Here is a 54,301-nt window from a genome sequence, read left to right as displayed (position 1 = left end):
GCGCAAGAATGCGCGACGGCGTTCTCGCCTTGTCGACGAGCACCAGCGCCGCCGCGGCGATCCTGTCGCCGGCGGAGGATCGCGCACTCCGATCATGACCGCCTACCGGCAGAGCGCCCTCGCCTGCGCCGCGGCGTTGGCGGACGGGCCCAAGCGCCCACGCGACCTGAAGGCGCTGACGCCGCTTGCGCCAAAGATCCTGCTGCATAATGTCTATGGCTGGTTCGCGCGCGTCGACCGCGGCGTCTACGATCTCACCGACGCTGGCCGTGCCTCGCTGATCCGTTGGCCGCAGGCCCCGGACAGTTCGCCAGGATGATCGTGAACGTGCTCTATGCCGTCGGTCAGTTTGAGCTGGATTTGCCGATCGAACCAGGGGATGCATGGTGATGGTGCGCATCCAGGACATGCGAAACCTTGGCCCGGCGACGGCGCGGATGTTGGCGGAAATCGACATTGTCTCCGACGACGTTTTGCGCAATCTCGGCTCGGTCGAAGCCTATCGTCGCCTGAAGTTTCGATTTGGCCGGCATGTGACGATCCTCGCGCTCTATGCCATGGAAGCTGCATTGTGCGACTGCGATTGGCGGAATCTCGATCAGGACACCAAGGTGTTTCTCCGACAACAGGTTGGCGCCGGCCAAGTCTTGGGGACGGCGTTACGCACGCCTCGCTGATCCGTTGGCCGCGGTCGTCCGACGATGAAACACGACACGGGATTTTGAACGCGCAAACCGCCTGAACACGGGAACCTGCCAGGCCTGTTGGTTGATTTTTCAGACAAAACATGCTGCTTGTCCCGCCCATGAAGACACTATGTATGACGGCCGTGGCGTCCTTGGCCCTGGCTTTTCCGGCCAGCGCCATGGACAGCGCCCTGCGCGCCGGCCTCCTGAAACTCGACCCGCAAACTCGCCTCGAACAACGTTGCGACGCCGAAATCCTCGACCGCATCTCTCATGACGACCGCAAGTTCAAGGCCGACCGCGTCGTCGCATACGCCTTCGCGACGCCAGAGATGAGCGCCGACGCGATCCGGAGCCCCGGTGCGGCGTTCCGCAGCAAGGGACAATGGTACCGGCTGAAATTCAAATGCCAGACGGGGCCGGACCATATGGACGTTCTCCAGCTCCGCTATCGGATCGGGGATGAGATCCCGGAGGCCGACTGGGCGAAGTACAATCTGTACGATTAGGTTCTCGCAGGCTCGCACCGGCATCTGGCTGCAGTCGGCGGCTGTTGAGAATCTCGCGTGGTTCCACCGCCACGAAAATGGTTTTCCAGTGTTGTCCGGTGCTGCGACTTGACGCCAGCGGACCGTGCCTTTAGGCCCGTTGCGACGATCGACGACGAACACTCGACGAAGGGCTTCCAGGTCGATGGAAATTTTTACCACCGCGGGCTTTTCGGCTCTTCTTCAGGTCATCGCTATCGATCTTGCCCTCGCGGGCGACAATGCCATTGTCATCGGCCTCGCGGCGGCCGGCCTGCCGGTCAGCCAACGCAAGCGAGCCATTCTTGTCGGCATCGCGGCTGCCACCGTTCTTCGCATTTTCTTCGCCTTGATCACACAATGGCTGCTGACCATTGGTCCCATGCTGCTTATCGGTGGCGGCCTGCTTTTGCTGTGGGTTTGCTGGAAGATGTGGCGCGAATTGCGTGTCAGCCACGACGACGAGCGCGACGCCACCGAAGCGCTGTCGAACGGCGACTTCGACAAGGATGGCGTCGTCGGCGGCAAGGGGCCAAGCAAGACCTTCTCGCAAGCCGCCTGGCAGATCGTCATTGCCGACGTGTCGATGTCGCTCGACAATGTCCTTGCCGTGGCGGGCGCGGCCATGAACCATCCGACGGTGCTGATTGTCGGACTGGCGCTGTCGATCGCGTTGATGGGCTTTGCCGCGTCGTTTGTCGCGCGCCTGCTGCACAAATACCGCTGGATTGCCTATGTCGGCCTGGTCATCATCCTCTATGTCGCGGTCAAGATGCTGCTTGATGGGGCCGTGCAGCAATTCCCCGATCATTTCGCTTTTTTGGCACCCTGGTTCGGATCGGGAGGCCACTGAGCCACCCCGATGGCGTGGACCAGCCCATCGACAGGTTTGCTTGATTGCTGAACCCGTGCTATTGCGCCGCGCGTATTGGCTCCGGCCATGCGCCACAGACCGACATTTTACAGCGACTTGAGGCCGGGGCACCGTTCCGGCCGTGTCCCCATTGGAAACTTGCCTATGTCCGCCCCTCGCGTCAGTTTCGTCAGCCTTGGATGCCCGAAGGCGCTCGTGGATTCCGAGCGCATCATCACGCGTCTGCGGGCCGAGGGCTACGAGATCGCCCGCAAGCATGACGGCGCCGATCTCGTTGTCGTCAATACCTGTGGTTTCCTTGATTCCGCTCGCGACGAGTCGCTCAACGCCATCGGCTCCGCGCTTTCGGAAAACGGCAGGGTCATCGTCACCGGCTGTCTGGGCGCCGAGCCGGACGTGATCCGCGAGAAGCACCCCAACGTTCTGGCGATCACGGGGCCGCAGGCCTATGAGAGCGTGATGGCCGCCGTCCATGAGGCTGCCCCTCCCTCGCACGATCCCTACATCGACCTCCTGCCGCCGCAGGGCGTCAAGCTGACGCCGCGCCACTATGCCTATCTGAAGATTTCGGAAGGCTGCAACAACCGTTGCACCTTCTGCATCATCCCGGCACTTCGCGGAGATCTCGTTTCGCGGCCGGCGGCCGATGTGCTGCGGGAAGCCGAAAAACTGGCCAAGGCCGGCGTCAAGGAACTCCTCGTCATCTCGCAGGATACCAGCGCCTACGGCATCGACATCAAGTACCAGACGTCCATGTTCGGCGACCGCGAAGTGCGGGCGAAATTCCTCGATCTCTCGGAGGAGCTGGGCAAGCTCGGCATCTGGGTTCGCATGCATTATGTCTACCCCTACCCGCATGTCGCCGACGTCATCCCCCTGATGGCCGAGGGAAAAATCCTTCCCTATCTGGATATCCCCTTCCAGCATGCCTCGCCGCAGGTGCTGAAGAACATGCGCAGGCCCGCCCACGGCGAAAAGACGCTTGAGCGCATTCGCGGCTGGCGCGACGTGTGCCCGGATCTCGCCATCCGCTCGACCTTCATCGTCGGCTTCCCCGGCGAAACGGACGACGATTTCGAGATGTTGCTCGATTGGCTGGATGAAGCGAAAATCGATCGCGCCGGCTGCTTCAAATACGAGCCGGTCAGAGGCGCCCGTTCCAACGACCTTGGGCTCGAGCAGGTTCCGCAGGAGATCAAGGAAGCGCGCTGGCATCGCTTCATGCAGCGCCAGCAGAAGATCTCGGCGACGCAGCTTGCCAGGAAGGTCGGCAAACGGCTGCCGGTGCTGATCGACGAAGCGCACGGGAACTCGGCAAAGGGCCGCACCAAATATGACGCACCTGAGATCGACGGCTCGGTCCACGTCCAGTCGCGCCGGCCGTTGCGCGCCGGCGATATCGTCACCGTCAAGGTCGAGCGCGCCGACGCCTATGATCTCTACGGTTCGGCCGTCTGACCCTTCCTCGCTTTTCCGACAAATGAAAAGGGCGCCTCGCGGCGCCCTCTCCATATCGAAATGTGATCCACCGCTTATTGCGGCAGCTTGTCGTCGACGCCCTTGACGTAGAAATTCATGCCGAGCAGTGTGCCGTCGTCGGCGACCTCGCCGTCCTTCAGCCATGCCGAGCCGTCCTGCTTGGCGATCGGTCCGGTGAAGGGATTCCAGCCGCCGGCGATCTTCTTTTCGGTCGCTTCGGCCATCGCCTTCACGTCATCAGGCATGTTGGTGTAGGGCGCGAGCTTGACCGCGCCGTCCTTGATGCCGAGCCAGACATTGTCCGGCTTCCAGCTGCCGTCGATGGCTGCCTGCACGCGGCTGATATAATAAGGGCCCCACTCGTCGGTCAGCGAGGTCAGCTGCGCGTTCGGCGCGAACTTGATCATGTCGGACGACTGGCCGAAGCCGTGCAGCTTGCGCTCTTCGGCCACCTGCAGGGCAGCGGTCGAGTCGGTGTGCTGGACGATGATATCGGCGCCCTGGTCGAACAGAGCCTTGGCGGCGTCGGCTTCCTTGCCCGGATCGAACCACGAGTTCACCCAGACGATCTTGGCCTTGAAGTTCGGATTGATCGATTGCGCGCCGAGCATGAAGGAGTTGATGCCCATCACCACTTCGGGGATCGGGAAGGAGACGATGTAGCCGGCGACGCCGGACTTCGATTCCTTGGCGGCGATCTGGCCGAGCACGTAGCGGCCTTCATAGAAGCGCGCATTGTAGATGCCGAGATTGTCCCCGGTCTTGTATCCGGTGGCGTGCTCGAACATCACCTTGGGAAACTTCTTGGCGACCTTCACTTCGGCGTCCATGAAACCGAACGAGGTGCCGAAGATGATCTTGCAGCCTTCGCGCGCCAGACGCTCGAAAGCCCGGTCGGCGTCGGGGCCTTCGGAGACGTTCTCCAGATAGGCGGTTTCGACCTTGTCGCCGAGAGCTTTCTCGACCTCGAGGCGGCCCTGGTCGTGCTGGTAGGAATAGCCGAAATCGCCGATCGGGCCGGTATAGACCCAGCAGGCCTTCAACTTGTCGGCGGCCTCTGCGGACGCCGCCAGCGACAAAGCCGCTGTCGTCGTCATCAGGGCAATAAGCAGTTTTTTCATTGTGTTACCTCTCTGTGTTAAGCCTTGGAGCTTCCCGTCTTTTTGTTGTTGTCAACGATCCGGAACGAATGGCTGCCCCAGGGAGGCCGGCGTGTTCATCATCGTCAGACGCTTGTTGCGCGAGATTAGAACGAGAACCACGACGGTTGCCAGATAGGGCAGAGAAGAAAGCATCTGCGAGGGCACCGGAATGCCAAAAGCCTGTGCATGAAGCTGGCCGATCCAGACCGCGCCGAAGATATAGGCGCCGGCCAGCACCCGCCACGGCCGCCAGGATGCGAACACCACCAGTGCGAGCGCGATCCAGCCGCGGCCAGCGGACATGTTCTCGACCCACTGCGGCGTATAGACCAGCGACAGATGCCCGCCGGCAAGACCGGCGCAAGCGCCGCCGAAGATGACCGCCAGGTAGCGGTAGCGGATGACCTTGATGCCGAGCGCATGCGCCGATGTGTGGCTGTCGCCGATCGAACGCAGCGTCAGCCCGGTACGCGTCTTGAACAGAAACCACATTACCGCGGCCGTCAGCGCGATCGAAATGTAGAACACAGGGTCCTGGCCAAAGAGCAGCCTGCCCACGATTGGAATCGAGCTGAGGCCGGGAATGTCGAGGTTGGGCAGCCTGACGCCAGGCTGGCCGACGAAGCGCGTTCCCATCATGCCGGAGAGGCCGAGACCAAGCAGCGTCAGTGACAGGCCGGTCGCCACCTGGTTGGTGGCCAGCGACAGCGTCATGACGGCGAACAGCAGGGAGAAAAGCGCTCCCACGGCGATCGCCGCCAGGAGGCCAACCCAGGGCGATCCGGTCAGATAGCCGGCTCCGAAGCCGCCGACGGCGCCTATGACCATCATGCCTTCGACACCGAGATTGAGCACGCCGGAGCGCTCGACCACCAATTCGCCGATCGCCGCGATCAAAAGCGGCGTCGCCGCCGTTGCGATGGTCAGGAGGATGTTGACGGTAATGTCCATCAGCGGGCTTCCTTCAACTTTGGCGCGGCCTCGAGCTTCGCGGGGGCTTCCTGTTTGGTCAGCGCCAGGCCGATCAATCGGATGCGGTAATGAATGAGCGTGTCGCAACCGAGCACGAAGAACAGCAGCATGCCCTGGAACACCCTCGCCACCTTGTCGGAAATGCCGAGCGCGCTTTGCACCGCCTCGCCGCCGAGATAGGTCAGCGCCAGAACCAGGCCCGCGGCGACGATGCCGAGCGGATTGAGGCGGCCAAGGAAGGCCACGATGATGGCGGTGAAGCCATAGCCGGGCGAAATCACGGGCTGCAGTTGCCCAATGGCACCGGAGACTTCCGAGATGCCGGCAAGGCCGGCCAGCGCGCCCGACAGCAGGAAGGCGAAGAATACCATGCGGTTCAGGCCGAAGCCGGCGAACCGCCCTGCCCTCGGACTGGAGCCCAGCACGCGGACCTCGAAACCCTTGAGCATGCGGCCCATCAGGATCCAGATCAGCACCGCCGCAACCAGGGCGAAGACGAAGCCCCAATTGGCTCGTCCGGCATCGGGCATCAGCTCCGGCAGCACGGCCGAGTCGCCGAACTGGATCGTCTGCGGAAAGCCGTGTCCCTGCGGATCGCGCCAGGGACCGCGCACCAGCCAGTCAAGGAACAGCTGCGCGACATAGACCAGCATCAGGCTGGTCAGGATCTCGTTGGTATTGAACCGGGTCTTCAGCAAGGCCGGGATCGCCGCGTAGGCCGCACCGCCGACCATGCCGAGCAGAAGCATCAGCGGCAGCACCAGCGGGCCCTCGAATTGCGGAAACAGCACGGGAATGATGGAGCCGAAGATTGCGCCGAAGATGAACTGGCCTTCGGCGCCGATGTTCCAGATGTTGGCCTTGTAGCAGACCGACAAGCCGACAGCGATCAGGATCAGCGGCGCGGCCTTGATTGCCAGCTCATGCAATTGCCAGACCTGGCTGATCGGCTCGATGAAATAGATCTTGAATGCGTTGAGCGGGTTGACGCCGAGCAGCGCGAACATAATGGCTCCGGCGATGATGGTCAGCGCGAAGGCGATGAACGGCGACAGCATCGAAAACAGCGCCGAGCGCTGCGGGCGTTTGACGAGTTCGAGGCGCATCATGCCGTCTCCAGCGTGTGTTCGGCGTGGCCGGGTTCGGCGCCGCCCATCAACAGGCCGACCTTCTCGAAAGTCGCCTCGGCGATCGGCATCGGCTTGGACAATTCGCCATTGTGCATGACCGCGATCGCGTCCGATATCTCGAACAGCTCGTCCAGATCCTGGCTGATCACCAGTACGGCCGATCCGCTGCGAGAGAGCTCGATCAAGGCCTGGCGGATGTGGGCGGCGGCACCGGCGTCGACGCCCCATGTCGGCTGGTTCACCACCATGACGCTTGGCCGGCGGTCGAGTTCGCGGCCGACGATGAATTTCTGCAGATTGCCGCCCGAAAGTGCCGCCGCTTCGGGATCCGGCGCGCTTTTGCGCACATCCATCGCCTCGATGATGCGTTGCGAAGCGGCGTAGACGGCGCCGCTCTTGACCATGCCACCGGCGCCGACAAAAGCCTTGCCGTCCGTGGCGTGGCGCGACAGCAGGAGGTTTTCCGAGAGTTTCATGCGCGGTGCGGCACCATGGCCGAGACGCTCCTCCGGCACGAAGGCAGCCCCCAGCAGGCGCCGCCCGGTAATGGTGAGGCCGCCGGCGTCCTTGCCACGGATGCGCACCGAGGCGGTATCCTGCTGCAAAACCTCGCCGGAGACGGATTCGAAGAACTCGCCCTGGCCGTTGCCGGCGACGCCGGCAATGCCGATCACCTCGCCGGCGCGGACATTGAGGCTGACGTTCTTGAGCGGAATGGAAAACGGCGTTGCCGGCTTGCGGTTGAGGTCGCGGATTTCGAGCAGCGGCTGCGCGGTTTCGATCCCCTCGACCGGCGCCCGCACCACCGCCTGCACCTCGCTGCCGACCATCATGCGGGCGAGCGATGAGGCTGTCTGCTCGCGCGGATTGCAGTGACCGACCACCTTACCATGCCGCAGCACCGTGGCGCGGTCGCAGATGCGTTTGACCTCTTCGAGCCGGTGCGAAATGTAGAGGATCGATTTGCCTTCCGAGCGCAACCGTTCCAACGTCTCGAACAGCTTGTCGGCCTCCTGTGGCGTCAGTACCGATGTCGGCTCGTCCAGGATGATGAGTTGTGGCGTCTGCAGCAGGCAGCGGATAATCTCGATGCGCTGGCGCTCACCGACCGAAAGGTCGCCGACCAGCGATTCCGGATCGAGCGGCAAGCCGTAACTGTAGGAAAGCGCCCTCGCCTTGGCCGCGATGCTGCTGATCGGCGAGCCGTCATCCAGCGACAGCGCGATGTTCTCGGCAGCCGTCAGCGCCTCGAACAGCGAAAAATGCTGGAACACCATGCCGATGCCGAGCTTCTTGGCGGCGCCAGGGCTGGTGATCCGCACCGCTTGGCCATTCCAGAAAATCTCGCCCGAATTGGGCTCCAGCGAGCCGAACAGCATCTTGACCAGCGTCGACTTGCCGGCGCCGTTCTCCCCGAGCAAAGCGTGGATTTCACCTTTGGCGATGTTGAGGTCGATATGGTCGCACGCTGTCAACGTGCCGAATATCTTGGTCAGGCCACGAACCTCAAGCAGGTTCGCCCCATCATGATTTGCACTCACAGTGCCTCCCATCCGGATTACCGGACATGTTCTGTGTTCCCGCAAGCATCGTATGCGCGGCCGGCTCTCGTGCGAAAGCAGCACCCGACTTGAAAGAGCTTCAAGAATTTCAGCGGAAACTCAAGGGTAAAGATTAGCCCTTCTCGCACAAGGATACGGCTGGCCGGCTTTCCGTGCAAACCATGCCCGCCGCTGCGGCAGGACGTTGAAAACCCAGGCAGCCTGTCGTCAGGGAACCAGGACGGTCGTGCCTGTCGTTCTACGTCCTTCAAGATCCTGATGTGCCTTGCCCGCGTCCTTCAGTGCATAGCGCTGATTGATCTTGATCTCGACAGCACCGCTGAGCACGACCTCGAACAGTGCGGCGGCGGAGGCGTCGAGGTCCTCGCGTTTGGCATTGTAGACGAACAGCGTCGGCCTCGTGGCGAACAGCGAGCCCTTCTGCGCCAGCAGCGACATCGAAAACGGCGGGATGGGTCCGGAAGACTGCCCGAAGCTGACGAACATACCGAGCGGCTTGAGGCAGTCGAGCGAGGCCGGAAATGTGTCGTTGCCCACGGAATCAAAGACAACGTCGCATTTCCTGCCGCCGGTGATCGCGGCGACGCCGGCGACGAAATCCTGCTCCTTGTAGTTGATGACGTGATCGAAACCGTGTGCCTTGGCCAGTTCGATCTTGTCGGCAGAGCTGGCGGTGCCGATGACCGTCGCCCCGAGATGCTTCGCCCACTGGCCCAGAATGAGCCCGACGCCGCCGGCTGCTGCATGAAACAGGATCGTGTCGCCTTCCTTCACCTTGAAGGTCCGGCGCAGCAGATATTCCGCGGTCATGCCCTTCAGCATCATGGCGGCCGCCTGTTCGTCGCTGATGCCGTCCGGCACCTTGACGACCTTGCTGGCATCGATGACGCGCTCTTGCGCATAAGCGCCCGTCGTCACGGCATAGGCAATCCGGTCGCCGGGCTTCAGCCAGTCGACGTCCTGGCCGACTTCCAGCACCACGCCGGCGGCTTCGCTGCCCGGAATGAGCGGAAACCCGCCGGGCGGCGGATAGAGGCCCGAGCGATGATAGACATCGATGAAATTGAGACCGATCGCGGTATGCCTGACCAGGATCTGGCCCGAACCCGGCTGGCCGGGATCGGCGTCTTCATAGGTCAGGACTTCCGGGCCGCCATTGGCATGGATGCGGATCGCTTTGGACATGGAGGGGATTCCTTGAAAAGCGGCTGGTCAGGGCTTTTTGGCGCCGAGGTTTGGAAAGAACTGCATGAGGCCACCAATGGTTGCAAGGTAGAGCCCGGTAACGGTAATGCCGATCTTGGTGAAGGTGCCGACCTGCTCGCCCAGCACGCCGATCTGATCGTAGAAAGCGGCGAGCGCCGCCTGCGCGAGCGCAAGCGCGCCAAAGGCGCACCACAACAGTGTCATGCCGAGATTGATCGGCCGCAGCCGCTCCACCCGCACCGGATGGATGAAGTTTATCGGGACAAAAGTCAGAATACCGGCCACCACGACCACCGCGAACGAAACCCATTGTCCGGGTTCGATGACGAATAGAGTGAACACCACCATGTTCCAGACCACGGGGAATCCCTTGAAGAAGTTCTCCTTCGTCTTCATGCCGGTGTCGGCATAGTAGATCGCGCTCGACACGACGATGATGGCGGCCGAAAGGAACGAGAGGCCTTCGCCCATGAAGCCCCGTTGGTAGAGCGCGAAGGCCGGGATCAGCACGTAGGTCACATAGTCGATAATGTTGTCGAGGAGTTCGCCGGACCAGGTCGGCAGGATTTCCTTGACCTCCAGCTTTCGGGCGATCGGCCCATCGATGCCATCGACGAAAAGCGCCAGTCCGAGCCACCAGAACATAGCCGTCCAGCGCTCCTCGCTCGCCGCGACCAGCGACAGGAAAGCCAGGAACGAACCGGAGGCGGTCAGCAGATGCACCGAAAACGCGCGCGCCTGCGGCCAGGTGACCTTCTTCTTCGGTCGCGGAATTCGCTCGGTGATCTTCTCGGCGATTTTCCGGGCCTTTGTGTTCTTTCTCACGGGCCCCGCCAATCCAGCTTGCAGATTTCGGCCGAGCGGCCGGCGAAATTCCAATTGCGGCCAAAGGCGCGCATCTTGCTCTTGTCGGACCTCGCCACGATGATCTCCGGCGCGATCCAGTATTCGGAATTCGTGATCACCGTATCCTTCTCGCGGTCCTTGCCCGCGATTGGCGTGACCGCCCCGTCGATGATCTTCGGTATCTGGAAAATACGCGTCTTGTCCCGCGTTTCATAGGTAATCGGCACCTGTTCGACGCCCAGGAATTTGCCGACGAGGATCGAGAGCAGCGACGTCGTCCCGCCGGCCTTGCCGGTGAAGATCTTGGTCAATGCCTTGACCGCGTAGACCGAGGCTCTGATGTCGATGAACAGGCCTGCGGTCCAGTTGCCGCGACTCATGTAACCGGGGATTTCCATGATCAACCCGAGATTGAGGCCGGAGAGGTCGACCTCGCCGAAATGCCCGGCGTCGAGACGAAAACCCGCCCAGGTCTGGCAATAGCCCTCGGTCGGAGGATGACTGCCAAGCGACAGCACGCAAGGACAAAAAACCGTGCAATTGCAGGAGAGTGCGAGCTCTCCTTTCATTGCCCAGCTTTGATCTGCCATCGAATTTCCCCTCGTCATAGCGAGACTACTAGCAGCGCGGCTGCCCAGACAAGCAGTATCGCACCAGCCAGCCGGGTTGGAAGACTGCCCGTCGTCTGTTTTTCAATCAGGGTGAACACCCCGATCAGCGCCATCCAGAAGACATTCATCACGCCCACGGCGAACATCACCAGCATCAACGCCCAGCAACATCCCAGGCACCAGATGCCTTGCGCGGCGCCGAGCCGAAACACGCGGACGGTCTCGGCACTCCAGTTCGAAAACAGGATCGAGAACGGGTTCCGGCATTTCGTCAGGCAGGCCTCCTTGAGGCCGCTGAACTGGTAGAGGCCGGCAACCAGCAAGGCGAGCCCACCAGCAACGCCAAGCACCGGATCGAATATCCCGCCGGAGGCGGCGAATGCGTGGACAGCAAGTGTCAGTGCCGCAAACAGCATCGAGGCGGCAAGCCAGACGCAGAGGTAGCCGGCAACCAGCACCAGCGGATGGACGACTGACTCCCCCTTGATCCGCGCGGTATCGGCGATCTCGCAATAAATGCGGATCATTGGTGCCGCGGATGGCAGCATCGCGGCGATCGCCATGAGAAACCACATGAGGATGAGCGCCAGGGTATGCGGGCCGATGCTTGCGTCGAGCGGCGCTGGTGAAAGGCAGAGCGCGAAGAACCGTTCGAGGACGGCTGGTAACGGCAGTTGCGGCAAATTACGCAACAAGGCATCGCCTGGCGCGCTGATCTGGGTTTCGGCGCTGCGAATCGCCATCGCGGCTAGCAGCAGCCAGGCCAATGCGATGCTTGCACCGACGACGACGTTGACCGTCAAGCGCGGGTTGCGCGCGACGTTTGCCGTGGCGCGGCCGGCACGATCGAGGTGGCTGAAATCATCCTGTTGGCCGGTCATTCCACTCGAATGGGCCGAATCGCCGCGTTGATCAAGCCGCATGATCTGCCCTATATGCGTCTCTTGACTGGCAGGTCTGATGGCCGCCTCGCACAGCAAGCCGGAAACCGATCTTGGAGCATCAGGAAATAGCGCGGATACTGATCGCAGGCACGGGGCCGGCGGGATTGATCGCCGCACTTGGCTTCGCCGATGCCGGTTTTCCGGTGACGATTGCCGGGCCCGAGGTTTCAGCTCCCGATGGCCGCACCACGGCGCTCATGACGCCTGCGCTGAAAGTGCTCGAACGGCTGGGCGTGTTCCAGGACATCGTGCCCAAGGCCGCACCCTTGAAGGTGATGCGCATTGTCGATGCGACCGGCCGGCTGATCCGCAGTCCCGTCGTCACTTTCCGCGCCAGCGAGATCGACGAGGAACAGTTCGGCCTGAATATGCCCAACAGCGTCCTTGGACCCGCGCTTGCCGGCAAGGTGGCGGCGCATTCCGGGATCGAATGGCGCAGATCGATGGTGAAGGCCTGGCATCTCGGCGGCGACAAAGCTCATGCCGCGCTGGCTGACGGCAGCGAGATCGATGCATCGCTTGCGGTCGCTGCCGATGGTCGGCTGTCGCCGGCCCGCGAGGCCGCCGGCATCTCGACGGCGGCGCGCGCCTACCCTCAGGCGGCGCTCGTCCTCAATTTTGGCCACAGCCGCGAACATGGCTTCACCTCGACGGAGTTCCATACCGAGACTGGCCCGTTCACCCAGGTTCCGCTGCCGGGCAATCGCTCCAGCCTTGTCTGGGTGGTCAAGCCCGAGACCGCCAGGGAGCTTGCCGCGTTGGACGACGCAACGCTCTCGCTGCGGATCGAACGAAAGATGCAGTCGATGCTCGGCCGGGTAATCGTGGAGCCGGGCCGCCAGATTTATCCATTATCGACGGTGACCCCTCTGCGTTTCGCGGCGCGACGGGTGGCGCTTGTCGGTGAAGCCGCGCACGTATTCCCGCCGATCGGTGCGCAAGGCCTCAACCTAGGCATCAGGGATATCGACGATCTGGTTGGAATCGCAACGGAAAATCGCGGAGACCCCGGCGCTGCCGAGACCCTTGCAGCCTACGATTTCAAACGCCGGCCTGACATCCTCGCGCGGAGTAGCGCGGTCAATCTGCTCAACGTGTCGCTTCTTTCCGATATGTTGCCGGCGCAAATGGCGCGTGGCGTCGGTCTCGGCGTGCTTGGTGGTTTTGCACCGCTTCGCGCCTTTTTCATGCGCGAAGGGCTGCGTCCCGGCAGCGGCTTTGCGGCCCTTGCGGGCGGCCTTCGGAAGCCGACGCGGCAGCGGTAGCGATTTTGCGGGCTTTGCCGCGGTACGTTCATCCAAAACCTTTGTTGCGCATTCCGTGTATTTTGAAGGCGCTCAGACGCCCGGGATTGAATTGATGCGGAGTCTGCGCCAAATAAAGTCAAGGAATTCAGTGGTGAGTACGATGAAAACGGCCAAATTCGCGATCGGACAGGTGGTTCGCCACCGGCTGTTCCCGTTCCGAGGCATTATTTTCGACGTCGATCCGCAATTCGCCAACACCGACGAATGGTACGAAGCCATCCCCGCCGACGTGCGGCCGCGCAAGGACCAGCCGTTCTACCACCTGCTCGCCGAGAACTCGGAAACCGAATACATCGCCTATGTCTCAGAGCAGAATCTGCTCGAGGATCAGTCGGGAGAACCCGTCCGCCATCCGCAGATCAAGGAAATGTTCGACAAGAAGCCGGATGGGCGCTACGCGCCGAAACGGCAGTCCAGGCACTGACTTCCGGCATACTGAGACGGACAGAAATGAAAAAGCGGGGCATGACCCCGCTTTTTTTGACTCGACAATGACCCGATGGTGGATCAGTTCGCGGTCTTCGCCTTGTCCTGCTCGTCCTTGAGCTTCTTGGCGAAGTCCTGGTTGTTCTTGGCGACGAAGTCCTGGAGCTTCTTCTGCCGGTCCTCGATGTCCGACTGCTGCAGCGGGGGGCCGTCATAGGCGCCGCTGAAGCCCTGCAGCGCGATCTTGATCGGGTTGGCCTGGTTCTGGAAATTGATCGAGGTCAGCGTGATGCCCTGACCCTTCTTGAACGAGGCGACGAGCTGGTCGGTCAGCGGCACTTCGGCCACGCAACGATCCGGGAAGCAGATAACATAGTCGAGCTTCTGCGCCTTGCCGGTGTCGATCTGCAGGCCGATGCCGGGAGGCACGAGGCGACCGGTCGGGACCGTCACCTGGAACACCTTGCGGTTCACCTTGCCCTTGAGCTCGATCAGGCTGACGCCGGTGACGAGCTGGCCATTGCCAGCGGTGACGATGTTCTGGACATTGCAGATGTCGACATCTTCCTGCTTGGTGCAGGCCTTGAACCAGCCCTGCGGAATCTGCGGCTGCTGCTGCGCGGAAGCAGAGGGAAGTCCTGCGCCGAGAAAGCCAACCACGCCTGCGGCCATGACCGACAGGCGGTACGCGTTGCTGTTCAGGCTCGTCATGTCGTGTACTTCCTCTCAATGATCCCGGGACCGGCTTCTTCGTGCCGTGTGGTCCAGCTACCTGTTGCCAAAATGAGGCAACAGAATGACTTCGGACGGCGTGTTACACTGCAAGCGGCGTCGAATCCAGCCCGCTCACTTGTAATTCTTGACGACGCCATTGGCCGCCACGCAGTTGCCCCATGCTAGGGTGCGGACCGAATCATCAAGCCGACCTGTTAAGGAGACGGTCATGGGCCGCGTTCTTGTTTGGCTGGTCACCGCACTATCGTTTTTCACCCTGTCGTCGCCACCGGCGCTGTCGGAGCCGAAATACGCGATTGCGATGCAGGGCGAACCGGCCCTGCCGCCGGACTACACCCATTTCAGCTACGTCAATCCCGACGCTCCGAAGGGTGGCAGCATCACTTATTGCGTGGTCGGCAGCTTCGACAATCTGAACCCTTTCATCCTGAAAAGCCTGCGCACGACGGCGCGCGGCATGATGGACACGATCTTCGGCAATCTGGTCTTCGAGCCGCTGATGCAGCGCAGTGCCGACGAGGCTTTTACCCTCTACGGGCTTTTGGCCGACACCGCCGACATGGACCCCGAGCGCAAGAGCATCGAGTTCCATCTCAACCCGAACGCCAAATGGTCGGATGGTCAGCCGGTGACGCCGGAAGACGTGCTGTTCACTTACGATGCCTATACGCAGAAAGGCCGCCCACCCTACAGCGACCGCATGGCCAGGATCGCCAAGCTCGAAAAGACCGGCGACCATAGCGTGCGCTTCACCTTCAACGACAAGGCCGATCGTGAGTTTCCCCTGATCATCGCGCTGACGCCGATCATCCCCAAGCACGCTTTCGACATCGACACTTTCGACAGAACGACGCTGAAGCCGTTGATCGGAAGCGGTCCCTACGGGATCGCGCAGGTGACGCCCGGCCAGCGGATCGTCTTCAAGCGCAACCCCGACTATTGGGGCAAGGATGTTCCCGCCAAGCGGGGTTTCGACAATTACGACCAGATCACCATCGAGTATTTTCTCAACGCCAACGCCAAGCTCGAAGCCTTCAAGAAGGGGCTTTGCGCCATCGACGACGACGGCGATCCCGTGAAACGCGAGCGCGACCTCGACTTTCCCGCCTTCCATAGGGGTGACGTGGTTTCTGAAACCTTCGACACCGGCATTCCGCCCGTCGTGACCGGTTTTCTGTTCAACACGAGGTTGCCGAAGTTTTCCAACCCGGTGGTTCGGCGCGCGCTCGGCATGCTTTACGATTTCGAATGGGCCAACAAAAATCTGTTCGGCGGCAAGTACACGCGCACGATGAGCTATTGGCAAAATTCCGAGCTTTCCGCGCTCGGCCATCCGGCTGACGACAGGGAAAAGGCGCTTCTGGCGCCCTACCCCGGCCGCGTGCCGGCCGACGTCATGGACGGCACCTGGAAACCGCCGGTGACAGACGGTTCGGGCCAGGACCGCAAGGTGCTGAAGATCGCTTTCGACCTTCTGAAAAGCATCGGCTACCACGTGAACAATGGCACGATGATCGATCCCGATGGCAAACCTTTTGGTTTCGAGATCCTGACCGCCTCGCAGGACGAAGAGCGTCTGGCCGGCATCTACCAGCGCACATTGGAGAAGATCGGCATCAACGTCAGCATCCGCAGCCTCGATGGCGACCAGATCCAGTCGCGCAAGCAGCGTTTCGATTTCGAAGTCCTGATCGGCTCCAGCGGCTTCAACAATTCGTTGTCCCCTGGCATCGAGCAGATCGGGCGCTGGTCGTCCGCCGCGGCCAGGACAGAAGGATCGTTCAATCTCGCCGGCGTCGCCGATCCGGCGATCGATGCCGCCATCGACGCAATGCTGCGAGCCCGTTCGAAGGAGGATTATGTCGCGGCGGTTCGCGTTCTCGACCGGCTGCTGATCTCCGGCAATTACATGGTGCCGATGCAATACAACACGCAGCAGTGGCTTGCTTACTGGAATTATCTGGAACATCCGCGAAAGACGCCCATATTCGGTTACCAGTTGCCGACCTGGTGGCGCAAACCGAACTGAAAACCCGGAGATAGAGATGAGCGAAGCGAACGCCATAACCGTCGATGTGGTGTCGGACGTCGTCTGCCCGTGGTGCTTCATCGGCCAGAAGCGGCTGGACAAGGCGGTCGCCGCGGTCGGAGACGTCGAAGTTCATATACGCTGGCGGCCGTTCCAGCTCGATCCGACCATTCCGCCGCAAGGCAAGGACCGCCACGAATACATGCTGGCCAAGTTTGGCAGCGACGAGCGCATTAGCGAAATTCATGCCCGCATCGAGCCGCTTGGCGAGGCCGAGGGCATTTCCTTTGCCTTTGACGCCATAAAGGTGGCGCCGAACACGCTCGACGCGCATCGGTTGATTCGCTGGGCTGGTGCCGCCGGCGAGGACGTTCAGAACCGGCTGGTGCGCCGCCTGTTCCAGCTGAATTTCGAGGAAGGCGTCAACATCGGCGACCATACGGTGCTGGTCGAAGCTGCCCGCGAGGCCGGCATGGACGCCTCGGTTGTTGAAACGCTCTTGCCGAGCGACGCCGATGTCGAAGCGGTTCGCACGGAAATCGCCACCGCTTCGCGCATGGGCATCACAGGCGTGCCGTGCTTCCTGCTCGAGGGTAAATATGCCGTGATGGGCGCGCAGGACGCGGACACGTTGGCTGATGCGATCCGTCAGGTCGCGGCGGCCAAGGCGCGTGGTGAATTGGAAAAGGCCGACTGAGGCCAGCAGACGCCACTTCGCCATTTTGGCCCTGCTGATGGAACCAGCCACCGTTGGCGCGCTGGTGCGGATCAACCCCTTGGTTGATGACGGGACAGGCGAGTTTGGCGACGTCGCTGCGGCAAGAAATCAGACATTGAGGGCAGGGTATTTCGGGAATTCTGGCCAGGCCCAGTAAGAAAATCCCCCGCCTCACACGACTTTTGAGTCACAAAGCCGTGTACGAAGCTTCCCTAAGGGAAGATCTACCGCGGCCACGGCCGTGGTGCCTAAACGGCTGAAATTCCTTGAAATGTTCTGATCATCATCCACGATTTTGATGTCAATTCGATCTTAAATCTGTTGCCTCAGGGCAACGGCCGCGGCGGCTTTCTGATCGGCCCGGTTTAAAATTAATGGAAAATGATCAATTGGTGTTACCATCCGTAACAAAATAAAAAAGGTTTGGGCGGGATCGTGATTCGGATCGGCAGACGATCGCAAGAGTCAGTACCGGATGGACTACACCGCGACGCCGCAGGGCAGTCGCATTTGACGCCGGTATCCTCGATGCGCAATTTCTGGGGGCTCATGCGAGCCTACTGGGTCTCGGACCGCTGGAAGGAAGCCTGGACGCTGACGCTGGTGATCGCGCTGCTCACCGCGCTGTCCAGTAAGGCCAGCGTGTGGTTCGCCATGGCTTCGGGCGAATTGGTGAATTCGATCGCCTTCCTGCACGACGCCGCCAACACCCGTCCGCTGGAGACAATCCTGACCAACGCCGGCGTGCTGGTGCTGCTCGTCCTGCTCAAGGATGCCGGCTTCACCGGTATTCGCAATCTCGTCTCGGCAACCTTGCACCGCAAATGGCGTGGCTGGCTGAACGACAAATTCAACCAGGCCTTGCTCGACGGCAATCACACCCATTTCCATGCTCAACATGGTTCCGCGGACGGCGGCATCGTTGCGCCCGACAATGTCGACCAGCGCATCCAGGAATCGATCAAGGACATGACCGGCGGTGCGATCGGCCTCGCCATGGGCGTGCTGGGGCTGGCGACCTCGCTCTACTTTATCGGCCAGAACCTGCTGCAGTCGTCAGTGGAGGTCAAAGGACTGGAGTTCCTTGGCAGCTATGGCAGCGCTGTTCTCGCCCTCCTCGCGGTTGCCACTTACGTGCCCCTCAACACTTGGATCGCCGTCAAGCTCGGCAGCCTGCTCGAACGTCTTAATATTCGCATGCAGAAGGCCGAGGGAAGCTATCGTAGCGAACTGACGACATTTCTGCGCCGCAGCTTCCACGTCGCCGCCTCACATGGCGAGGGCGTGCAGAAAATGATGCACGACCGGCTCTATGTCGACATCGATCGCACCTGGGGACGGCTGAATGTCGTCAACACCAGCTATATGTCGTTCGAGTTGATCTACAATTTCATCGGCGCCCGTATTGTGGCCTATGCTCCTGGCCTGGTGCCGTTTATCCACAGCCGCCTGGACTATAAAGGCTACATCACCGGCTCCGAAATGGTGGGCCAACTCATCAGCCAGTGTTCGTGGTTCATCCATGTCATGCCCGCCATCGCCACGCTTCGCGCCAATAGCCAGCGTGTGACGGAGCTCGCCAACGCGATCGAGAATGTCCAGCACCCACAGGAATTCTACAGCCAGAGCGGCCGCTCCGACTTCCACTACGCCAGCCAGAATCCGGTTTTCGGCCTGACCATCCAGAAGCTGGAGCTGGCGCATCAGGGCGAGGACGCGACGCCATTCCTCAGCTCCGCCAACCTGCGCTTCCGGCGCGGCGAATGGACCTTCCTGAAAGGCGAATCCGGTTGCGGCAAGACCTCGCTGATCAAGGCGATCAACGGTTTGTGGCCCTACGGCCGCGGCACTATCGTCTTCCCCGAGGGCGTGAAGAGTTTTTATGCCGCCCAGGAGGTCAAGCTGCCGCAGGTGTCGCTGAAGCAGCTGGTCTGCCTGCCCGGCTCCGAACGCGATCATGGCGATGCCCAGGTCGCGTCGGCGCTGCACAAGGCTGGCCTTGGCGATTTCATCGAACACATGGCCAATGAAAGCCGCGAGGGCAAAAGCTGGGATCAGGTCCTGTCGGGCGGCCAGAAACAGAAGCTGGTGGTGGCTCGTATCATACTGCAGCAGCCGGGACTGTTGTTCCTCGACGAGGCGACCGGTGCTCTCGACCCTGACGGCAAGATCGCCTTCCACCAGGCCATCAAGGACAACTGCCCGGATGTGACGGTGATCAGTGTCATGCACGAAGCCGTGGCGCCGAGATCGGCTGCCGGCACCGAGTTCTACCACTCGATGGTCTTGATTGCCGACGGCGTCGCCACGAAGAAGCCGCTCGCCCCGAGCCTGCCTCTCGAACTCACCACGATCCTGGCCCAGCCAAGGCCGGTCGAGGACAAATGGACGCGGTTCTCGCGCCGGCTGAAGCAGAAATAACGACGACGTCACCGGGACTTGTCGCGTTGAACGGCACACGGTGATCACAGTCTCGCGATCGGCGCCGTTCGGCACTGTTTTCCTTCCTCACCGCGATTGACTCGGCAAGGCGCGCTCCTATGTTGCGCCGGCTTGCAGACAGTCAAAGCGAACCCGCAAGCGGAAAGGTCACCGCGCCATGCCTGGCGACAGTCACAGTCGAACGCAACCGCCGTCCGCTTAGACGTGACCTGAATGGTTCATGTCCTGCCGGACGGCAAGGAGTGAACCATGAAAGATTTTTCCCCGGTAGCGGACGACGAGGCCGTCGCCATCGCCCGCATCCTTGCCAATGACCACGTCGCCGACGTTGTCGAGGCGCTCAATCATGAATCGCGCGAAACCGCGACGGAGCTGCTTTGCGCCGTACCCTTCGAACGGCTGGTCGAGATTTTCGATCAGCCTGAGCTTGAGGGCGCGCCCGAACTGGCGGAGGCCCTGCCCCGTCCCAAGGCGAGCAAGCTGCTCACCGCCATGTCCGTCGACCGTGCGGCCGACATCCTGCGCGAGCTCGAAGAGCCGGTACGCTCCGAACTGCTCGGCGCGTTGGCGCCGCCGCTGCGCGCGACCCTGCTTTCCATTCTGGGCTATCCTGAAGGCAGCGCCGCCTCGATCATGACGACGGAGTTCGTCAGCGTTCCCTCCGACTGGACCGTCGGGCGCACGCTCGATTACATCCGCAAGGTCGAGCGGACGCGCGAGACCGTCTATGCAATCTACATCGTCGATCCGCAAACACACCTCCTGGTGCGGTCGACGGGCTTGCGTCGGCTCATCACCGGTGAGCCGGACGACTCGATCCTGTCGGTGGCGCCCGACCGCATGCCGGTGACGGTCAGTCCGCTGACCGACCGCGAAAACCTGGCGCAGACGATCTCCAAATACGATCTGCTCGCCGTTCCGGTCGTCGACCACGGCAAGATCCTCGGCATCGTCACCATCGACGACATCATCGACACGATGATCGAGGAGACCACGGAGGACGTGCATCGCTTCGGCGGCATGGAGGCTCTGGACGAGCCGTATATGAAGATGAGCTTCCTCGCCATGATCAAGAAGCGTGGCGGCTGGCTCTGCGCGCTGTTCATCAGCGAGATGCTGACGGCCAATGCGATGCAAAGCTATGAGGGCGAGCTGGAGAAAGCGATCGTGCTGACGCTGTTCATCCCGCTGATCATGAGTTCCGGCGGCAATTCCGGCTCGCAGGCGACATCGCTGGTCATCCGTGCGCTGGCGCTGCGCGAGATCGGCCTGCGCGACTGGTGGCGGGTGGCGTTGCGCGAATTACCCACCGGTCTCGTGCTCGGCGCCATGCTCGGCGTGGTCGGCGTCTGCCGCATCGCGCTCTGGCAATATATGGGCTTCTACGACTATGGCCCGCACTGGCCGCTGATCGCCACGACTGTCGGCGCCGCACTGGTCGGCATCGTCACCTTCGGCTCGCTGTCGGGGTCGATGCTGCCTTTCGCGCTGAAACGGGTCGGCTTCGACCCCGCCAGCGCATCCGCGCCGTTCGTCGCCACGCTGGTCGATGTCACCGGACTGGTGATCTATTTCTCGGTGGCGCTGGTCATCTTGCGCGGCACGTTGCTATAGCGGTTTGACTGCCGCCGCCGGCCAAGGCTGGCGGCGGCGCGTCGACAGGCGAGGCGTCAGACGCGCTCGCCGTCCTTCACCCGGTAGGTCGGCTTGTACATGGTGACGAGCTCTTCTGCCGCGGTCGGATGCACGGCCATGGTGCGGTCGAAATCATCCTTGGTCAGCCCCGCTTTCAGGGGGATGCCGAGCAGCTGTGCCATTTCGCCGGCATCCGGCCCCAGTATGTGGGCGCCGAGAACCTTGCGCGAAGCGCCGTCGACGACCAGCTTGATCAGCATCTTTTCGTCACGGCCCGACAGCGTGTGCCGCATCGGCCGGAAGCTGGCGCGGTAGATTTCGATATCGGCGAAGCGCTTGACGGCTTCGTCTTCCGATAGGCCGACCGTGCCGATTTCGGGTTGCGAGAAGACGGCGGTCGCGATCGTGTCGTGGTCGGGCGCCGTCGGATTGCCCTTGAACGCCGTCTCGACGAAGCACATCGCTTCGTGGATCGCCACCGGCGTCAGCTGTACGCGGTTGGTGACATCGCCAATCGCCCAGATATTGTCGATGTTGGTGCGGGAATACCGGTCGACCTTGATCGCACCGGTCGCGGCGGCCATCTCGATGCCTATGCCCTCCAGGCCCATATTCTCGCTGTTGGGGATGCGGCCGATGGCCAGCATCACCTGGTCGACCGTCAGCACCTGCCCGCTGATGAGCTGCGCGTCGAGCCGCCCGTCCGGCCGCTTGCTGACCGATTCGGAGACGGAATGGCAAAGGATTTTTATCCCCTTCTTTTCCATCGTCTCATGCAGCGTGCGCCGCAGGTCCATGTCGAAGCGGCCAAGAATTTCCTTGCCACGATAGACCAGCGTGGTGTCGACGCCGAGCCCGTGAAAGATGTTGGCGAACTCGACCGCGATATAGCCGCCGCCCTCGATCACGATCGTCTTCGGCAGTTCCTCGAGGTCGAAAGCCTCATTGGAGAAGATGCAGTGTTCGTGGCCGGGCAGTGCCGGATGCGCCGCCGGACGGCCGCCGGTGGCGATCAGGATCTGATCGGCGGTGACGGTGCGGTCCTCGCTCAGGAGATGGATCACGTGCGGGTCGACGATCATCGCCCGCGAATGAAAGGTCTCGCCGCCCGAACCCTCGACGTTCTTCTTGTAGATCGCCTCCAGGCGGCTGATCTCGCGGTCCTTGTTGGCGACCAGCGTCCGCCAGTCGAAACTGGCTTCCGGCACCGTCCAGCCATAGCCGGCGGCGTCGGCGAAATGCTCGGGAAATTGCGAGGCATAGACATAGAGTTTTTTCGGCACGCAGCCCCTGATGACGCAGGTGCCGCCGAAACGGTATTCTTCGGCGATGCCGACGCGCTTGCCGAGCGCTGCCGCGACCCGTGCCGCCCTCACCCCGCCGGAGCCTCCGCCGATGACGAAGAGGTCGTAATCATAACCGGCCATGAAGCGGCTCCTTGAACGCCAAAATGTGAGTGACAGGTAGGCCGCAAACCACCAAAAGAAAAGCCCGGACAGGCCGGGCTTTACAGATGGCCGCAAAGGCCGCGTTTGAAATGCGGATCAGTTCTGCGTGTCGTCGGCAGGAGCCGAACCGTCGGCGGGTGCGGCGCCATCCGCCGGGGCCGCATTGTCGGCCGGAGCGGCGCCATCGGCGGGCGCAGGCGCAGCCGGCGCCTTCGCTTTTGCCGCCGCCGCCAGCGTTTCGCCGACCTGCTGGGCAAGATCGCGAGCCACGCCGTTCTGCCAGATGTCGGCGGCCTTGACGAGGTCGCGCGTCACGGTCGGGCCGCTGTCGAGCAGCTTCTTGCCGGACTCGGAGCTGTAGAAGGCCGCGATGTCGGTGAGTTCCTTTTCGGAAAACACTTTCGCATAGGCAAGAGCCGCTTCCTTCTCGAGATCCGCGCGGCGCGAGGCCATCGCCAGTGCCTTCTCGTTGATCGTCTTGCCGATCAGCTCCTGCATGTCAGGGTTCTTCTGGATCAGCTGTGATTCGAGCGCCGCGGCGGCCTGCGGCAGGATGCTGTCGAACGGGTCGGTCGCGTGGATCGCGGCAACCGCGGCGCGTGCGGCCTTCAGATGCGATTCCGTCACGTCCTGCGCGAAGACAGGCGAGGAGAACGCGAAGACGGCCGAAGCCGCCACAAGGACGGAAAGACGGCGAACCCGGTTATGCAACATCATGATCGGTAGAACTCCCTGGTTTTCGGGCGGCATGGACAGTTTGGATACCGTCGCCGCCGGCGATGATGGCCGCTGACGCCAGCCCGATGAAAAGACCGTGCTCGACCACGCCAGGAATGGCGTGGAGAGCATTCGAAAGCGCTCTTGTATCCGGAATGCGGCCAAAAGATGCATCGAGGATAAAATGGCCGCCGTCTGTAACAAAAGGCTGGCCTCTCGTCATCCTCAATGTCACCGGACCGGAAAGGCCGAGATTTCCAGCCGCCACGGCCACGGCGATCTCGGTCGCGCGCAGGCCGAACCGGTTGACTTCGACGGGAAGAGGAAACCGGCCGAGCGTCTCGACCATCTTCGAACGGTCGGCGATGACGATCATGCGCTGCGAGGCCGCGGCCACGATCTTCTCACGCAGCAGCGCACCGCCGCCGCCCTTGATCAATGTCAGCTCCGGGTCGACTTCGTCGGCGCCGTCAACGGTGAGATCGAGTTCGGGCGTTTCCTCCAGCGTCGACAGCGGCACGCCGAGTTCGCGGCACAGCGCAGCGGTGCGTTCCGAGGTTGGCACCCCTGTTATGGTCATGCCGGAGGCAACCTTGTCGGCGAGCAGCCGCACGAACTCGTCGGCAGTAGTGCCGGTACCGATGCCGAGCCGCATGCCGTCGGTGACTTGGGCAAGGGCCGCCCGCGCGGCCTCGACCTTCAATTGCCTCGCATCCATGCCGCTTTCTGCCCCGAAACCTAATGCATGTCGCCCAAAAGTGACCTCGGTTTTGGGAAAACGACATGCATGAAACAAAGACCCAAAGCGCGCCGCAGGGAGTGTTTCGACGCAACGCGCTTTAGCGTTTCGGGCTCCTAGCACTTTTGCCGGCCGGGTCAAAGCCTTTGGCGGCGGCCCCACCAGTCTGCTTGCCTTAAAGCGTCGCAGCCGCTATCGCCTGCCGATGCACAAACCTGCGCAGGATGGATCATGAGTCGCCCGATCATCGTGTTCGACCTCGATGGAACGCTGATTGACACGGCGCCGGACCTGCTCGACAGCCTCAACCACAGCCTGGCGGCCAGCCAACTGGCAGCCGTCGACGAAGCCGGCTTCAGACGCTTCGTCGGCCATGGCGGCCGGGTGATGATCGAACGGGCGCATGCCGCGCAGCAACGATCCCTCAAGGTTGAGGAGCACGACCGGCTGCTGAAACTGTTCCTCGATCACTACACTGACAATATTCCTGGCAAATCCCGCCCCTACCCCGGCGTGATCGAGGCGATTGCCCGCTTTGAGAAGGCCGGCTATCTGCTGGCCATCTGCACGAACAAATACGAAGCCAACTCGCTGGCGCTGATCGAAGCTCTTGGCTTGACCAGGCATTTCGCGGCAATTGCCGGGCAGGACACGTTCGCGTTCCGCAAGCCCGATCCGCGTCACCTGATCGAAACCATCAAACGGGCCGGCGGCGATCCGCACTGCGCCTTGATGGTGGGCGATTCGCAAACAGATATCGACACCGCCAAGGCCGCCGGCATTCCTGTCGTCGCCGTCGACTTCGGCTACACCGACCGTCATGTGCGCGAGTTCGAGCCCTCGGCGGTGATATCGCATTTTGATGCATTGACGCTCGATCTGGCGCAAGGGCTGATCGGCGCCGCCGCACACTGAGCGCCGGCGATGAAAATGTCTCCGGAACGGCGGCGGGACCGCAAATCCGATCTGTGTGGGAACACCAGACACTGCCTTGACTTAACGGGCCGGCCTCCCTTATATCGCGGCTCGCTTGGCCTTCGGGCAACGAGCGGGCGATTAGCTCAGCGGGAGAGCACACCCTTCACACGGGTGGGGTCGCAGGTTCAATCCCTGCATCGCCCACCATCTATTTGCTGGGCATCACATCGGCAGCTACAGTCCGCCCCTTCAGCGTTCTGCCTTTTTGCGCAGGCATTGAAACGTCGGGATGCAGGCACGACGACATGACGCCAACGTTGCATGGCCATGAATATTGAAGCGGCCATCGTGGTTTTTGGCATAGGACGCTTGTCTTGCCGCAACTGCAAATCCTTGGATCGGATGACCCAGCATGCCCACATGCGGAACAAACCTGCATGGCAGCGAGTTTCCCTCCGTCGAAACTTGAGGGAAAACCATGTCCAGATTTCTGCTTGCGACCTCCGTCGCGGTTCTTCTCGCCGCCGGGCCTGCCTTTGCCGCGGATGAAACTCCACTGCCGCCACCCAACGCCAAGAAGCTGTCGGAGATCATCGCCAAGGTCGAGCAGCGTGACGGGTTTCGATACGTGAAAGAGGTCGACTGGGACAAGGACGGCTACACCGTCACCTACTACACCTCGGACAAGGCAAAGGTCGAAATCGACTTCGATCCTGTGACGGCCGAACCAAAATAGGATTCGTAGGGATATCCTCGTCGCGAATGCGCTGCCTACGAGCATTCTCAACGATGAAACGGGAGCCCAAATTGTCCATCCTTGGGGTATGTTATGCGCCGGCGCGGGGCCGCGCCTTGGGCAATCCTGTTGGCTTGGCGGCCATAATGCGATGTTTCGTTAGAACTTATTTGCTGTCTGTGCTCGCCATCGTCCCAGCCGGCAGTTTCCTTGCCGTTTCTCCGGCGCGGGCCGATGGGCCGTCCTTCGACTGCGCCAAGGCAAGCCTGCCGGCGGAAAAAGCGATCTGCGCCGACCCGCAACTGTCGGCGATCGATCTGCTGGTTTCGAAGGCGTACAAGGGTTTCGAGCCAGCGTTCGGCGGCGACAAGCGCAAGATTGCCCGCGGGCTGATCGCCGACCGCAATGCCTGCAAGAGCGATACGGCCTGTATCGTCAGCGCGCTCAACAACGCCTTGCAGACCTATGGGAATGCGCCATCCTGGGTGCAGGACTACAACGTCGCGCTGATTGGCAAGAAGGCGCTCGAAGCCGCCGGGCGAAACCCCGGGCGTAACGATCAGCCCTTGCCCTTAGCGATCGGCCAATGCGCATCGACGCACATCAAGACGCTCACCACGCGGCTCGGCGACGATCCGCTGGAAACGGCCAGTCCCGACGCGGGCAGCGCGGCCACGTTCACCAATGGCGGCGGGGCTGTCTCCTATGATCGCGAGCCTGGATTGGCCGCCTCGAAGGTTGGAGAACCGGTCGTCATGTGCTTGATCTCGATTCCCAGGGACTGCCCCAAGGACGACGACCGTGGCCGGGTCTATTATTCCGTCGACCTCGTCGCGAAAGGCGCCTGGGCTCTGCCGGATTCGCAGCATATGTGCGGCGGCGCCTGAGTGGCTGGTCCGCCTGCGTCGGGCCACGACGCTGGCCAGGTCTTCCGTCTCTCCTTGCGTCAATTCGCCATTGATGGCTGACTGTAGGATGAACGAGCTTCACGGGGGTGGGCATGTCGACTGCGAAGCACTTGATGAAGCGCGTCCTGATGATGCTGGCCGGTTATCTTGTCGCCGTACTGGTTGGGCTGATCGCCGTAGTGGCGATCTATGCGGCGCTGAGTTCCCTGCCCAACGCGCCCGCCTATTTCGACCTCATGGGCGTCTCACCGATCGCGGCCTTGGTGGTGCCGCCGCTCGGCATGTTCATCTATTTCCTGACGGTTGTGCTGACCGCGCCACAGACGCTGATTTTCGCGCTGATCGCCGAGTTTTTCTCCCTGCGCAGCGCCTTGCTGCACATGCTCTTTGGCGCCGCCGCAGCGGCCGGCGGCTTCTTCCTGATCTGGCCGAGCGCGGCGGAGGACGTCGATCCGGAGCGCTGGGCCGATATCGGCATCATCGCCGTCGCCGGTCTTGTGGCCGGGCTGGTCTACTGGCTGATCGCCGGGCGCGACGCCGGTTTCCGGCGCCCGCTGTCAGAGAGTTAGCGATTAGCTCGAGGGTGAGCGCACCGCCTCGGTCGCATCCAGGGCCTGCTTTAGCCGGGAATCGCGGTCATAGACGTCGCTGAAATACTCGACCTTGCCGGACATGTCGGGCCAGGCGGTGAAATAGGCGACATAGACCGGGATTTTGCGCGTTACATCCTCGGTCGAGTGTCCGTGCTTCAGCTTCTCCGCGATATAGTCGACCGAGGTGCCGAGCACCGCCGCCGCCATGCCGCGCGGATCTTGCAGGCGTACGCAGCCATGGCTGAGCGCGCGCATATCCTGCTTGAAGAACGATTTCTGCGGCGTGTCATGCATGTAGATCGCATGCTTATTGGGGAACAGGATCTTCAGTTCGCCCAACGCATTGGCCTCGCTCGGCTGCTGGCGCACATTGTAGGGAATGTTGGCGCCATAAGCGCCCCAGTTCACTGCCGACGAAGGAATGCGCTTGCCGCGTGAATCCGTCACCTCGTAGCCGGCACGGTCGAGATAGCCGGGGTCGCCGCGCAACCTCGGCAGCATTTCGTTGACGATTATCGACTGCGGCACGCCCCAATAGGGGTGGAAATCGACCTGCTTGATCTGATCGTAGAAGAAGGCCGTCTGGTTGGTAACCCGACCGACGACGGCACGCGTCTTCAGCTTTTCCTGGCCGTCGTCAATGTAACTTGCGGTGAAGGCGGGCTGGTTGATGAAAACACGCGGACTGCCGAGATCGGAAGGCAGCCAGCGCAGTTCTTCCAGCGCCACCTCGACCTTCAGCAGCCTGTCGGCCTTCGACGTCCCGGCCAGCGTGGCGACGGTGCGCGGTCCGATGACGCCGTCACCCTTCATGCCCTCCTTCTGCTGCACCGCCTTGATGAGCGGGACCAGTTCGGGAACATAGACTTCGCTGGTCGCCAAACGCGACAGGACCTCGCCATAGGTGCCACCCATCTCGTCGTCGAGATTACGCGCGATCAGCGACAGGAGCTTTGGCAGTTCGGGGCTGGTTTCGCCTGGCTTCAGCAGCAGCTTGGGATCGATGACGATCTCGTTCTCGGCACTCGCCTGCAGCGATTCCAGTTCGACGCGCAGCGCCTGATACTCCGCATTCTGCGGATGGCGCGATTCCAGATATGTGCGAACTTCCTGTGTATGCGCCAGTGTCTTCAGCACGCCTATCATATCGAGCGGCTTGGCCGGGAAATCGTAGTAGCCGGTCATACGATTGGGCTCGACACGGCCGCTCTGGGCGTCATGGGCGTAACGCAGGACGCGTGCCGACAGCGCCATCTCGAAACGGACGAGTTCCTTTAGCTTGGCTGCGTCGTCTGTCGAGGTCGAACTGGTGGCCGGCACGTCGACAGTGTAGTCGGCAGGCGTGAGGCCGTAGCTGGCAGTCTCGCCGAGCACCCTCACGGCATCTTGCGCACGGTTGTTGGGGCTGGTTCCGCTCACCCAGATGAAATCCGGGTTGGCCGAGTAATAGGCGATCAGCGCCTTGGCGATGTCGGGCTCTGCGTAGAGTTCGTAGTCGCTGAGGCCGGCAATGGCATCGTGGAAGGCAGCACCGGTGGCCGAAGGGACGAAAGCGGCATCTTGCGGTGTCGCCGGCTGCGGGGCGGTCGCTAGCATCGAGAAGTCGACACGCACCAGCCTGTCGGCCTTGTACGTATAGTATGACGGACCGCTGATCCTCACGCCGCCGTCGGCCGGCGCCTTGGGCTTGTGCTTTGGCGGAGGAGGCGGAAATTCGCCCTTCGGCTCATGCCTGATGCCGCCGCCGAACAGCATGTCGAAAAGCCCTTGGGCCCCTGCCTGGGGCATGCCGAAAGCCAGCGTCGCCGTAATCGCCACGAGCGGCATCACGGTTGCTTTTTTACCGAGGAATTTCATGGATCACCCGCTCCGGTCGCAACCGGTTCCCGTTCCGCACGCTAAACCGTCCCGCTCACCGCATGGCGGATGTAAGGCGCGACTATACCGATTCATACCGATTTCGTTAAGCTTTCATAAATTTCGGCAGGGCTGTTGCAGAACGGTTTCACAACATCGTGACGGCCGGCGCGACCGAACTGTCGCCCCGGCCACGGGAAGCCTCGCGCCTCAAGCGTTTGCGCCGTCGATGGTCAGCGCGGCTCCGGTGACGAAACGGCCCTCCGGTCCGGCGAGCCAGGCAACCATGCCGGCGATATCCTCCGCCTTGCCGAATCGCGGGGTCGCCATCTTCTGGCGCTGATGGTCGGCATGCGGGCCGTCGGCCGGGTTCATGTCGGTATCCGTCGAGCCGGGATGGACGACATTGGCGGTGATGCCGCGTGCCCCGAGGTCGCGGGCCAATGCCTTGGTCAGGCCGACCAGCGCCGCCTTGCTGGCCGAGTAGGCTCCCAGGCTGGTGTCGGTGACCCGCTCTGCCAGATTGCTGCCGATCGAGATGATCCTGCCGCCCTCGCTCATGTGTCTTGCCGCCGCTTTCGAGGCGATGAACGGCGCCCTCAGATTGACCGACATGGTTTCGTCGAAATCGGCAAGCGACAGCGTATCGATCGGCGCCGCACGCCAGATGCCGGCACTGTTGACCAGGATGTCGAGTCGGCCGAAGGCGGTCACCGCATCGGCAACCGCCTGGTCTATGGCCTCGGCATCACGGTTGTCGGCCTTGATCGCGATGGCGCGACCGCCCTTGGTCTCTATCTCGGCGACGACGGACCGAGCCAGTTCCTCTCCATGCACGTAGGTCAGCGCGACATCGGCCCCGTCTGCCGCGAGCCTTCGCGCGATTGCCGCCCCGATACCGCGGCTGCCTCCGGTGACGAGTGCCGCCTTGCCGTTCAAACTTCCTGATGACATCGATGTCTCATTTATGTAGCGATTGATACATAAATATCTGCCAACCTTGCCCAGTCGCGTCAACTCATTTATGTATCGATCAACACAGAAAAGGGCGTCATGTCGGAAAGAGGCCGTCCCCGCACGTTCGATCGAACCGCGGCCCTGCGGCGCGCGATGGATGTATTTTGGGCCAAGGGCTATGAAGGCGCGTCGATCAGCGATCTCGCCGCCGCGATGGGCATCAATTCGCCGAGCCTCTATGCCGCCTACGGTAGCAAGGAGGCCCTGTTCCTCGAGGCCACCGATCTCTATTCCCGCGTGGAAGGCGCCGACATCTGGCTCGCGCTGGAAGAGGCGCCAACGGCGCGCCTTGCGATCGAGCGGTTTCTGCGCCGCACTGCAAGGGCCTATTCGCAGACGGGTCGCCCGCGGGGCTGCCTGATTGCTCTGGGTGCGCTGCACGAAGATTCGAGCCGAGGCGCGATCTGCACGGATTTGCGGCGCCGCCGCGCCGAGAATCTTGCCGCCCTGAAGAAGCGTCTCGATCGCGGCGTGGCCGAGGGTGAACTGCCCGCCGGCTTCGATTGCCGTGCCGCGGCGACCTTTTTCGCAACGGTCCAGCACGGCATGTCGATCCAGGCGCGCGACGGCGCTTCCCGGGCCGCCCTGCTGGCGACGGTGGCCGGGGCAATGGCCGCCTGGAAGACTATGGCCGGCACCGTCGAGGCGTGACAAACACAGTTCGTTGTGCTCGAAATCCGCCTTGCCAGCAAACCTGCGGCCGGGGGGACGACAGTGAAAAAAGGATATCGCGAACTGCTGGATGAGGCCAACGCCGAGATCGAAGTGGTCTCACCCGAGGAAGCGGCAGGACTGCTTGAAGACGAAGACACCATTTTCGTCGATCTGCGCGATCCTCGAGAGATCGAGCGTGACGGCAGAATTCCCGGCGCCAAGCATGTCACCCGTGGCATGCTGGAGTTCTGGATCGATCCCGAAAGCCCCTACCACAAGCCGTTCTTCGCTTCCGGAAAAAGCTTCGTCTTCTTCTGCGCCGGCGGCTGGCGTTCGGCGCTGGCCACCAAGACCGCACAGGACATGGGGCTTTCGCCGGTCAAGCACATTCTCGGCGGCTACACGGCCTGGAAGACGGCCGGGTTGCCCGTAGAGCCTGGGGAAAAGAAGAAATAGGCCTGAATGCCGCTCAGTGGAGCAGCGACGGCCCGCGCTGCGCCACGAAGCCGACGGCGCGTTCAACCACACCCTTGTCGGCCAGAATGCGGCGATGGCCGAGCCCGTCGGCCCAGTGCAACCGCACATGATCACCGGCGCCGGCATAGCGTCGCGCATGTTCAGCCGGCACCTCCCGGTCGTCAGGCGCGTGGATGACCAGCGTCGGCACGGGCGCCTGGGCAAGCTGGCGGTCACCGGTGAACTCATGCAGCGGCCGGCCGGAGAGATATTCGACGCGGTCAGCCATCGCGACTTGCGAGCGGGGACCGACATTGAGCATGCGGCTGAAGTCGTCGAAGATTGCCGGCAGTGAGCTTGGCGCCGCGATCAGCACAAGACGTGCGGCCGCCAGCGGCGGGATGTCCTTGACGGAGCCGGCGATGGCATTGGCGGCAACAGCGCCTCCGAAGGAATGGCCGACGGCGGCCACGAATGGCCCGAACCATTCGCCGGCCACTCTTGCGGCTTCGACGGCGTTGACCATGTTGAGGTGCCTGCCCTGCGAATGGCCATGACCGGGAAGATCGAGCGAGACGACCTTATGGCCGGCAGCGCGAAACCCTTCGATCAGCACGCGCATATATTCGGTACGCGAGCGCCAGCCATGGATGACGAGAACGGTGCCGGCAGGCTCGCGGCCCGGCTCAGGGCGGAATTCATGCACCATGACGCAGCCGGTCGCGGTCTTCAGCCGGTGATGCCGCGCCTCGGCCATGAACTCGGCGGCGCGGTCGATAGCGCGGCGCTCGCCGTCGGTCAGCGTCCTGGTGCTTGGCGTACGGCAGAACAATTCGAAAGCCGCACGTCCGGTGATGCGCGGCGCGACATGTTCGGCCGCACCAAACACACCTCGGATGACCTTCAGCCCGAATGATGCCATAGTCAGAATCCATCCATACGTTCAAGCATGAACATAATAGTTCAAAGATGAACAATAAACAAGAGCTACCCTGGGACAACCCGCGTTTTCGCAACTGGGTCGCGGTGGCGCGCGCCTGCCATGTGCTGGAGCGCACGCTGGCGGTGAAACTCGCGCCGCTCGACCTGAAGCCGGCGCAGCTCGACGTGCTGATGAATCTCTACCGCCATCCCGGCATGTCGCAGCACGACCTTGCCCGCAAGCTGCTCGTGGGCCGTTCCAACATCACCATGTTGTTGCCGCAGCTCGAGACACGTGGCCTGCTGCGGCGCGAAGGCGACGAGAAGGACAAGCGCGTTTTGCGGCTTACGCTAACCGAAGCCGGCGAGGCGCTGCTGATGCAGGCGCTGAAAGTGCATATGGCGCTGATCGAGAAGGCGATGAGCCAGTCGACGCCGGAGCAATGCGACATGATCGGCGACCAGATGCGCAAGATCTATGACGTGCTGAACGAGGCGTGACCGCCCTTTCAGTAGATCACCACATCGATTTTTTCGCTCGTTCCGGCCATTCCCTGTCGTAGGTTTCGCCGTCGATATTCTTGCGGCTGGTGATTTCCAGGATCTTTCCGGGTGTCGGCAGCGACTTCGGATCGACATGTCTCTCCGGGTTCCACAGCTCCGACCGCACGATCGCCCGGGCGCACTGGAAATAAACCGAATCGACATCGATCACGGTGACCGAACGCGCCGGCTTGCCGTCGACCATGAACGACGCGCACAGCGCTGCATCCGTGGTGATATGCGCCCGGCCGTTGATGCGCAGCGTCGTGCCGGAGCCCGGCACCAGGAACAGCAGGCCGACGCGCGGGTCGCGGATGATGTTCTTTAGCGAATCGGCACGGTTGTTGCCGCGCCGGTCCGGCATCATCAGCGTTTTCGCATCGACGATGCGCACGAAGCCCGCGAGATCGCCGCGCGGCGAACAGTCCAGCCCCTCCGGACCGCTGGTCGCGAGCGCGACGAAGGGCGAGGCTTCGATAAAGGCGGCGTATTCGGGAATGACATGGTCGAGTTCCTTGACCACGGAGGCTTCGCCGGGCAATCCGTAGAGCGCTTCGAGTTGTTCGACTGTGGTGATCACCGACATTTTCCGTCTCCCGATCCGCCGCCCCTACTCCCGGCACATGACGTTTTGACGACGCAACGGCGGCTAACGATCGCGGCTCAACCCCTTCTCGGCGAGCTCCGCGAGATAGGCGTTCCAGCGTGCGTCCTTCTCGTGGCCGAGCGTGTGCAGGTAATTCCAGGTGAAGATGCCGGTGTCATGGAAATCGTCGAAGGTGATGCGCACGGCGTAATTGCCCACCGGTTCGATCTTCAGGATGGCCACATCGCGTTTGCCGGGAACCGTCACTCTCTGTTCCGGCGAATGGCCCTGCACTTCCGCGGAAGGCGATGCCACGCGCAGCAATTCCGCCGGCAACTCGAACGGCTGATGGCCGGGAAACGTCACGGTGAGCAGCTTGCGGTCCCTGGAGACCCTCAGTTCTTTTGGCGCTGTCATGGTCGATCCTGCCTGAATGCCCTTCCCTACGCTGCTTCGCCCCGCACGCAAAGGCGTCAACGGTGTCCGACACGCAATGTCGGTCGCGGAATGTTACCAAGGATCGAGGCAAGCTATCTTGAATGGCGGGCTGGATCGTATCACATAGCTATATATAACGATGCCGATAACGGCCACGGAAACGTTCGAACATGAATATGATCGACCCCTTCGGTCGCACGATCAGCTATCTCAGAGTGTCGGTCACCGACCGTTGCGATTTCCGCTGCACCTATTGCATGGCGGAGGACATGGCCTTCCTGCCCAAGAAGGACCTGCTGTCGCTGGAAGAACTCGACCGGCTCTGCTCCGTCTTCATCGAAAAGGGTGTCAGACGGTTGCGCCTCACCGGCGGTGAGCCGTTGGTGCGCAAGAACATCATGCATCTGGTGCGCCAGCTTTCGCGGCACCTCGAAAGCGGCGCACTGGAAGAACTGACGTTGACCACCAACGGCTCGCAGCTTTCGCGCTTCGCCGCCGAACTCGCCGATTGTGGTGTCAAGCGCATCAACGTTTCGCTCGATACGCTCGATGCCGACAAATTCCACGCCATCACCCGCTGGGGTCATCTCGACAAGGTCATGGCCGGCATCGACGCGGCTCAGGCGGCGGGACTGAACGTCAAGCTCAACGCGGTGGCGTTGAAGGATTTCAACGACGCCGAATTGCCCGAGATGATGCGCTGGGCGCATGGCCGGGGCATGGACCTGACCGTCATCGAAACCATGCCTATGGGTGAGATCGATGCCGACCGCACCGACCAGTATTTGCCGCTGTCGCTGCTGCGCGCTTCGCTCGAGCGCCAGTTCACGCTGACCGACATCCCGTTCAAGACCGGTGGCCCGGCCCGCTACGTCTATGTCAGCGAGACCGGCGGGAAACTCGGCTTCATCACGCCGATGACGCATAATTTCTGCGAAAGCTGCAATCGGGTCAGGCTGACCTGCACGGGCACACTTTACATGTGCCTTGGCCAGGAGGATGCGGCCGATTTGCGCGCGCCGCTGCGCGCGTCCGAAGGCAACGAACTTGTCGCCGACGCTATAGACGAAGCAATCGGCCGCAAGCCGAAGGGCCATGACTTCATCATCGACCGCCGCACCAGCCGTCCGTCGGTGTCACGGCATATGAGTGTCACGGGCGGCTGACCTTCTCGTCTTTTTGTGCGAGAATTGCCCTGCAATCATCGGCTTCGAGCAGACATGCGGTGGTACTTTTCGATCGTGACATCTCTCGCCGTGGGCTCGGCGAGCACTGCGTTTGCCGCGCAATCCACCTACGTGAACGAGCGCTTCGGCACCGTCTGCACCTTTCCCGACGATGTCTTTACCGATCGCCAGCCCGAGCCTGAGAATGGCGACGGGCAGGTGTGGCTGAGTGCGGACAGCGCCAGCCTGACATGCTCCGGTATATTCAATGTCGATGACGACACGCCGAAGGGATTCATTGCCGGCGAAAGAGCGAGCAACGAGCCGGGCTACGAGGTCACCTACAGCAAGGCCGGCAAGGACTGGGCGGTGCTGTCGGGCGTGAAGGATGGAAAGATCTTTTACGAGCGGCGGCTGTTTGGCAGGGATGGCGTCATCCGCACGGTCTGGATCGATTACCCACCGGCGCTGAAATCGAAATATGACCCGCTGGTCGGCGTCATCGGCGGCGGCCTAAAGGGGCCATGAGCCATAGCTAGTCACGAGCATTTTAGCCACACCGCAAGCAAATCTTTGTCCGCAAATGCCGGTCTGATTTACTGGTGACGGTTTCCCGCCTAGCCTCCGTTCCCTAGCGGCTCATCGCTTTCTCGGGGGATAACATCATGCGCCAACTTCTTCTTTCTTTCGCCTTGCTCGGCTTGGCCACCCTGCCCGCGGCTGCCCAGTCGGTCGGCGGCACTTACACCGTCGCCGGCACCAATTTCGACGGTTCGTCCTATGACGGCGAGGCCACCATCACGCTGACCAGCGGGACCACCTGCGCGATCCATTGGGAGACGGGCGGCTCATCCTCCGATGGCATCTGCATGCGCAACGACAACGCATTCTCCGCCGGCTACGCAATGGGCAAGGATATCGGCCTCGTCGTCTACAAGGTTGAGGATGACGGGTCGCTGCATGGCCTGTGGACCATCGCCGGCAAGGAGGGGAATGGCACCGAGGTGCTGACGCCGAAGCAATAGGGATCGCCTCGGCTGTACAGGTGTCGGGAGGCAATGCCGCCTTCCGACAGAATTCGTGCCTGATCCAGGATGATTTCACGCCGGCGACGATGGGTATCCGGTCCTGGCCCAGCCCTTTGCTGTTGCTGTTTCGTTGCGGGCTGTTACAGGCTTGCATGCCAAAGCAACCGGTAGATGTCTTGCCCCTTTCCCCAAATCTTCGCGGCGCGTTGTTCATGGTGGTGGCGATGGTTGGCTTCACGCTCAACGACGCCATTACCAAGTACTCTTCCCAGTCGATGAACATGGCGCAGGTCATGCTGATCAGAGGGGCGTTCGCCTCGCTCTTCGTCGGCCTGCTAGCCTGGCAACGCGGAGCGCTTGTCCAGCCTCGCCTGATGCTGCAGCCGCTGGTGGCGATCCGTGTGCTGAGTGAAGCGGGCGCCACTGTGTCCTTCCTGGTCGCCCTCGCCCATTTGCCGATCGGCAGCGTTTCGGCCGTCTTACAAGCACTGCCGCTGGCGGTGACGATGGGCGCGGCGCTGTTTTTCGGCGAAGCGGTCGGCTGGCGGCGCTGGTTGGCGATCGCTATCGGTTTTGCCGGGGTAATGATCATCGTGCGGCCGGGTTTCGAGGGCTTCAGCGTCTATTCGCTGGTGGCGCTGGCCAGCGTCGCGTGCTGCACGGTGCGGGACCTCGCCACCAAGCGCATCCCCCAGGCCATCCCGACGATGCTGGTATCAACCGCCACCGCGCTTGCCATGACCGTCGTCGGCGCGTTTCTGTTGACGCCGCTGGGCGGCTGGACACCGATGACAGGCAAAAGCACGGCGCTGCTGGCGCTGGCGGCAGTGCTGGTGCTGATCGGCTATCAATTCATCATCATGGCGATGCGTTCGGGCGAGATCTCCTTCATCGCGCCGTTCCGCTATACCGCGCTCCTCTGGTCGATACTGCTTGGCCTGATCATCTTCGGTGATATACCGGACATGCCGATGATCGCCGGCGCGGCAATAGTCGTCGTCTCGGGCCTCTATGCGCTTTATCGCGAGCGCATCGTCGGCCGGCGAAGGATCGTCGCCGAAAGCACCGGCCGGGCCATGGCGCCGGAAGGACTCTAGCACTCCCTTGAAGCCGCTTGCGATTTCCGGCGGCTGGCGTACAGGCTGGATGGCATGAAGCGCGATGTCACGGGGATCATTCTGGCCGGTGGCCAGTCGAGACGAATGGGCGGTGGTGACAAGGCGTTGTTGCCGCTGGGCGGCGGCTGCTTGCTTGACCAGGTCCTGTCGCGGTTTGGCCCGCAGTTCGAGACCCTGGCGCTTAGTGCCAACGGCGACCCGGCACGGTTTGCCCGTTTCGGGCTGCCGGTGCTGGCCGATACCATCGAAGGCTTTGCCGGTCCCCTTGCCGGTATCCTCACCGGCCTGGAATGGGCCGCTGCCGGCAGGCCTTGCAAGGCGGTCGTCACTGCTGCCGGCGACACGCCTTTCCTGCCGCTGGATCTCGTCGATCGTCTGGCGGCGGCAGTCGATGAACGTCCCGGTTCGATCGCCGTCGCTTTCTCGTCAGGCAGGCGGCATCCAACCTTCGCGCTATGGCCGACTGGATGCCGCGAAGCTTTGCGGCATTTCCTGGTCGACGAAGACAACAAGCGGGTTTCGGCCTTCATCGAGCGGCACGACTATGTCGAGGTGGAATTCCCGTTCCTGCAATCCGCCGGACAACCAATCGATCCCTTCTTCAACATCAACGTGCCGGACGATCTTGCCCTGGCCGAACACCTGTTGCAGAGCATGACGCCATGAACAGACGCATCTTCGGCATAACCGGCTGGAAAAACTCCGGCAAGACCACACTCACCGAGAAGCTGGTCGCCGAGCTTGTGCGGCGCGGCTGGAAGGTCTCGACGGTCAAACACGCCCATCATGATTTCGACATCGACAAGCCCGGCGCGGACAGCTTCCGCCATCGGCAGGCCGGCGCAACCGAGGTTGCGATCGTGTCGGGCAATCGCTGGGCGCTGATGCACGAGTTGCGTGGCGAGCAAGAGCCGCCGCTGGACGCCATCCTTTCGCGGCTCGCCCCGTGCGACATCGTGCTGGTCGAAGGCTACAAGCGCGAATCCCACCGCAAGATCGAAACGAGGCGACTGGAAGCGAAGGACCGGACGCCGCTTGCGGCGGGTGATCCCAATATTGTCGCCGTCGCCGCGGATTTCGCCATCACCGACAAGAGCCTGCCGGCGTTCGACCTCGACGACGTAGAATCCATAGCCGACTTCATCGAGCGCACGACCGGCCTCGTTGCTTGAGATGTAACGTAAGGGCAGAATCCCATTACCGATTTTGGCGGTTTTGCAGTTGCTTTTTTCTTGGAAAGAGTGGGAGTATCGGCCCAGCGGGCGGTCAAAAAGCACCGCCCCACAGAGCCGTTTCGGAACGACGGCCGGGACGATAAAGAGAGGACTATCATGCGTATTGCACTGCGTATCGCGCTCGCCGCATCGGCTGCGCTGCTGACGCTCGGCGTAGCCCAGGCCCAGGAAAAGACCCTGCGGATCGGCACCGAAGGCGCCTACCCCCCCTTCAACAACCTCACCGCCGATGGCCAGCTTGTCGGCTTCGACATCGACATCGCCAAGGCGCTTTGCGACGAGATGAAGGTCAAGTGCACCTTCGTCGCCCAGGATTGGGACGGCATCATTCCCGCACTTCAGGCCGGCAAGTTCGATGCCATCGTCGCCTCGATGTCGATCACGCCGGAGAGGAAGGAGAAGGTCGACTTCTCGCACAAATACTACAACACGCCGTCGGCGCTCGCCGTGCCGAAGGATTCGCCGCTGAAGGGCGTGACCAAGGAAGACCTCGCCGGCAAGAGCATCGGTGTCGCCACCACAACCACCCATTTCAACTATGCCTCGAAGACCTACACCGACAGCACGGTCAAAGGTTACCCGAGCAGCCCCGAGGAGCAGGCAGATCTTGCCAATGGCCGTCTCGATGCTATCGAGGACGATATCGTCGTGCTGCAGCAGTGGCTTGATTCGCCTGACGGCGCCTGCTGCAAGATCCTCGGCCAGCCATCGCCGCAACCGGTCGAAATTTTCGGCCCTGGTGCCGGCATAGCCGTTCGCAAGGGCGAGACCGACCTGGTCAACAAGCTGAATTCCGCCATCGACGCCATCCGTGCCAACGGAAAATATAAGGAAATCAACGACAAGTATTTCAAGTTCGACGTCTACGGTGCCGAGTCCTGATCATCATTGCCAAGGCGGCAGGGAACCCCTGCCGCCTTTCATCTCAGGAGCGCCGTGGGGATAAGACTAGTCAATGCCAGCCCAAAGCATATGGACACTGCTGAGTTGGGGACCCGAGGGCTGGAGTGACGATATTGCGTATGGCGCGCTGGTCACCATCGCGCTTGCCCTTGCAACGCTGCCGATCGGCCTGACGATCGGCTTTTTCGTCGCCTGGGCCAAGCAGTCCGAAGAACCGTCGCTGCGGGTGGCCGCCAACATCTACACCACCGTGTTTCGCGGCCTGCCGGAACTGGTGACGCTGTTCCTGTTCTTCTTCGGCATGCCCATCCTGCTGCAATATGTCATCCGCCTGTTCAAGCCCGAGGCGACGGTCGACGTCGACAGCTTCATCGCCGGCATGATCGTACTGTCGCTGATCTTTTCCTCCTACGCCAGCGAGGTATTCCTCTCCGCCTTTCGCGCCATTCCCAATGGCCAGTATGAGGGCGGCTACGCGATCGGCCTGTCGACATGGCTGACCATGCGCAAGGTGATCCTGCCTCAGCTGCTGCGCATCGCCTTCCCCGGCCTCGAGAATTGCTGGCTCAGCCTGCTCAAGGACACCGCCCTGGTCTCGGTCGTCAACCTCGCCGAAACCCTGCGCAACGCGGGGGTGGCGGCGCGTGTCACGAAACACGCGTTCCTGTTCTACAGCGTCGCGGCCCTGGTTTTCCTCGTCCTGGCGATCCTGTCGTCGATCGCGACCGGGTTCATCTTGCGTTCGCTGGGACGGAGGGAGGCACGATGAGCGTCAGCCAAGCTATCTCCGTTGACCGGCCGCCGCCGCAGGCACGCGGCTGGCCGCGCACCCGTATCGTCGGGTACGCGCTTGTCGGCCTCTGGATTCTCTTCGGCCTCGGTATCCTCGCCTATCTCATCTATGCCTGGAATGGCGAGTTCTTTGCCAGATATGCGCCTGCCTATCTGCAGGGGCTGTGGACCACGCTGTCGCTCGTTGCGATCTCGATGGTGGTCGGCGCGATCTTTTCGCTGCCCGTCACCTATGGCCGCATGTCGAAGAGCCGTTTCCTGTCCGGCCTTGCCTATTGCTATGTCTATTTCTTCCGCGGCACGCCACTGCTGGTCCAGGTCTACCTCGTCTACTATGGCTTGGGTTCCTTCCGGCTGCAGCTCGAATCCATCGGGCTGTGGTGGTTCTTCCGCGAGGCCTTCAACTGCGGCGTCTTCGCCTTTGCGCTCAACACCGCGGCTTATCAGGCCGAGATCCTGCGCGGCGCCATCGAAAGCGTGCCCAGGGGCCAATGGGAAGGAGCCGCCTCGCTCGGCCTTCACAAGCTGCAGACGCTGCGCAAGGTTGTCCTGCCGCAGGCGTTCATCGTGGCATTGCGGCCCTACGGCAACGAGCTGGTTCTGATGATCAAGGCTTCGGCGATCGTCGCCATCATCACCGTCTACGACCTGATGGGCAACGCGAAGCTCGCCTACGCCAAATCCTTCGATTTCCAGGCCTATGTCTGGGTCGCCATCGTCTATCTTGTGATGGTCGAAATCCTGCGCCACGGCGTCGAATGGATCGAGCGCCGGATCACGATCCACCTAAAGCGCTGAACCGTTCCTGATCGGCCTGTGCCAGTCGATGCGGCGGTGCGCGCCTTGACGAATTCGTCGCATGGCCTAGAGCTTCCGCAGCTGAAATCTCTGTTTCGCCGGAAGGACAAGGCATGGCATCGGTGGCATTTCTCGGTCTTGGGGTCATGGGCTATCCCATGGCCGGACACCTGAAGAACAAGGGCGGCCACGACGTCACCGTCTACAACCGTACCCAAGCCAAAGCCGAACAATGGGTCGCCCAACATGGCGGCAGCCTTGCCGCGACGCCGGCTCAGGCCGCCGAGGGCAAGGATTTCGTCTTTTCCTGCGTCGGCAACGACGATGATTTGCGCTCGGTGACCACAGGGTCGGAAGGCGCCTTCAAGGCGATGGAGAAAGGCTCGGTCTTCATCGACAACACCACGGCGTCGGCTGAAGTCGCGCGCGAACTGGCGCAATCCGCGCAATCGGGCGGATTCTCATTTCTCGACGCGCCGGTCTCGGGTGGCCAGGCCGGCGCCGAGAACGGCGTGCTGACCGTCATGGTCGGTGGCGATGAGGCTGCGTTCGACAGGGCCAGGCCCGTCATCGACGCCTTTGCCCGCATGGTTGGACTGATGGGGTCGGCGGGCGCCGGCCAGCTCACCAAGATGATCAACCAGATCTGCATCGCCGGATTGGTGCAGGGACTGTCGGAAGGCATCCATTTCGGCAAGAAGGCCGGCCTCGACATCGAAAAGGTCATCGAGGTGATTTCCAAGGGTGCGGCCGGTTCGTGGCAGATGGAAAACCGGCACAAGACCATGAACGCCGGCAAATATGATTTCGGTTTCGCCGTCGACTGGATGCGCAAGGACCTCGGCATCTGCCTGGCGGAAGCCAACCGCAACGGCGCCCGGCTGCCGGTGACCGCGCTTGTCGACCAGTTCTACAAGGACGTGCAGGCGATGGGCGGCAAACGCTGGGACACGTCCTCGTTGCTGGCCCGGCTGGAAAAATAGGATCGCGATGGCCGAGCTTTCGCCCCAATCCAGTGCAGAAGAAATCGTCGCGTATCTGCGCTCGATCGCCTCGGAGGAAAATCGTCTTGGCATGCTGCGCTACGGCATCAAGATCGAACGTGCGCTCGGCATCTCGCACGGTGTGCAGCGGCAGATTGCCAAGAAAATCAAGCGCAACCACGAGCGCGCGTTCGCGCTGTGGCAGACAGGTATCGTGGAGGCGCAGTTCATCGCCTCCGTCACGGCCGACCCAAAGCGGTTTTCCGCCGCGGATGCGAGGCAATGGGCGTCGAGTTTCGACTCCTGGGATATCGTCGATGGCGTCTCTGATCTGTTCGTCGACACGGATGCCTGGATAGAACTGATCAGCGAATTTGCGGCCGATGAACGGGAATTTGTTCGACGCACGGCTTTTGCCATGATGGCCTGGTCCGTCGTCCACCGGAAGAAAGAGCCGGAGGCGACCTTTCTCGCCTTCTTGCCCATCATCGAAGCGCAGGCCACCGACGCCCGCAATTTCGTGAAGAAGGGTGTGAACTGGGCCCTTCGTTCGCTCGGCAAACGGTCCATGGTTATGCACGGTGCTGCCCTTGCTGTCGCCGAAAGGCTCGCGCAATCGACCGACAAGACCGCGCGCTGGATCGGCAAGGATGCTGTGAAGGAACTATCGGATGCCAGGACAATCGAGCGCCTCGCCGCCAGAAAGACCTGACAGGTTGAGGAGTGCTGCGGCCGGTTCTCGCCGACATGTGATGCGGCTCGAGCATTGACGCCACCGACGGCGGCGTCTTTACTCGCCCGCAAAGGATGCGGCCATGACCCATTTCAAATCAATCCTGGCGCTTGCGGCCGCGCTCGCTCTCTCCACCGCCGGCGCTTCGGCCGAAACCACGCACATCTTTTGGAAGGATTTGCGCCCGGTAACCCAGGCGGTTGCCGAAGACGCCGGCCTGCCGATGATCGCGGCGAAACTGCCGGATCACGGCGAGACGCTGTCGGTTGCCCTGCAGGACAAAACGATACAATTAGCCGGCTATGCATTGCCGGTCGATCGCGACGGCGATCTCGTCTATCAGTTCCTGCTGGTGCCTTGGACCGGCGCGTGCAGCCACATGCCGACGCCGCCGCCCAATCAGATCGTGCTGGTCACGCCTGCCCGTCCCTACAAGATGTCGGAAGCCTACCAGCCGGTCGCCGTTACTGGTGCCCTGAAGCCGGAGATGGAGAAAAGCCAATTGTTCATTCTCGACGGCGTCAGCGTCATCCAATCCGGTTACGCCGTGCGCAGGGCAGATGTCATGGCCGTCGACACGGTGCCGGATTCCATCGTATTGCCGGTGAACTCGCCCTGGAGTTTCCTCAACAAGAAGAAGAATTGAGTTGCGGGATCAGGCCGCGTTGGCGCCCGACTCCTTGTCCAGCACCATGTAGTCGAGCGGGATTTCGGTCGTGTATTTGATTTGCTCCATGGCGAAGGACGACGACACGTCCCGGATCTCGATCTTGGCGATCAGCCGCTTGTAGAAGGCGTCATAGGCGGCGATGTCGGGCACCACGACACGCAACAGGTAATCGACGTCGCCGCTCATGCGATAGAATTCGACCACCTCGGGAAACTCCTGGATGACCTCGGAGAACCGGCGCAGCCATTCATGGCTGTGCGAATTGGTGCGGATCGACACGAAGACGGTGACCCGCACATTGACCTTTTCGTGGTCGAGAATGGCGACGCGCCGCTTGATGACGCCCTCCTCTTCGAGCTTCTGGATGCGCCGCCAGCACGGTGTGGTCGACAGGCCGACTTTCTTGGCAACGTCGGCGACCGCGAGCGTCGCGTCCTCCTGCAGGAGGCGGAGAATTTTTCGGTCAAGGCGATCCATCGGAGGCTCCTGGTGGAATAGTTTCGCTATATTCCCTTTTATTTGGGCCGTTCACAAGAAAGAAATTCTGCTGCCTGCGCCGAAAGCGAGTGATTTCTTGCTGAATGCCTAACCGAGGCGATAGCGGATTTCCGACCGCAGGAAAGGCAGCAAATCCATTTCAAACCAAGGATTCTGCTTCAACCAGCCAGTGTTGCGCCAGGATGGATGTGGCAGTGGCAGCACTTTGGGGCCGACGGAACTCTCCCAGATGGCGCGCCAGTTCATCACTGTTTCCGTCAGCGAGGGGCGGCGCGCGGCGCCCATGTGCCAGGTCTGCGCATAGATGCCGATCGCCAGCACCAGGTCGATCCGCGGCATCGACGCCATCAAGGGCGCGCGCCAGGCCGGGGCGCACTCACGCCTCGGCGGCAGGTCGCCGCCCTTGGCGTCCTGTCCGGGAAAGCAGAAGCCCATCGGCACAATGGCGAATTTCTCGATGTCATAGAATTCGTCGCTGGTCACACCGAGCCAGTTGCGCAGGCGGTCGCCGGAAGCGTCGGTGAATGGCATGCCCGACACATGCACCTTGGTTCCCGGGGCCTGGCTGGCGATCAGGATGCGGGCGCTGGACGAAGGTCGCAGCACCGGACGCGGCTTGTGGGGCAGCGGCTTGCCGACGGGAGTGTCGACGCAGATGCGGCAGGCGCGGACCGTCGCGGCGAGCCTGTCCAGTTGGACGCTCAAGCGGCGGCACTCGGACGGCTGGAGACGGCCTGATGCCAGCGTAGCACATTGGTGCATTCCTCCGGCACCTTGATGCGTGCCGGCTTCACGAAGTCGATCGCGATCAGGCCGGTGATGTCGGCAATCGAATAGCTGTCCCCGGCGGCGAATTCGCGGCTGCCCAGTTCAGCGTCCAGCAGCCTGAGAAAATCCACCGCCTTCTGCTTGTTGGCCTCGCCCCATTCGGGGATCTGCGGGATTTCCCATTCCTTCATGGCCGGATGGATGTGGCGGAAAGCTTGCGTGACGCTGCTGAGTAGGTTGAACTCCATCCGCCTCTGCCACATCTCGACCTGCGCCTTGCCAAGTGCGCCGCGCCCGAACAATGCCGGCTCGGGATAAAGCTCCTCGAAATAGCGGCAGATAGCGACGGATTCGGTGAGGATGGTGCCGTCATCGAGCTCCAGAACCGGCAGGCGCCGCAGCGGATTGCGCGAGCTGACCGGCTGCTGCTTGTGTTCCAGTGCGCCCATGTCGATGGGCACCAACGGAACCGTGATCCCCTTTTCAGCGAGGAAAACGCGAACCCGCCGTGGGTTGGGCGCACGACCGCCGTCGAACAGCTTCATTTCGATCCTCCTTTTCCTTCCGCCAGACATGCTTCACCAGAACCGAAATATCTCGCGCACGGCATCGCCGATCGACGCCAGCAAGCCATGTTTTCGCTCCACGACATCGCCGTGGTGGCTGTCGCGCCAATCCTGCGGCTGGTCGAACGTGCCCGCCCAGATGCCAATCCTTGCGGCGCGCGCGGTGGCTTCCTCGCCTTCGAAGTCGCCATAGGCGACGGCCCAGCCCGCCTCGACCTGGGCGCGGTTGAGGTCGGTGCCGCCGGCCTTGCAGTCGCCAAGCAACCGGCCATAGCGATCGCGCTGCCAGCCGCTGCAGGTGACCGGCTTGCCGGCGATCAGCCGCACCAGCGACTGGCGCGCCTGAGTACCACAGGCATAATCGGCACCGTTCTTGCGGCAGGTCTGGGTATACTCCGGAGCGTCGATGCCGCGCATGCGGATGCGCTCGGCGCCGAGCGTGATCGAATCGCCGTCATTGATAATGGCCGTACCTTGCGTCTTGCGTGTCTCCACCCGGTCAAGACGCGCCGCAAGCAGGATCAACAGCCCCAGAATGATGACGGTCAGCCCGTAGTCCAGCAGCTTGCGCCACAGGCTTCTGCGGCGAGGTGCCGCGTACCGCGGGCGCGACCTTGGCGACCAGGAACGGCTCATATGGCAAACGGTTGGTTAATCATTCGAACGTAGCTTAACACCTTGAAATCGCTGCGCGCATAAATTGAAGCTTTTGATGCCCTTGCAACGCTCGAACACAGCGGACAAGTTCATTGTGGACCGCAGGAAACGGCATCGCAACAGCGATGTCGCGCGCGCGGTGCGCAAGACGCGCGACCGTCTTTCGCAGCAGGCCGGCAATCCCGATTTCGATCGCGAACTGCTGAAGCTCCACGCCCGGACCATGACAAGCGGTGCCGTCGTCATCCCGCTGCTCGTCCTGGTGATCGCCGCGGCCGGCCGTTTGGCCGGTGTCGGCAATGAGATCGGGCTCTGGGCGTTGTTTACGCTCACCTGCTATACAACAGTCGTCTTCATGGCGCGGCGCATCGAGCGCACGGAAGCTTCTGAACTCAACTCATTGCAAACGCGAAGGGAATTCCTGGTCGGGCATTTCCTTTGCGGCCTTGGCTGGGCCTGGTTCGTCTGGCTGGGCTGCGGCGCCTGCGAGGTCGACCAGTTCCAGGTGATCAAGGCGGTGGTGCTCCTGTTCGCCATGGCAGGGACCGCGCTCATGGCCTCGTCCCTGAGCGGCGCCCTGCTGGCGACCTTCGCGTTTCCGGTGGCACTCTACGCCTATGCCGCGACCAGGTCGTGGATGCCGGTCGAGGTGATCATGGCCGGGCTGCTCGTCCTGTCGCTGCCTTTCTTCGCCTATATAGCCAGTCACCTCAATCGCTTCTCCCTGCTGCTCTTGTCGTTCCGCTCCGAAAAGGATGCGCTGATCGCCGAAGTGGAGACGGCGAAATCGATGTCGGACGAGGCGCGGCGGCGGGCCGAGGACGCCAACCTTGCAAAATCGCGTTTCCTCGCTTCGATGAGCCATGAATTGCGCACGCCGCTCAACGCTATTCTCGGCTTTTCCGAGGTGATGGCGAACGAGGTGCTGGGGCCGATGAGCAATCCCACCTATCGCGACTATGCCCATGACGTGCATGATTCAGGCCAGCACCTGCTCGACCTGATCAACGAGATCCTCGACCTGTCGCGCATCGAGGCCGGCCGATACCAGCTCAACGAGGAGCCGGTGATGCTGCTCAACATCGTCGAGGACTGCTGCCACATGATGGAGCTTAAGGCACGCAACAAGGATATCCGCGTCGTTCAGGATTTCGAACAGACATTGCCGCGGCTGTTCGCCGACGAGCGCGCCGTGCGCCAGATCGCGCTCAACCTTCTGTCCAACGCCATCAAATTCACCGCCACCGGCGGCGAAATCCGCGTCCGGGTCGGCTGGACGGCGGGTGGAGGACAGTACATTTCGATCAAGGACAACGGCCCCGGCATTCCCGAGGACGAGATCCCGATCGTGCTTTCAGCCTTCGGCCAGGGGTCGATCGCCATCAAGAGCGCCGAGCAAGGCACCGGGCTTGGCCTGCCGATCGTGCAAGGGCTGCTCGCCATGCATGGCGGCGAGTTCGAACTTCATTCCAAGCTGCGCGAGGGCACCGAGGCGATCGCCATCTTCCCGCTGAGCAGGGTGATGGAAGAACTGCCGGCGCTGCCGACCGCTGCGGTCGCCGTGCGACGGCGGTAGCGCCTTGGGCGCCTGCGTCGACACGGCCGAGAAAAGGAACGGACCATAATGACGGCGGAGTGGGATGCCAGCAGCATCGAAATCAAATCGCAGCGGCTTCGCCTGAAGCTGTTTGCGGCCGACGATGCCGCAGACGTCTTTGCCGCCATCACTCCCGCGATCACCCGCTTCATGCAGTGGGAACCACCTCGATCACCAGCGGCTTTTGCCGAGGTTATGGCGATCCTGGCCGGCCCCGATCCTTGACGAATCGGATTTGCATTTCGTCGTGCGTTCGTTGGCGGACGGTCGCTGCCTGGGGCTTGTCGGCCTTCATGCGGCCAGGACTGCCTGTCCCGAGATCGGAATTTGGCTAAGGGAGGACGTACATGGAAACGGCATCGGCCGTGAGGCCGTTGCCGCCGTGGCGGCTTGGGCGTCCGACGCATTCAATCCGGATTGCTTCGAGTATCCAGCCGCAGAAGAGAACGTGGCGAGCAGAAGGATCGCGGAAGGCCTTGGCGGTTCAATAGTCGAGACACGCTCGAATTCGAAATATACCTCGGTCGTCTATCGCATTCCCAATAGCCGGCGTTGACGCGCGAGGACCGGGGACGTTAGCCCCGCACAGCCGCCGCCATGCCTGAACTTGTCAATGCCGCTGCCTTGACCAGCCCGGCCGCCAGGGCTGCTCCTGCCCCTTCGCCATGACCGATGCCCAGATCGAGCAGCGGACGCAGCCCGAGGTGCTCAGCGGCCCTTGCATGTGCGAGCTCCGGCGACAGGCTGGCGAGAAGACAATGATCAAGTGCTACGGGGTTTGCCGCATGCAGCACCGCCGCGGCTGCCGTTGCCGCGAAGCCATCGAGCAGTACCGGTATCTGCTGCATCCGCGCGGCAAGGATTGCGCCGGCTATCGCCGCGAACTCGCGGCCGCCGACCCGGCGCAGCGCCTCCAGGGGGTCTTCCAGATGGTGGCCGTGAAAGGCCAGCGCCGCATCGATCACCTTCGCCTTGCGGGCCTGCATCGCCGCATCGGCGCCGGATCCCGGACCAATCCAGTCGGCACCCCTGCCCCCCAGCAACGCGGCGAACAGGGCGGCGGCGACGGTGGAGTTGCCGACGCCGAGATCGCCCAGGCAAAGCAGGTCGGTGCCGCCGGCAATCGCCTCCATTCCGAAGGCCATGGTGGCCGCGCAACCGCGTTCATCGAGCGCGGCATCCTCGGTGATGTCGCCGGTCGGGATGTGCAGGGCAAGATCGAACACCTTCAGACCGAGGTCGTTGGCAATGCAGATCTGGTTGATCGCCGCACCGCCGGCCGCGCAAAGCTCGACCGCGTTGGCGGTCGCTGCCACGGGCCTCGTCGAAATGCCATGCCTGACAACGCCATGATTACCGGCAAAGACAGCCATCAAGGGCCTGGTCACGGCGGGCGGAGCGCGACCGCTCCAGGCGGCGAGCCACGCGGCGATGTCCTCGACGCGGCCAAGCGAATTCACCGGCTTGTCGGCCTTGGCAAACAGCGTGCGCACGCGCGCTTCGGCTTTGAGGTCGGCTGCCGGCAAATTGTCGAGCAGGTTGCGGAAATCATCGAAAGGCAGTGCACTGGTCATGTCGCGAACAATCGTTCCTGGATCCGGGGAGCGGCATAGCTGCCTTGCGTGATCGGCACAACCTCCTCGATCGTCCTTGCTGATTTGCCGCAAAGGCGGTCACGGAAGGCGCTATCGCGAGGGCTTGCATTGGCTTTGCCGTTGCACCATGTGGAGATGGAAGAGCGGATTCCGGACCGGATCCCTCGAGAGAAAGTCATGACGGCCATCGAAACTCCCTGCATCCTGGTCTGTTCGATCGATATGAAAACCGGCTTCTGCTTCGGTTGCGGCCGCACGCGCGAGGAGATCGGCGCCTGGATGGCGATGACGCCCGAGACGCGCCGCAGCGTGATGGCCGAACTGCCGGCCCGGCTGGAAACCGTCGAGCGCCGGCCGCGCCGGGAAACACGCCGCACCCGCATGGCGCGCGAACGCGACGCACTCTAGCGAGGGACGGATGAGCAGCCGGCTGTTCTGGACTGTGATGGCGGTGATCGGCGTGGGGGCAGCGCTGCTCATGCTCAACGATTCCGCCGGCAGCACGCTCGGCGTCGAGAATTACGATTTTGGACGGCTGATCTGGCTTGGAGCTTTCGGCGCCCTTATCGGTGCCGGCTTGCTGCGGTCGGCTCCGCTCGGAGTGATGGCCCGCAATCTCGGCGCCTGGGCCGCTATCGTGCTCGCGCTGATTGCCGGCTACCAATATCGTTACGAGCTGCAGGACGTCGCCAGCCGCGTGACCGCGGGCCTCGTTCCCGGCAGTCCGCTGGCGCTCGGCGTCCAAGACGGCCACGCCACCGTGACCCTGGACAAGGCCGACAATGGTCATTTCGAAGCGCGCATCCTGGTCAACGGCAACCCGGTTCGCACCGTCGTCGACACCGGCGCGACCAGCACGGTCCTGACTTCGGAAGACGCGCAAGCCGCCGGCTTCAATCCGGCCGCGCTCAACTATACAATACAGGTTTCGACAGCCAACGGCATGGCACGCGCCGCAGCGGTCAAAACCCACGAGTTGGCGATCGGCGGCATCGTGCGCAAGGATATGTCGGTGATGATCGCCGCTCCCGGCATGCTGAGCCAAAGCCTGCTCGGCATGAACTTCATCGGTTCGCTCTCGGGCTTCGACGTGCGCGGCGACCGTATGATCCTCAGGGACTAATGCATGGCGCCCGGAAGTGCCCTCGGTTCCGGGACAACGACATGCATAGAATCCGAAGCTAACAGCCGGTCAGGCGAATCCTATTGGCCGCGATATGCTGTTAGTTCAGGCCGCTTCGGCGGCCGCTCCACCAAATTCGACAGCCGCGAAAGCCGTCTTCAGCACGTCCGGTCCGGCTCCGGGCCGGGTCGCGTCGGTGGATAGGATCTGGCGGTAGCGGCGCGCGCCGGGCAGCCCGTGAAACAGCCCGACCATATGGCGGGTGACATGGCCGAGCCGTCCGCCTTGTTCGATATGGCGCGCCGCATAATCCGCTATCGCATCGACCAGCGCCGCGAAATCGAACGCTTCCGGCAGCGTTCCGTAGAAGGCGGCGTCAACACCGGCCAGAATGCCTGGTGTGTGGTAGGCGGCGCGGCCGAGCATGGCGCCATCGACATGATCGAGATGCGTCCGAGCCTCTTCAAGCGACTGAATACCGCCATTGATGCCAATGAATTGGCTCCTCTTTTTTTTCTTCAGCCGATAGACCCTGTCATAGTCAAGCGGCGGGATGTCGCGGTTTTCCTTGGGGCTCAGCCCTTCCAGCCACGCCTTGCGAGCATGCACCCACAAGGCATCGGCGCCGGCCTCGAAAACCCCATTCGCCAGCGCATCGAGCGCCGGCTCCGGATCCTGTTCGTCGACGCCGATGCGGCATTTGACCGTGACCGGCACCGTTACTGCCGCTTTCATCGCTGCGACACAGTCGGCGACAAGGTCGGGCACTTTCATCAGGCAAGCGCCGAAGGTGCCCGACTGGACGCGGTCGGACGGGCAGCCGACATTGAGATTGATCTCGTCATAACCGAAGGCCTCGCCAATGCGCGCCGCTTCGGCAAGTTTTGCGGGATCCGAGCCGCCAAGTTGCAGGGCGACGGGATGTTCCACCTCATCGAAGCCAAGAAGCCGCTCGCGTGCGCCGTGGATCACCGCGTCGGCGACAACCATTTCGGTGTACAGCAGCGCATGTGTCGTCAGCCGGCGATGGAAGAACCGGCAATGCCGGTCCGTCCAGTCCATCATCGGCGCCACGGCCACTCTATGCTCTTGATTTTTCGCCATTTTTTCTTTAACATCAATTCGTTAGTCGCAATCGCGGCTACGCCACTTTACGCCAAAATACGACCCTTTTCACCACGTTTCGATCTGTCAGTGCACACGGAGCGCACACGAAAGAAAGGCCACCTACACAAAACTCTCGTCCGGCTCATAGCGTGTTCAAGTCCGTCGCAAAGGTCGCTACGTCAGCGAGACCTTCCCGCGCCGCGACGGCGCCCCGGCGCTGGGCAACCGAAACCGAGCGCCAAGTCGATCGCGGTGAGACGCCGACGAAGTCCCGCGTAGCGCGCCTGAAGACTTCGGCGAACTCATCGACCTTCATGACGCTGATGGTGCAGGCGCCTCAACGGCAGTCAATGTGAAGCACGATATAACCGCAATGGTGCATACAACGATGGGAAACCAGACCCAAAACCCGTCAGGAAACTTCGTCCACAAAAGACTACCGCGCCGCGATGCTCACCCTATCAGATCTAGCACAAGCGCTGGGTTCCTCCGGCGGATGCTGCCGGCCCTCGCCTGCCGCAATCATCCTGCCTGTCAGCGAATAGCGTTTCCTAAGCGACAGGACGGGCTTCTCAACGCAGTGCCATGAAATCGCGGCAACGCAGAGGACGACGATGCCCACCGTCAAAGTCAGCGTGACAATGCCGACTAATGAGCCGACGAGGATCAGCGGCCCGACCAGGATAGCGAGCTGGATGAACGGCAGGTGATAGAGATATACGCCATAAGAATAATCACCGCCCTCCAGAATCCGCGGTAGCATCAGTCGCGAAAGGCCAGCGTAAATTGTTATGTAGGTCAGAACTGGCATCAGGAACAGCCGGTATGCGACACTTTCGGTCGCGCTCGTTTCAAGCAGCAATATGGCGGACACCGCAACGGCAATGCAGGCAGCAAACAGCATCCTGCTCATCGGGATCTTGTCGCGCAACTGATACGCAAGCACGCCGCACAGGAAGGCCGTGATGAGATGAGCGCCACGACCGACGAAGAGCGTATGAAGGCCTGAGGCATCTCCTGCCTTGGCGGACGCGAAATGCCCGACCGCAATGCCCGCGAGGACAAAGATCGCTAGCAGCAGGGCAGTCGCCACCGGCCGCCGCACCACACCTGTCACCATCAAGACCGACATGATTGTGTAGCAACATATCTCCCAAGGAATGGTCCACAGCGCGCCGTTGACCTGCGGCAGCGGGTTGGTTTCAAACACGCCTGGCAGTTGAAAATGAACCCAGCCGATAATGTTCAGCATATAGGCGAAGAAGCCTGCATTGGTGAAATAGCCGGCTAGCGGCAGAGTAGTAACGGCTGGACCGATGATGAAGGCGCACACCAGAATATCAACCGCTAACGCCGGAACGATGCGCAGGGCGCGATTAATCAGGAAATCTTCCAGGCTGAGACGTTGGGCGCTGGCGGTGATCAGAAAGCCGCTAAGGGCGAAAAACATCGCCACCAAGCTATATTCAAGGAACCAAAGCACCGGACCGTGCGCCAACTGCCAGTGGTCGGAATTGGTAAGAACGTGATAGAAAACAATCGAGAACGCCAGCGTTATGCGCAAAAAATTGAAGCCGGGCCCGTAGCCTCTATAGCGGGCCAACATAGCTCCAAAGGTTTTCATCAACACTCTCCGTAAACGCGACGCCAGCCTGATAACCGCATCTTTAGATGCACCTTACGATGTGTTCTTCAATTAAGGGTATGCGGCAGAGTTAGCGCGCATTGAACGATTGTCATTTTGGTCGCAATCGGCGAGCCTCGCAAAAGCGCTTTCGGCGGCCCCTTAGGGTGAACGAAAAAGAAGAGAAGCAGAACCTTCGTGGGCGATTTTTGCACGCGGTCTCCCGCAACTATATGATAGTGCACACGCCCCTGCTCGCACGGCTGCATTGGTCGATCATGAGGCGGCGGAAATGCCATGGCGCCATCACGGTCATTTAAAATCATATGGGAAAGGAGTAATATTAGTTGTCGCTCACATTGTTGCGCGACCAACATATGGGAGGAAAGCATGAATCGCAGATCTGCAATTGCCCTTGGTCTCACGGCTGCGGCGGCAACCCCTCTGTTCGTCCTGACTGCGCATGCAAAGACGAAGAAATACGGCCCGAAAGACGGCAAGGAGATTGCTCCTGGCGTCAGGGTGGTGGAGGTCGGTACCGGGAACGCCGACATTCCCGCCTACAAGAGCATCTCGATTGTCGACGTCGTCTTTCAGCCCGGGGCACACGCTCCTCAAACCGTGATGGACAACGACATGGTCTGCACGATTACCGCCGGTGCATTCACGATCAAGAAAGCGGACAAGGAATTCAAGCTGAAGGAAGGCGACATGTACACTTGCGCCAAGGGCAAGACCGACGAGGCGACCAACACAAGCAAGGTGGTCGGCATACATCGCATCGCCGTCCTGATACCTGCTTAGGGAGACGGGATTCCGGTCGACGCGTCGACCGGAATGTTGCCGTGCAATCAGCGACTCCAATTCCTGCAGATTCAGCGAGATCGGGCCTCGCTGTTCGAACCGGATGCGGTGATCGACTGGGGCGGTGGACGGTTTCTGCGCGGCTACGAAGCCATTCGCAGCCACTATGCCGACGTCACCGCCTCCGGTCGTAAGTTTGCCGTCGGCGAGCAGCGTGCGGCGCTGGTCAGCGGTGACCTGGCGCTGACGTCGACCCGCTTTCCGGACGGTGATGTGACAAGCTAGGGCGCCCGCCGGCAAGCGGATGGATCATGGCTCTGGGTGATCGATCGATACAGTGTCGATTGGTGACCGGATGGTGGGACGGTTTGCCCCGAAGCGCAAACAGGGACGTCGCGCCCGCAACGGGCGCGATCCGCCAGCAGTAAAGGCCGTGGACGGCTACCGCCGCAGCGCGTGTATGCTCGCCTTGCTGTCGTTGCCTATCGGCAGAGCCATATCATCGTCCAGAAGCCGCGTGATCCGGGCAAAGCCGGTGAACGCCTTTCTTGCTTCCTCCGCCGACATCTGTCCGGATAGGGCGGCCGAGCAGCAATTCAGGGCACACTGATACACAGGCCCACGCCGTCCCTTCGGCCATTTACGCAAGAAAACCATCGCCTCGGCGACACTATCCACTTCTTCCACAGGATGCCCTTGCCCGCGCGATATCCGCACGGGCGAAAAGAAATGCA

62 protein-coding genes and 1 tRNA gene (2 of these 63 cut by a window edge) are annotated in these 54,301 nt (G+C 61.9%); 38 read left to right on the top strand and 25 right to left on the bottom strand.

Annotated elements, in window-relative coordinates; genetic code table 11:
- The 5 genes from O7A60_RS14845 to rimO all read left to right on the top strand — a co-directional run.
- Positions 1-319 carry the end of a DUF2161 domain-containing phosphodiesterase gene (locus O7A60_RS14845; protein ID WP_140711578.1) on the top strand. The gene continues 353 nt to the left of window position 1, outside the view, so the window shows 319 of its 672 coding nt (coding positions 354-672); its start codon lies beyond the left edge, outside the window; the stop codon is at positions 317-319.
- Between the two features lie 70 nt (positions 320-389).
- Entirely contained in the window at positions 390-677 is a 288-nt protein-coding gene (locus O7A60_RS14840; protein WP_337106934.1) for a TfoX/Sxy family DNA transformation protein, read from the top strand.
- A 110-nt stretch (positions 678-787) separates the two neighbouring features.
- Positions 788-1,195 (top strand): DUF930 domain-containing protein, encoded by a 408-nt coding sequence (locus O7A60_RS14835; protein WP_032935075.1) that lies wholly within the window; start codon positions 788-790, stop codon positions 1,193-1,195.
- Between the two features lie 184 nt (positions 1,196-1,379).
- The gene (locus O7A60_RS14830; protein WP_140505329.1) at positions 1,380-2,066 is read left to right on the top strand and encodes a TerC family protein; all 687 of its coding nucleotides are present in this window, start codon (positions 1,380-1,382) and stop codon (positions 2,064-2,066) included.
- A 165-nt stretch (positions 2,067-2,231) separates the two neighbouring features.
- The gene (gene rimO, locus O7A60_RS14825; protein WP_337106933.1) at positions 2,232-3,545 is read left to right on the top strand and encodes a 30S ribosomal protein S12 methylthiotransferase RimO; all 1,314 of its coding nucleotides are present in this window, start codon (positions 2,232-2,234) and stop codon (positions 3,543-3,545) included.
- A gap of 74 nt (positions 3,546-3,619) precedes the next feature.
- Here rimO and O7A60_RS14820 read toward each other — a convergent pair whose 3' ends face one another.
- The 8 genes from O7A60_RS14820 to O7A60_RS14785 all read right to left on the bottom strand — a co-directional run bounded on the left by O7A60_RS14820 (position 3,620) and on the right by O7A60_RS14785 (position 11,916).
- Positions 3,620-4,687 carry a BMP family ABC transporter substrate-binding protein gene (locus O7A60_RS14820; RefSeq protein WP_027142704.1) on the bottom strand — a complete coding sequence of 356 codons (1,068 nt, stop codon included), beginning with the start codon at positions 4,685-4,687 and terminating at the stop codon, positions 3,620-3,622.
- Between the two features lie 51 nt (positions 4,688-4,738).
- The gene (locus tag O7A60_RS14815; RefSeq protein ID WP_337106932.1) at positions 4,739-5,659 is read right to left on the bottom strand and encodes an ABC transporter permease; all 921 of its coding nucleotides are present in this window, start codon (positions 5,657-5,659) and stop codon (positions 4,739-4,741) included.
- Complete coding sequence (locus O7A60_RS14810; RefSeq protein WP_027142702.1) at positions 5,659-6,789, bottom strand: ABC transporter permease; 1,131 nt, start codon at positions 6,787-6,789, stop codon at positions 5,659-5,661. The genes O7A60_RS14815 and O7A60_RS14810 overlap by 1 nt, the downstream gene beginning before the upstream one ends.
- Entirely contained in the window at positions 6,786-8,363 is a 1,578-nt protein-coding gene (locus O7A60_RS14805) for an ABC transporter ATP-binding protein (protein WP_337106931.1), read from the bottom strand. Before O7A60_RS14805 ends, O7A60_RS14810 begins: the two co-directional genes overlap by 4 nt.
- Positions 8,364-8,579: 216 nt before the next feature.
- Positions 8,580-9,557 carry a quinone oxidoreductase family protein gene (locus tag O7A60_RS14800; RefSeq protein WP_337106930.1) on the bottom strand — a complete coding sequence of 326 codons (978 nt, stop codon included), beginning with the start codon at positions 9,555-9,557 and terminating at the stop codon, positions 8,580-8,582.
- Positions 9,558-9,584: 27 nt separating this feature from the next.
- Positions 9,585-10,403, bottom strand: coding sequence for a phosphatidylcholine synthase (pcsA, locus tag O7A60_RS14795; protein WP_337106929.1), 819 nt, complete (start codon positions 10,401-10,403; stop codon positions 9,585-9,587).
- Positions 10,400-11,014, bottom strand: a complete 615-nt coding sequence (locus O7A60_RS14790; protein WP_337106928.1) for a DUF1326 domain-containing protein — start codon at positions 11,012-11,014, stop codon at positions 10,400-10,402. Before O7A60_RS14790 ends, pcsA begins: the two co-directional genes overlap by 4 nt.
- Before the next feature lie 14 nt (positions 11,015-11,028).
- The gene (locus tag O7A60_RS14785; RefSeq protein ID WP_337106927.1) at positions 11,029-11,916 is read right to left on the bottom strand and encodes a DUF2182 domain-containing protein; all 888 of its coding nucleotides are present in this window, start codon (positions 11,914-11,916) and stop codon (positions 11,029-11,031) included.
- A gap of 113 nt (positions 11,917-12,029) precedes the next feature.
- On the opposite strand from O7A60_RS14785, the gene O7A60_RS14780 reads away from it, so the two are divergent.
- Positions 12,030-13,244 carry a UbiH/UbiF family hydroxylase gene (locus tag O7A60_RS14780; RefSeq protein WP_337106926.1) on the top strand — a complete coding sequence of 405 codons (1,215 nt, stop codon included), beginning with the start codon at positions 12,030-12,032 and terminating at the stop codon, positions 13,242-13,244.
- A gap of 142 nt (positions 13,245-13,386) precedes the next feature.
- Positions 13,387-13,710, top strand: a complete 324-nt coding sequence (hspQ, locus tag O7A60_RS14775; protein ID WP_027142695.1) for a heat shock protein HspQ — start codon at positions 13,387-13,389, stop codon at positions 13,708-13,710.
- An 83-nt stretch (positions 13,711-13,793) separates the two neighbouring features.
- Here the strand turns inward: hspQ and O7A60_RS14770 are convergent, their stop codons facing one another.
- Positions 13,794-14,423, bottom strand: a complete 630-nt coding sequence (locus tag O7A60_RS14770; protein ID WP_015317881.1) for an invasion associated locus B family protein — start codon at positions 14,421-14,423, stop codon at positions 13,794-13,796.
- Between the two features lie 232 nt (positions 14,424-14,655).
- Here O7A60_RS14770 and O7A60_RS14765 point away from each other — a divergent pair, with 232 nt between their 5' ends.
- The 4 genes from O7A60_RS14765 (at position 14,656) to mgtE (ending at position 21,250) form a co-directional block, all read left to right on the top strand.
- The gene (locus O7A60_RS14765) at positions 14,656-16,476 is read left to right on the top strand and encodes an extracellular solute-binding protein (RefSeq protein ID WP_337106925.1); all 1,821 of its coding nucleotides are present in this window, start codon (positions 14,656-14,658) and stop codon (positions 16,474-16,476) included.
- Between the two features lie 16 nt (positions 16,477-16,492).
- On the top strand, positions 16,493-17,173 hold the full coding sequence (locus O7A60_RS14760; RefSeq protein ID WP_337106924.1) for a DsbA family oxidoreductase: 681 nt from the start codon (positions 16,493-16,495) through the stop codon (positions 17,171-17,173).
- A 549-nt stretch (positions 17,174-17,722) separates the two neighbouring features.
- Complete coding sequence (locus O7A60_RS14755; RefSeq protein WP_027142692.1) at positions 17,723-19,615, top strand: ABC transporter ATP-binding protein/permease; 1,893 nt, start codon at positions 17,723-17,725, stop codon at positions 19,613-19,615.
- Between the two features lie 270 nt (positions 19,616-19,885).
- On the top strand, positions 19,886-21,250 hold the full coding sequence (mgtE, locus tag O7A60_RS14750) for a magnesium transporter (protein WP_337106923.1): 1,365 nt from the start codon (positions 19,886-19,888) through the stop codon (positions 21,248-21,250).
- Positions 21,251-21,306: 56 nt separating this feature from the next.
- Here the strand turns inward: mgtE and gor are convergent, their stop codons facing one another.
- From gor to rpiA, 3 genes are all read right to left on the bottom strand, one after another.
- Entirely contained in the window at positions 21,307-22,698 is a 1,392-nt protein-coding gene (gene gor / locus O7A60_RS14745; RefSeq protein ID WP_337106922.1) for a glutathione-disulfide reductase, read from the bottom strand.
- A gap of 117 nt (positions 22,699-22,815) precedes the next feature.
- Positions 22,816-23,436 (bottom strand): DUF2059 domain-containing protein, encoded by a 621-nt coding sequence (locus O7A60_RS14740; protein WP_337106921.1) that lies wholly within the window; start codon positions 23,434-23,436, stop codon positions 22,816-22,818.
- On the bottom strand, positions 23,423-24,154 hold the full coding sequence (gene rpiA / locus O7A60_RS14735; protein WP_337106920.1) for a ribose-5-phosphate isomerase RpiA: 732 nt from the start codon (positions 24,152-24,154) through the stop codon (positions 23,423-23,425). The genes O7A60_RS14740 and rpiA overlap by 14 nt, the downstream gene beginning before the upstream one ends.
- 252 nt (positions 24,155-24,406) lie before the next feature.
- Between rpiA and O7A60_RS14730 the strand changes: the two genes are divergently transcribed.
- From O7A60_RS14730 to O7A60_RS14710, 5 genes are all read left to right on the top strand, one after another.
- Positions 24,407-25,090, top strand: coding sequence for a phosphoglycolate phosphatase (locus O7A60_RS14730; protein ID WP_337106919.1), 684 nt, complete (start codon positions 24,407-24,409; stop codon positions 25,088-25,090).
- Positions 25,091-25,225: 135 nt separating this feature from the next.
- Positions 25,226-25,300, top strand: a tRNA-Val gene (locus O7A60_RS14725).
- A gap of 271 nt (positions 25,301-25,571) precedes the next feature.
- Entirely contained in the window at positions 25,572-25,829 is a 258-nt protein-coding gene (locus tag O7A60_RS14720) for a PepSY domain-containing protein (RefSeq protein ID WP_027142686.1), read from the top strand.
- A 179-nt stretch (positions 25,830-26,008) separates the two neighbouring features.
- Positions 26,009-26,716 carry a lysozyme inhibitor LprI family protein gene (locus tag O7A60_RS14715; RefSeq protein WP_337106958.1) on the top strand — a complete coding sequence of 236 codons (708 nt, stop codon included), beginning with the start codon at positions 26,009-26,011 and terminating at the stop codon, positions 26,714-26,716.
- Positions 26,717-26,829: 113 nt separating this feature from the next.
- Complete coding sequence (locus tag O7A60_RS14710; protein WP_337106918.1) at positions 26,830-27,306, top strand: hypothetical protein; 477 nt, start codon at positions 26,830-26,832, stop codon at positions 27,304-27,306.
- A gap of 3 nt (positions 27,307-27,309) precedes the next feature.
- On the opposite strand, the gene O7A60_RS14705 is transcribed toward O7A60_RS14710, so the two are convergent.
- On the bottom strand, positions 27,310-29,187 hold the full coding sequence (locus O7A60_RS14705; protein WP_337106917.1) for a L,D-transpeptidase family protein: 1,878 nt from the start codon (positions 29,185-29,187) through the stop codon (positions 27,310-27,312).
- A 210-nt stretch (positions 29,188-29,397) separates the two neighbouring features.
- Positions 29,398-30,141: a 3-oxoacyl-ACP reductase family protein gene (locus O7A60_RS14700; protein ID WP_337106916.1), complete on the bottom strand. Its 744-nt coding sequence runs from the start codon at positions 30,139-30,141 to the stop codon at positions 29,398-29,400.
- Positions 30,142-30,240: 99 nt separating this feature from the next.
- Between O7A60_RS14700 and O7A60_RS14695 the strand changes: the two genes are divergently transcribed.
- Entirely contained in the window at positions 30,241-30,855 is a 615-nt protein-coding gene (locus O7A60_RS14695; RefSeq protein WP_337106915.1) for a TetR/AcrR family transcriptional regulator, read from the top strand.
- A 63-nt stretch (positions 30,856-30,918) separates the two neighbouring features.
- Positions 30,919-31,314: a rhodanese-like domain-containing protein gene (locus O7A60_RS14690; protein ID WP_337106914.1), complete on the top strand. Its 396-nt coding sequence runs from the start codon at positions 30,919-30,921 to the stop codon at positions 31,312-31,314.
- Positions 31,315-31,327: 13 nt separating this feature from the next.
- Here the strand turns inward: O7A60_RS14690 and O7A60_RS14685 are convergent, their stop codons facing one another.
- On the bottom strand, positions 31,328-32,236 hold the full coding sequence (locus O7A60_RS14685) for an alpha/beta hydrolase (RefSeq protein ID WP_337106913.1): 909 nt from the start codon (positions 32,234-32,236) through the stop codon (positions 31,328-31,330).
- Positions 32,237-32,283: 47 nt separating this feature from the next.
- Between O7A60_RS14685 and O7A60_RS14680 the strand changes: the two genes are divergently transcribed.
- Positions 32,284-32,736 carry a MarR family winged helix-turn-helix transcriptional regulator gene (locus O7A60_RS14680; RefSeq protein ID WP_027142678.1) on the top strand — a complete coding sequence of 151 codons (453 nt, stop codon included), beginning with the start codon at positions 32,284-32,286 and terminating at the stop codon, positions 32,734-32,736.
- 16 nt (positions 32,737-32,752) lie between these two features.
- On the opposite strand, the gene O7A60_RS14675 is transcribed toward O7A60_RS14680, so the two are convergent.
- Both O7A60_RS14675 and O7A60_RS14670 read right to left on the bottom strand, forming a co-directional pair.
- A complete protein-coding gene (locus O7A60_RS14675; protein WP_337106912.1) occupies positions 32,753-33,364 on the bottom strand; it encodes a pyridoxamine 5'-phosphate oxidase family protein in 612 nt (203 codons plus the stop codon).
- 63 nt (positions 33,365-33,427) lie between these two features.
- Positions 33,428-33,781 (bottom strand): gamma-butyrobetaine hydroxylase family protein, encoded by a 354-nt coding sequence (locus tag O7A60_RS14670; RefSeq protein ID WP_027142676.1) that lies wholly within the window; start codon positions 33,779-33,781, stop codon positions 33,428-33,430.
- Between the two features lie 191 nt (positions 33,782-33,972).
- Here O7A60_RS14670 and moaA point away from each other — a divergent pair, with 191 nt between their 5' ends.
- From moaA to O7A60_RS14610, 12 genes are all read left to right on the top strand, one after another.
- Positions 33,973-34,968 (top strand): GTP 3',8-cyclase MoaA, encoded by a 996-nt coding sequence (moaA, locus tag O7A60_RS14665; RefSeq protein ID WP_337106911.1) that lies wholly within the window; start codon positions 33,973-33,975, stop codon positions 34,966-34,968.
- 75 nt (positions 34,969-35,043) lie between these two features.
- Positions 35,044-35,496, top strand: coding sequence for a hypothetical protein (locus O7A60_RS14660; RefSeq protein WP_337106910.1), 453 nt, complete (start codon positions 35,044-35,046; stop codon positions 35,494-35,496).
- Between the two features lie 137 nt (positions 35,497-35,633).
- Entirely contained in the window at positions 35,634-35,993 is a 360-nt protein-coding gene (locus O7A60_RS14655) for a hypothetical protein (protein ID WP_337106909.1), read from the top strand.
- A gap of 179 nt (positions 35,994-36,172) precedes the next feature.
- Positions 36,173-37,093, top strand: coding sequence for a DMT family transporter (locus tag O7A60_RS14650; protein WP_337106908.1), 921 nt, complete (start codon positions 36,173-36,175; stop codon positions 37,091-37,093).
- A 54-nt stretch (positions 37,094-37,147) separates the two neighbouring features.
- On the top strand, positions 37,148-37,780 hold the full coding sequence (gene mobA / locus O7A60_RS14645) for a molybdenum cofactor guanylyltransferase MobA (protein WP_337106907.1): 633 nt from the start codon (positions 37,148-37,150) through the stop codon (positions 37,778-37,780).
- Positions 37,777-38,286 (top strand): molybdopterin-guanine dinucleotide biosynthesis protein B, encoded by a 510-nt coding sequence (gene mobB, locus O7A60_RS14640; RefSeq protein WP_337106906.1) that lies wholly within the window; start codon positions 37,777-37,779, stop codon positions 38,284-38,286. Before mobA ends, mobB begins: the two co-directional genes overlap by 4 nt.
- Positions 38,287-38,445: 159 nt before the next feature.
- Entirely contained in the window at positions 38,446-39,231 is a 786-nt protein-coding gene (locus tag O7A60_RS14635; RefSeq protein ID WP_027142669.1) for an ABC transporter substrate-binding protein, read from the top strand.
- A 73-nt stretch (positions 39,232-39,304) separates the two neighbouring features.
- Entirely contained in the window at positions 39,305-40,021 is a 717-nt protein-coding gene (locus tag O7A60_RS14630) for an ABC transporter permease (RefSeq protein WP_337106905.1), read from the top strand.
- The gene (locus tag O7A60_RS14625; RefSeq protein ID WP_140505397.1) at positions 40,018-40,842 is read left to right on the top strand and encodes an ABC transporter permease; all 825 of its coding nucleotides are present in this window, start codon (positions 40,018-40,020) and stop codon (positions 40,840-40,842) included. Before O7A60_RS14630 ends, O7A60_RS14625 begins: the two co-directional genes overlap by 4 nt.
- Positions 40,843-40,955: 113 nt before the next feature.
- Complete coding sequence (locus tag O7A60_RS14620; RefSeq protein ID WP_337106904.1) at positions 40,956-41,825, top strand: NAD(P)-dependent oxidoreductase; 870 nt, start codon at positions 40,956-40,958, stop codon at positions 41,823-41,825.
- 7 nt (positions 41,826-41,832) lie between these two features.
- Positions 41,833-42,537: a DNA alkylation repair protein gene (locus O7A60_RS14615; protein WP_337106903.1), complete on the top strand. Its 705-nt coding sequence runs from the start codon at positions 41,833-41,835 to the stop codon at positions 42,535-42,537.
- Between the two features lie 103 nt (positions 42,538-42,640).
- Complete coding sequence (locus tag O7A60_RS14610; RefSeq protein ID WP_337106902.1) at positions 42,641-43,204, top strand: DUF3299 domain-containing protein; 564 nt, start codon at positions 42,641-42,643, stop codon at positions 43,202-43,204.
- Between the two features lie 9 nt (positions 43,205-43,213).
- Here O7A60_RS14610 and O7A60_RS14605 read toward each other — a convergent pair whose 3' ends face one another.
- The 4 genes from O7A60_RS14605 to O7A60_RS14590 all read right to left on the bottom strand — a co-directional run bounded on the left by O7A60_RS14605 (position 43,214) and on the right by O7A60_RS14590 (position 45,696).
- Positions 43,214-43,705, bottom strand: coding sequence for an Lrp/AsnC family transcriptional regulator (locus O7A60_RS14605; RefSeq protein ID WP_006205209.1), 492 nt, complete (start codon positions 43,703-43,705; stop codon positions 43,214-43,216).
- 108 nt (positions 43,706-43,813) lie between these two features.
- Positions 43,814-44,488: a uracil-DNA glycosylase family protein gene (locus O7A60_RS14600; RefSeq protein ID WP_337106901.1), complete on the bottom strand. Its 675-nt coding sequence runs from the start codon at positions 44,486-44,488 to the stop codon at positions 43,814-43,816.
- Complete coding sequence (locus O7A60_RS14595; RefSeq protein WP_337106900.1) at positions 44,428-45,039, bottom strand: glutathione S-transferase; 612 nt, start codon at positions 45,037-45,039, stop codon at positions 44,428-44,430. The genes O7A60_RS14600 and O7A60_RS14595 overlap by 61 nt, the downstream gene beginning before the upstream one ends.
- 33 nt (positions 45,040-45,072) lie before the next feature.
- Positions 45,073-45,696 carry a thermonuclease family protein gene (locus O7A60_RS14590; protein WP_337106899.1) on the bottom strand — a complete coding sequence of 208 codons (624 nt, stop codon included), beginning with the start codon at positions 45,694-45,696 and terminating at the stop codon, positions 45,073-45,075.
- A 76-nt stretch (positions 45,697-45,772) separates the two neighbouring features.
- Here O7A60_RS14590 and O7A60_RS14585 point away from each other — a divergent pair, with 76 nt between their 5' ends.
- Genes O7A60_RS14585 through O7A60_RS14575 form a run of 3 tightly spaced genes read left to right on the top strand, consistent with a single transcriptional unit; the run spans position 45,773 to position 47,870 of the window.
- The gene (locus tag O7A60_RS14585; RefSeq protein WP_337106898.1) at positions 45,773-47,293 is read left to right on the top strand and encodes a sensor histidine kinase; all 1,521 of its coding nucleotides are present in this window, start codon (positions 45,773-45,775) and stop codon (positions 47,291-47,293) included.
- A gap of 48 nt (positions 47,294-47,341) precedes the next feature.
- The gene (locus tag O7A60_RS14580; RefSeq protein WP_337106959.1) at positions 47,342-47,539 is read left to right on the top strand and encodes a hypothetical protein; all 198 of its coding nucleotides are present in this window, start codon (positions 47,342-47,344) and stop codon (positions 47,537-47,539) included.
- Positions 47,499-47,870 (top strand): GNAT family N-acetyltransferase, encoded by a 372-nt coding sequence (locus O7A60_RS14575; RefSeq protein ID WP_337106957.1) that lies wholly within the window; start codon positions 47,499-47,501, stop codon positions 47,868-47,870. The genes O7A60_RS14580 and O7A60_RS14575 overlap by 41 nt, the downstream gene beginning before the upstream one ends.
- Before the next feature lie 19 nt (positions 47,871-47,889).
- Here O7A60_RS14575 and O7A60_RS14570 read toward each other — a convergent pair whose 3' ends face one another.
- Positions 47,890-48,888, bottom strand: a complete 999-nt coding sequence (locus O7A60_RS14570; protein WP_337106897.1) for a nicotinate-nucleotide--dimethylbenzimidazole phosphoribosyltransferase — start codon at positions 48,886-48,888, stop codon at positions 47,890-47,892.
- Between the two features lie 198 nt (positions 48,889-49,086).
- Between O7A60_RS14570 and O7A60_RS14565 the strand changes: the two genes are divergently transcribed.
- A complete protein-coding gene (locus tag O7A60_RS14565) occupies positions 49,087-49,317 on the top strand; it encodes a DUF1289 domain-containing protein (protein WP_337106896.1) in 231 nt (76 codons plus the stop codon).
- Between the two features lie 10 nt (positions 49,318-49,327).
- On the top strand, positions 49,328-50,032 hold the full coding sequence (locus O7A60_RS14560) for a TIGR02281 family clan AA aspartic protease (RefSeq protein ID WP_337106895.1): 705 nt from the start codon (positions 49,328-49,330) through the stop codon (positions 50,030-50,032).
- Positions 50,033-50,137: 105 nt separating this feature from the next.
- On the opposite strand, the gene dusA is transcribed toward O7A60_RS14560, so the two are convergent.
- On the bottom strand, positions 50,138-51,136 hold the full coding sequence (gene dusA / locus O7A60_RS14555; RefSeq protein ID WP_337106894.1) for a tRNA dihydrouridine(20/20a) synthase DusA: 999 nt from the start codon (positions 51,134-51,136) through the stop codon (positions 50,138-50,140).
- A gap of 439 nt (positions 51,137-51,575) precedes the next feature.
- Positions 51,576-52,763, bottom strand: a complete 1,188-nt coding sequence (locus O7A60_RS14550; protein ID WP_337106893.1) for an acyltransferase family protein — start codon at positions 52,761-52,763, stop codon at positions 51,576-51,578.
- 390 nt (positions 52,764-53,153) lie between these two features.
- Between O7A60_RS14550 and O7A60_RS14545 the strand changes: the two genes are divergently transcribed.
- Both O7A60_RS14545 and O7A60_RS14540 read left to right on the top strand, forming a co-directional pair.
- Positions 53,154-53,567: a hypothetical protein gene (locus O7A60_RS14545; protein WP_337106892.1), complete on the top strand. Its 414-nt coding sequence runs from the start codon at positions 53,154-53,156 to the stop codon at positions 53,565-53,567.
- A 33-nt stretch (positions 53,568-53,600) separates the two neighbouring features.
- Positions 53,601-53,852 (top strand): Cif family virulence factor, encoded by a 252-nt coding sequence (locus tag O7A60_RS14540; RefSeq protein ID WP_337106891.1) that lies wholly within the window; start codon positions 53,601-53,603, stop codon positions 53,850-53,852.
- A gap of 156 nt (positions 53,853-54,008) precedes the next feature.
- Here O7A60_RS14540 and O7A60_RS14535 read toward each other — a convergent pair whose 3' ends face one another.
- Positions 54,009-54,301, bottom strand: partial view of a DUF982 domain-containing protein gene (locus tag O7A60_RS14535; protein WP_337106890.1) — the 3' portion only. The gene runs 130 nt beyond the window's last position; 293 of the gene's 423 nt are visible here — the last part of the coding sequence; its start codon lies beyond the right edge, outside the window; the stop codon is at positions 54,009-54,011.

The organism is Mesorhizobium salmacidum (SeqCode), from assembly GCF_037179605.1.
GTDB lineage: Bacteria > Pseudomonadota > Alphaproteobacteria > Rhizobiales > Rhizobiaceae > Mesorhizobium > Mesorhizobium salmacidum.
This window is presented reverse-complemented; position numbering and strand designations above follow the sequence as displayed.

Excerpts from the sequence above, each read along its gene's own strand:
- hspQ (WP_027142695.1), top strand. The coding sequence starts at position 13,387 with ATGAAAACGGCCAAATTCGCGATCGGACAGGTGGTTCGCCACCGGCTG.
- O7A60_RS14740 (WP_337106921.1), bottom strand. The coding sequence starts at position 23,436 with ATGATGTTGCATAACCGGGTTCGCCGTCTTTCCGTCCTTGTGGCGGCT.
- O7A60_RS14760 (WP_337106924.1), top strand. The coding sequence starts at position 16,493 with ATGAGCGAAGCGAACGCCATAACCGTCGATGTGGTGTCGGACGTCGTC.
- O7A60_RS14755 (WP_027142692.1), top strand. The coding sequence starts at position 17,723 with ATGCGCAATTTCTGGGGGCTCATGCGAGCCTACTGGGTCTCGGACCGC.
- O7A60_RS14595 (WP_337106900.1), bottom strand. The coding sequence starts at position 45,039 with ATGAAGCTGTTCGACGGCGGTCGTGCGCCCAACCCACGGCGGGTTCGC.
- O7A60_RS14770 (WP_015317881.1), bottom strand. The coding sequence starts at position 14,423 with ATGACGAGCCTGAACAGCAACGCGTACCGCCTGTCGGTCATGGCCGCA.
- O7A60_RS14810 (WP_027142702.1), bottom strand. The coding sequence starts at position 6,789 with ATGATGCGCCTCGAACTCGTCAAACGCCCGCAGCGCTCGGCGCTGTTT.
- O7A60_RS14815 (WP_337106932.1), bottom strand. The coding sequence starts at position 5,659 with ATGGACATTACCGTCAACATCCTCCTGACCATCGCAACGGCGGCGACG.
- O7A60_RS14580 (WP_337106959.1), top strand. The coding sequence starts at position 47,342 with ATGACGGCGGAGTGGGATGCCAGCAGCATCGAAATCAAATCGCAGCGG.
- mobA (WP_337106907.1), top strand. The coding sequence starts at position 37,148 with ATGAAGCGCGATGTCACGGGGATCATTCTGGCCGGTGGCCAGTCGAGA.
- O7A60_RS14785 (WP_337106927.1), bottom strand. The coding sequence starts at position 11,916 with ATGACCGGCCAACAGGATGATTTCAGCCACCTCGATCGTGCCGGCCGC.
- O7A60_RS14570 (WP_337106897.1), bottom strand. The coding sequence starts at position 48,888 with ATGACCAGTGCACTGCCTTTCGATGATTTCCGCAACCTGCTCGACAAT.
- O7A60_RS14765 (WP_337106925.1), top strand. The coding sequence starts at position 14,656 with ATGGGCCGCGTTCTTGTTTGGCTGGTCACCGCACTATCGTTTTTCACC.
- O7A60_RS14710 (WP_337106918.1), top strand. The coding sequence starts at position 26,830 with ATGTCGACTGCGAAGCACTTGATGAAGCGCGTCCTGATGATGCTGGCC.
- O7A60_RS14840 (WP_337106934.1), top strand. The coding sequence starts at position 390 with ATGGTGCGCATCCAGGACATGCGAAACCTTGGCCCGGCGACGGCGCGG.
- moaA (WP_337106911.1), top strand. The coding sequence starts at position 33,973 with ATGAATATGATCGACCCCTTCGGTCGCACGATCAGCTATCTCAGAGTG.
- O7A60_RS14680 (WP_027142678.1), top strand. The coding sequence starts at position 32,284 with ATGAACAATAAACAAGAGCTACCCTGGGACAACCCGCGTTTTCGCAAC.
- O7A60_RS14695 (WP_337106915.1), top strand. The coding sequence starts at position 30,241 with ATGTCGGAAAGAGGCCGTCCCCGCACGTTCGATCGAACCGCGGCCCTG.
- O7A60_RS14565 (WP_337106896.1), top strand. The coding sequence starts at position 49,087 with ATGACGGCCATCGAAACTCCCTGCATCCTGGTCTGTTCGATCGATATG.
- O7A60_RS14635 (WP_027142669.1), top strand. The coding sequence starts at position 38,446 with ATGCGTATTGCACTGCGTATCGCGCTCGCCGCATCGGCTGCGCTGCTG.
- O7A60_RS14605 (WP_006205209.1), bottom strand. The coding sequence starts at position 43,705 with ATGGATCGCCTTGACCGAAAAATTCTCCGCCTCCTGCAGGAGGACGCG.
- O7A60_RS14600 (WP_337106901.1), bottom strand. The coding sequence starts at position 44,488 with ATGCACCAATGTGCTACGCTGGCATCAGGCCGTCTCCAGCCGTCCGAG.
- rpiA (WP_337106920.1), bottom strand. The coding sequence starts at position 24,154 with ATGGATGCGAGGCAATTGAAGGTCGAGGCCGCGCGGGCGGCCCTTGCC.
- O7A60_RS14670 (WP_027142676.1), bottom strand. The coding sequence starts at position 33,781 with ATGACAGCGCCAAAAGAACTGAGGGTCTCCAGGGACCGCAAGCTGCTC.
- O7A60_RS14835 (WP_032935075.1), top strand. The coding sequence starts at position 788 with ATGCTGCTTGTCCCGCCCATGAAGACACTATGTATGACGGCCGTGGCG.
- O7A60_RS14685 (WP_337106913.1), bottom strand. The coding sequence starts at position 32,236 with ATGGCATCATTCGGGCTGAAGGTCATCCGAGGTGTGTTTGGTGCGGCC.
- O7A60_RS14540 (WP_337106891.1), top strand. The coding sequence starts at position 53,601 with ATGTTGCCGTGCAATCAGCGACTCCAATTCCTGCAGATTCAGCGAGAT.
- O7A60_RS14800 (WP_337106930.1), bottom strand. The coding sequence starts at position 9,557 with ATGTCCAAAGCGATCCGCATCCATGCCAATGGCGGCCCGGAAGTCCTG.
- O7A60_RS14630 (WP_337106905.1), top strand. The coding sequence starts at position 39,305 with ATGCCAGCCCAAAGCATATGGACACTGCTGAGTTGGGGACCCGAGGGC.
- O7A60_RS14610 (WP_337106902.1), top strand. The coding sequence starts at position 42,641 with ATGACCCATTTCAAATCAATCCTGGCGCTTGCGGCCGCGCTCGCTCTC.
- O7A60_RS14830 (WP_140505329.1), top strand. The coding sequence starts at position 1,380 with ATGGAAATTTTTACCACCGCGGGCTTTTCGGCTCTTCTTCAGGTCATC.
- gor (WP_337106922.1), bottom strand. The coding sequence starts at position 22,698 with ATGGCCGGTTATGATTACGACCTCTTCGTCATCGGCGGAGGCTCCGGC.
- mobB (WP_337106906.1), top strand. The coding sequence starts at position 37,777 with ATGAACAGACGCATCTTCGGCATAACCGGCTGGAAAAACTCCGGCAAG.
- O7A60_RS14790 (WP_337106928.1), bottom strand. The coding sequence starts at position 11,014 with ATGGCAGATCAAAGCTGGGCAATGAAAGGAGAGCTCGCACTCTCCTGC.
- rimO (WP_337106933.1), top strand. The coding sequence starts at position 2,232 with ATGTCCGCCCCTCGCGTCAGTTTCGTCAGCCTTGGATGCCCGAAGGCG.
- O7A60_RS14545 (WP_337106892.1), top strand. The coding sequence starts at position 53,154 with ATGAATCGCAGATCTGCAATTGCCCTTGGTCTCACGGCTGCGGCGGCA.
- O7A60_RS14615 (WP_337106903.1), top strand. The coding sequence starts at position 41,833 with ATGGCCGAGCTTTCGCCCCAATCCAGTGCAGAAGAAATCGTCGCGTAT.
- mgtE (WP_337106923.1), top strand. The coding sequence starts at position 19,886 with ATGAAAGATTTTTCCCCGGTAGCGGACGACGAGGCCGTCGCCATCGCC.
- O7A60_RS14675 (WP_337106912.1), bottom strand. The coding sequence starts at position 33,364 with ATGTCGGTGATCACCACAGTCGAACAACTCGAAGCGCTCTACGGATTG.
- dusA (WP_337106894.1), bottom strand. The coding sequence starts at position 51,136 with ATGGCGAAAAATCAAGAGCATAGAGTGGCCGTGGCGCCGATGATGGAC.
- O7A60_RS14655 (WP_337106909.1), top strand. The coding sequence starts at position 35,634 with ATGCGCCAACTTCTTCTTTCTTTCGCCTTGCTCGGCTTGGCCACCCTG.
- O7A60_RS14805 (WP_337106931.1), bottom strand. The coding sequence starts at position 8,363 with ATGGGAGGCACTGTGAGTGCAAATCATGATGGGGCGAACCTGCTTGAG.
- O7A60_RS14585 (WP_337106898.1), top strand. The coding sequence starts at position 45,773 with ATGCCCTTGCAACGCTCGAACACAGCGGACAAGTTCATTGTGGACCGC.
- O7A60_RS14625 (WP_140505397.1), top strand. The coding sequence starts at position 40,018 with ATGAGCGTCAGCCAAGCTATCTCCGTTGACCGGCCGCCGCCGCAGGCA.
- O7A60_RS14820 (WP_027142704.1), bottom strand. The coding sequence starts at position 4,687 with ATGAAAAAACTGCTTATTGCCCTGATGACGACGACAGCGGCTTTGTCG.
- O7A60_RS14550 (WP_337106893.1), bottom strand. The coding sequence starts at position 52,763 with ATGAAAACCTTTGGAGCTATGTTGGCCCGCTATAGAGGCTACGGGCCC.
- O7A60_RS14590 (WP_337106899.1), bottom strand. The coding sequence starts at position 45,696 with ATGAGCCGTTCCTGGTCGCCAAGGTCGCGCCCGCGGTACGCGGCACCT.
- O7A60_RS14620 (WP_337106904.1), top strand. The coding sequence starts at position 40,956 with ATGGCATCGGTGGCATTTCTCGGTCTTGGGGTCATGGGCTATCCCATG.
- O7A60_RS14730 (WP_337106919.1), top strand. The coding sequence starts at position 24,407 with ATGAGTCGCCCGATCATCGTGTTCGACCTCGATGGAACGCTGATTGAC.
- O7A60_RS14560 (WP_337106895.1), top strand. The coding sequence starts at position 49,328 with ATGAGCAGCCGGCTGTTCTGGACTGTGATGGCGGTGATCGGCGTGGGG.
- O7A60_RS14700 (WP_337106916.1), bottom strand. The coding sequence starts at position 30,141 with ATGTCATCAGGAAGTTTGAACGGCAAGGCGGCACTCGTCACCGGAGGC.
- O7A60_RS14705 (WP_337106917.1), bottom strand. The coding sequence starts at position 29,187 with ATGAAATTCCTCGGTAAAAAAGCAACCGTGATGCCGCTCGTGGCGATT.
- O7A60_RS14720 (WP_027142686.1), top strand. The coding sequence starts at position 25,572 with ATGTCCAGATTTCTGCTTGCGACCTCCGTCGCGGTTCTTCTCGCCGCC.